At 46.0% G+C, this 56907-nt stretch carries 60 protein-coding genes (1 of these 60 only partly in view); 12 read left to right on the forward strand and 48 right to left on the reverse strand.

Going from position 1 to position 56907, the window contains the following annotated elements; genetic code table 11:
- The 23 genes from N6H06_RS15570 to N6H06_RS15680 all read right to left on the reverse strand — a co-directional run.
- Positions 1–192, reverse strand: the start of a protein-coding gene (locus tag N6H06_RS15570) for a cell division protein SepF (protein WP_212953874.1). Its footprint begins 276 nt before the window's first position; only the first 192 of its 468 coding nucleotides appear in the window; the start codon lies at positions 190–192; its stop codon lies beyond the left edge, outside the window.
- Between the two features lie 17 nt (positions 193–209).
- Positions 210–899: a YggS family pyridoxal phosphate-dependent enzyme gene (locus N6H06_RS15575; RefSeq protein ID WP_263707486.1), complete on the reverse strand. Its 690-nt coding sequence runs from the start codon at positions 897–899 to the stop codon at positions 210–212.
- A gap of 7 nt (positions 900–906) precedes the next feature.
- Positions 907–1731, reverse strand: coding sequence for a peptidoglycan editing factor PgeF (pgeF, locus tag N6H06_RS15580; protein WP_263707487.1), 825 nt, complete (start codon positions 1729–1731; stop codon positions 907–909).
- Positions 1732–1810: 79 nt separating this feature from the next.
- Positions 1811–2107: a YlmC/YmxH family sporulation protein gene (locus N6H06_RS15585; RefSeq protein WP_062750771.1), complete on the reverse strand. Its 297-nt coding sequence runs from the start codon at positions 2105–2107 to the stop codon at positions 1811–1813.
- Positions 2108–2230: 123 nt separating this feature from the next.
- Positions 2231–3016, reverse strand: coding sequence for an RNA polymerase sporulation sigma factor SigG (gene sigG, locus N6H06_RS15590; RefSeq protein ID WP_062750772.1), 786 nt, complete (start codon positions 3014–3016; stop codon positions 2231–2233).
- Between the two features lie 184 nt (positions 3017–3200).
- The gene (sigE, locus tag N6H06_RS15595; protein WP_062750773.1) at positions 3201–3914 is read right to left on the reverse strand and encodes an RNA polymerase sporulation sigma factor SigE; all 714 of its coding nucleotides are present in this window, start codon (positions 3912–3914) and stop codon (positions 3201–3203) included.
- A gap of 22 nt (positions 3915–3936) precedes the next feature.
- On the reverse strand, positions 3937–4830 hold the full coding sequence (gene spoIIGA, locus N6H06_RS15600; RefSeq protein ID WP_062750774.1) for a sigma-E processing peptidase SpoIIGA: 894 nt from the start codon (positions 4828–4830) through the stop codon (positions 3937–3939).
- A gap of 314 nt (positions 4831–5144) precedes the next feature.
- Positions 5145–6266 carry a cell division protein FtsZ gene (gene ftsZ / locus N6H06_RS15605; protein WP_263707488.1) on the reverse strand — a complete coding sequence of 374 codons (1122 nt, stop codon included), beginning with the start codon at positions 6264–6266 and terminating at the stop codon, positions 5145–5147.
- A 38-nt stretch (positions 6267–6304) separates the two neighbouring features.
- A complete protein-coding gene (ftsA, locus tag N6H06_RS15610; protein ID WP_062750776.1) occupies positions 6305–7600 on the reverse strand; it encodes a cell division protein FtsA in 1296 nt (431 codons plus the stop codon).
- Between the two features lie 320 nt (positions 7601–7920).
- The gene (locus N6H06_RS15615; RefSeq protein WP_062750777.1) at positions 7921–8682 is read right to left on the reverse strand and encodes a cell division protein FtsQ/DivIB; all 762 of its coding nucleotides are present in this window, start codon (positions 8680–8682) and stop codon (positions 7921–7923) included.
- Between the two features lie 193 nt (positions 8683–8875).
- Positions 8876–9973, reverse strand: a complete 1098-nt coding sequence (spoVE, locus tag N6H06_RS15620; RefSeq protein ID WP_062750778.1) for a stage V sporulation protein E — start codon at positions 9971–9973, stop codon at positions 8876–8878.
- A gap of 175 nt (positions 9974–10148) precedes the next feature.
- A complete protein-coding gene (gene murD, locus N6H06_RS15625) occupies positions 10149–11504 on the reverse strand; it encodes a UDP-N-acetylmuramoyl-L-alanine--D-glutamate ligase (RefSeq protein WP_062750779.1) in 1356 nt (451 codons plus the stop codon).
- Positions 11501–12478: a phospho-N-acetylmuramoyl-pentapeptide-transferase gene (gene mraY, locus N6H06_RS15630; RefSeq protein WP_062750780.1), complete on the reverse strand. Its 978-nt coding sequence runs from the start codon at positions 12476–12478 to the stop codon at positions 11501–11503. The genes murD and mraY overlap by 4 nt, the downstream gene beginning before the upstream one ends.
- Position 12479: 1 nt before the next feature.
- A complete protein-coding gene (locus N6H06_RS15635) occupies positions 12480–13841 on the reverse strand; it encodes a UDP-N-acetylmuramoyl-tripeptide--D-alanyl-D-alanine ligase (RefSeq protein WP_263707489.1) in 1362 nt (453 codons plus the stop codon).
- Positions 13838–15301 carry a UDP-N-acetylmuramoyl-L-alanyl-D-glutamate--2,6-diaminopimelate ligase gene (locus N6H06_RS15640; protein WP_062750782.1) on the reverse strand — a complete coding sequence of 488 codons (1464 nt, stop codon included), beginning with the start codon at positions 15299–15301 and terminating at the stop codon, positions 13838–13840. The genes N6H06_RS15635 and N6H06_RS15640 overlap by 4 nt, the downstream gene beginning before the upstream one ends.
- A 78-nt stretch (positions 15302–15379) precedes the next feature.
- The gene (locus N6H06_RS15645) at positions 15380–17314 is read right to left on the reverse strand and encodes a stage V sporulation protein D (RefSeq protein ID WP_062750783.1); all 1935 of its coding nucleotides are present in this window, start codon (positions 17312–17314) and stop codon (positions 15380–15382) included.
- A 232-nt stretch (positions 17315–17546) separates the two neighbouring features.
- On the reverse strand, positions 17547–19835 hold the full coding sequence (locus tag N6H06_RS15650) for a penicillin-binding protein (protein ID WP_212953891.1): 2289 nt from the start codon (positions 19833–19835) through the stop codon (positions 17547–17549).
- A 59-nt stretch (positions 19836–19894) separates the two neighbouring features.
- Complete coding sequence (locus N6H06_RS15655; protein WP_212953893.1) at positions 19895–20236, reverse strand: cell division protein FtsL; 342 nt, start codon at positions 20234–20236, stop codon at positions 19895–19897.
- Between the two features lie 12 nt (positions 20237–20248).
- Entirely contained in the window at positions 20249–21193 is a 945-nt protein-coding gene (rsmH, locus tag N6H06_RS15660) for a 16S rRNA (cytosine(1402)-N(4))-methyltransferase RsmH (RefSeq protein WP_263707491.1), read from the reverse strand.
- Positions 21194–21208: 15 nt separating this feature from the next.
- Positions 21209–21640: a division/cell wall cluster transcriptional repressor MraZ gene (gene mraZ, locus N6H06_RS15665; protein WP_011247208.1), complete on the reverse strand. Its 432-nt coding sequence runs from the start codon at positions 21638–21640 to the stop codon at positions 21209–21211.
- Between the two features lie 153 nt (positions 21641–21793).
- Complete coding sequence (bshC, locus tag N6H06_RS15670) at positions 21794–23416, reverse strand: bacillithiol biosynthesis cysteine-adding enzyme BshC (RefSeq protein ID WP_263707492.1); 1623 nt, start codon at positions 23414–23416, stop codon at positions 21794–21796.
- 86 nt (positions 23417–23502) lie between these two features.
- The gene (locus N6H06_RS15675; protein ID WP_062750788.1) at positions 23503–23883 is read right to left on the reverse strand and encodes a DUF3397 domain-containing protein; all 381 of its coding nucleotides are present in this window, start codon (positions 23881–23883) and stop codon (positions 23503–23505) included.
- A complete protein-coding gene (locus N6H06_RS15680) occupies positions 23880–24767 on the reverse strand; it encodes a 2-dehydropantoate 2-reductase (protein ID WP_263707493.1) in 888 nt (295 codons plus the stop codon). Before N6H06_RS15680 ends, N6H06_RS15675 begins: the two co-directional genes overlap by 4 nt.
- A 152-nt stretch (positions 24768–24919) precedes the next feature.
- On the opposite strand from N6H06_RS15680, the gene N6H06_RS15685 reads away from it, so the two are divergent.
- A complete protein-coding gene (locus N6H06_RS15685; protein ID WP_062750790.1) occupies positions 24920–25417 on the forward strand; it encodes an N-acetyltransferase in 498 nt (165 codons plus the stop codon).
- A 64-nt stretch (positions 25418–25481) separates the two neighbouring features.
- Here the strand turns inward: N6H06_RS15685 and N6H06_RS15690 are convergent, their stop codons facing one another.
- The 3 genes from N6H06_RS15690 to N6H06_RS15700 form a co-directional block, all read right to left on the reverse strand.
- Complete coding sequence (locus N6H06_RS15690; RefSeq protein WP_062750791.1) at positions 25482–26030, reverse strand: RsfA family transcriptional regulator; 549 nt, start codon at positions 26028–26030, stop codon at positions 25482–25484.
- 331 nt (positions 26031–26361) lie between these two features.
- Positions 26362–26535, reverse strand: a complete 174-nt coding sequence (gene rpmF, locus N6H06_RS15695) for a 50S ribosomal protein L32 (protein ID WP_011247214.1) — start codon at positions 26533–26535, stop codon at positions 26362–26364.
- Between the two features lie 37 nt (positions 26536–26572).
- The gene (locus N6H06_RS15700; protein ID WP_062750792.1) at positions 26573–27088 is read right to left on the reverse strand and encodes a YceD family protein; all 516 of its coding nucleotides are present in this window, start codon (positions 27086–27088) and stop codon (positions 26573–26575) included.
- A gap of 183 nt (positions 27089–27271) precedes the next feature.
- Between N6H06_RS15700 and N6H06_RS15705 the strand changes: the two genes are divergently transcribed.
- Positions 27272–28489, forward strand: a complete 1218-nt coding sequence (locus N6H06_RS15705; protein ID WP_263707495.1) for a nucleotidyltransferase — start codon at positions 27272–27274, stop codon at positions 28487–28489.
- Between the two features lie 5 nt (positions 28490–28494).
- Here N6H06_RS15705 and N6H06_RS15710 read toward each other — a convergent pair whose 3' ends face one another.
- Both N6H06_RS15710 and N6H06_RS15715 read right to left on the reverse strand, forming a co-directional pair.
- Positions 28495–29547 carry a SepM family pheromone-processing serine protease gene (locus tag N6H06_RS15710; protein ID WP_062750794.1) on the reverse strand — a complete coding sequence of 351 codons (1053 nt, stop codon included), beginning with the start codon at positions 29545–29547 and terminating at the stop codon, positions 28495–28497.
- 3 nt (positions 29548–29550) lie between these two features.
- Entirely contained in the window at positions 29551–30339 is a 789-nt protein-coding gene (locus N6H06_RS15715) for a patatin-like phospholipase family protein (RefSeq protein WP_082808471.1), read from the reverse strand.
- Positions 30340–30455: 116 nt separating this feature from the next.
- Here N6H06_RS15715 and ylbJ point away from each other — a divergent pair, with 116 nt between their 5' ends.
- On the forward strand, positions 30456–31673 hold the full coding sequence (ylbJ, locus tag N6H06_RS15720) for a sporulation integral membrane protein YlbJ (protein ID WP_212953904.1): 1218 nt from the start codon (positions 30456–30458) through the stop codon (positions 31671–31673).
- Here ylbJ and coaD read toward each other — a convergent pair.
- Positions 31670–32149 (reverse strand): pantetheine-phosphate adenylyltransferase, encoded by a 480-nt coding sequence (coaD, locus tag N6H06_RS15725; protein WP_062750797.1) that lies wholly within the window; start codon positions 32147–32149, stop codon positions 31670–31672. The two genes, ylbJ and coaD, sit on opposite strands and share 4 nt — an antisense overlap.
- A 4-nt stretch (positions 32150–32153) precedes the next feature.
- Positions 32154–32705, reverse strand: a complete 552-nt coding sequence (gene rsmD, locus N6H06_RS15730) for a 16S rRNA (guanine(966)-N(2))-methyltransferase RsmD (protein ID WP_263707496.1) — start codon at positions 32703–32705, stop codon at positions 32154–32156.
- Between the two features lie 588 nt (positions 32706–33293).
- Between rsmD and N6H06_RS15735 the strand changes: the two genes are divergently transcribed.
- The gene (locus N6H06_RS15735) at positions 33294–33671 is read left to right on the forward strand and encodes a DUF7147 family protein (RefSeq protein WP_062750799.1); all 378 of its coding nucleotides are present in this window, start codon (positions 33294–33296) and stop codon (positions 33669–33671) included.
- 45 nt (positions 33672–33716) lie between these two features.
- Here N6H06_RS15735 and N6H06_RS15740 read toward each other — a convergent pair whose 3' ends face one another.
- Both N6H06_RS15740 and N6H06_RS15745 read right to left on the reverse strand, forming a co-directional pair.
- Positions 33717–33995: a YlbG family protein gene (locus N6H06_RS15740; protein ID WP_011247223.1), complete on the reverse strand. Its 279-nt coding sequence runs from the start codon at positions 33993–33995 to the stop codon at positions 33717–33719.
- A gap of 92 nt (positions 33996–34087) precedes the next feature.
- Positions 34088–34528, reverse strand: a complete 441-nt coding sequence (locus N6H06_RS15745; RefSeq protein WP_263707497.1) for a YlbF family regulator — start codon at positions 34526–34528, stop codon at positions 34088–34090.
- A 153-nt stretch (positions 34529–34681) separates the two neighbouring features.
- On the opposite strand from N6H06_RS15745, the gene N6H06_RS15750 reads away from it, so the two are divergent.
- On the forward strand, positions 34682–35452 hold the full coding sequence (locus tag N6H06_RS15750; protein ID WP_062750801.1) for an ATP-grasp domain-containing protein: 771 nt from the start codon (positions 34682–34684) through the stop codon (positions 35450–35452).
- Here N6H06_RS15750 and N6H06_RS15755 read toward each other — a convergent pair.
- Positions 35449–35718 (reverse strand): YlbE-like family protein, encoded by a 270-nt coding sequence (locus tag N6H06_RS15755; RefSeq protein ID WP_011247226.1) that lies wholly within the window; start codon positions 35716–35718, stop codon positions 35449–35451. The genes N6H06_RS15750 and N6H06_RS15755 overlap by 4 nt on opposite strands.
- A gap of 12 nt (positions 35719–35730) precedes the next feature.
- On the reverse strand, positions 35731–36153 hold the full coding sequence (locus N6H06_RS15760; RefSeq protein WP_263707498.1) for a YlbD family protein: 423 nt from the start codon (positions 36151–36153) through the stop codon (positions 35731–35733).
- A 148-nt stretch (positions 36154–36301) separates the two neighbouring features.
- Between N6H06_RS15760 and N6H06_RS15765 the strand changes: the two genes are divergently transcribed.
- Positions 36302–36784, forward strand: coding sequence for a PaaI family thioesterase (locus N6H06_RS15765; protein ID WP_062750803.1), 483 nt, complete (start codon positions 36302–36304; stop codon positions 36782–36784).
- A gap of 57 nt (positions 36785–36841) precedes the next feature.
- Here N6H06_RS15765 and N6H06_RS15770 read toward each other — a convergent pair whose 3' ends face one another.
- Positions 36842–37984 (reverse strand): CAP domain-containing protein, encoded by a 1143-nt coding sequence (locus tag N6H06_RS15770; protein WP_062750804.1) that lies wholly within the window; start codon positions 37982–37984, stop codon positions 36842–36844.
- A 195-nt stretch (positions 37985–38179) separates the two neighbouring features.
- On the opposite strand from N6H06_RS15770, the gene N6H06_RS15775 reads away from it, so the two are divergent.
- Positions 38180–38533, forward strand: a complete 354-nt coding sequence (locus tag N6H06_RS15775; RefSeq protein WP_062750805.1) for a YugN family protein — start codon at positions 38180–38182, stop codon at positions 38531–38533.
- A gap of 97 nt (positions 38534–38630) precedes the next feature.
- On the opposite strand, the gene N6H06_RS15780 is transcribed toward N6H06_RS15775, so the two are convergent.
- From N6H06_RS15780 to coxB, 6 genes are all read right to left on the reverse strand, one after another.
- Positions 38631–39119: a TcaA NTF2-like domain-containing protein gene (locus N6H06_RS15780; protein ID WP_062750806.1), complete on the reverse strand. Its 489-nt coding sequence runs from the start codon at positions 39117–39119 to the stop codon at positions 38631–38633.
- A gap of 71 nt (positions 39120–39190) precedes the next feature.
- Positions 39191–39742, reverse strand: a complete 552-nt coding sequence (locus N6H06_RS15785; protein WP_062750807.1) for a DUF420 domain-containing protein — start codon at positions 39740–39742, stop codon at positions 39191–39193.
- 122 nt (positions 39743–39864) lie between these two features.
- Positions 39865–40212 carry a cytochrome C oxidase subunit IV family protein gene (locus tag N6H06_RS15790; protein ID WP_062749139.1) on the reverse strand — a complete coding sequence of 116 codons (348 nt, stop codon included), beginning with the start codon at positions 40210–40212 and terminating at the stop codon, positions 39865–39867.
- A 1-nt stretch (position 40213) separates the two neighbouring features.
- Positions 40214–40837: a cytochrome (ubi)quinol oxidase subunit III gene (locus tag N6H06_RS15795; protein ID WP_062749141.1), complete on the reverse strand. Its 624-nt coding sequence runs from the start codon at positions 40835–40837 to the stop codon at positions 40214–40216.
- A gap of 1 nt (position 40838) precedes the next feature.
- Positions 40839–42713, reverse strand: coding sequence for a cytochrome c oxidase subunit I (gene ctaD, locus N6H06_RS15800; RefSeq protein WP_212953908.1), 1875 nt, complete (start codon positions 42711–42713; stop codon positions 40839–40841).
- Between the two features lie 32 nt (positions 42714–42745).
- Positions 42746–43780 carry a cytochrome c oxidase subunit II gene (gene coxB / locus N6H06_RS15805; protein WP_263707499.1) on the reverse strand — a complete coding sequence of 345 codons (1035 nt, stop codon included), beginning with the start codon at positions 43778–43780 and terminating at the stop codon, positions 42746–42748.
- A 397-nt stretch (positions 43781–44177) separates the two neighbouring features.
- Here coxB and N6H06_RS15810 point away from each other — a divergent pair, with 397 nt between their 5' ends.
- On the forward strand, positions 44178–45083 hold the full coding sequence (locus N6H06_RS15810; RefSeq protein WP_062749911.1) for a COX15/CtaA family protein: 906 nt from the start codon (positions 44178–44180) through the stop codon (positions 45081–45083).
- A 194-nt stretch (positions 45084–45277) separates the two neighbouring features.
- Here N6H06_RS15810 and pyc read toward each other — a convergent pair whose 3' ends face one another.
- Together pyc and N6H06_RS15820 are read right to left on the reverse strand one after the other, a co-directional pair.
- Positions 45278–48727, reverse strand: a complete 3450-nt coding sequence (gene pyc / locus N6H06_RS15815) for a pyruvate carboxylase (protein WP_212953910.1) — start codon at positions 48725–48727, stop codon at positions 45278–45280.
- A gap of 234 nt (positions 48728–48961) precedes the next feature.
- Complete coding sequence (locus N6H06_RS15820) at positions 48962–49243, reverse strand: YlaN family protein (protein ID WP_062749149.1); 282 nt, start codon at positions 49241–49243, stop codon at positions 48962–48964.
- Positions 49244–49402: 159 nt separating this feature from the next.
- Between N6H06_RS15820 and N6H06_RS15825 the strand changes: the two genes are divergently transcribed.
- Positions 49403–49915 (forward strand): peptidyl-prolyl cis-trans isomerase, encoded by a 513-nt coding sequence (locus N6H06_RS15825; protein WP_263707500.1) that lies wholly within the window; start codon positions 49403–49405, stop codon positions 49913–49915.
- Here N6H06_RS15825 and N6H06_RS15830 read toward each other — a convergent pair.
- Entirely contained in the window at positions 49912–51249 is a 1338-nt protein-coding gene (locus N6H06_RS15830) for a PhoH family protein (RefSeq protein ID WP_062749153.1), read from the reverse strand. The genes N6H06_RS15825 and N6H06_RS15830 overlap by 4 nt on opposite strands.
- Before the next feature lie 244 nt (positions 51250–51493).
- Between N6H06_RS15830 and N6H06_RS15835 the strand changes: the two genes are divergently transcribed.
- Positions 51494–51694 carry a YlaI family protein gene (locus tag N6H06_RS15835; RefSeq protein ID WP_062749155.1) on the forward strand — a complete coding sequence of 67 codons (201 nt, stop codon included), beginning with the start codon at positions 51494–51496 and terminating at the stop codon, positions 51692–51694.
- 40 nt (positions 51695–51734) lie between these two features.
- Here N6H06_RS15835 and N6H06_RS15840 read toward each other — a convergent pair whose 3' ends face one another.
- Positions 51735–52067: a YlaH-like family protein gene (locus N6H06_RS15840; RefSeq protein WP_263707501.1), complete on the reverse strand. Its 333-nt coding sequence runs from the start codon at positions 52065–52067 to the stop codon at positions 51735–51737.
- Positions 52068–52104: 37 nt separating this feature from the next.
- A complete protein-coding gene (typA, locus tag N6H06_RS15845; RefSeq protein ID WP_263707502.1) occupies positions 52105–53943 on the reverse strand; it encodes a translational GTPase TypA in 1839 nt (612 codons plus the stop codon).
- Between the two features lie 262 nt (positions 53944–54205).
- On the opposite strand from typA, the gene N6H06_RS15850 reads away from it, so the two are divergent.
- On the forward strand, positions 54206–54394 hold the full coding sequence (locus tag N6H06_RS15850) for a DUF5325 family protein (protein ID WP_011247245.1): 189 nt from the start codon (positions 54206–54208) through the stop codon (positions 54392–54394).
- 24 nt (positions 54395–54418) lie between these two features.
- Here N6H06_RS15850 and N6H06_RS15855 read toward each other — a convergent pair whose 3' ends face one another.
- Positions 54419–55318 carry an NAD(P)-dependent oxidoreductase gene (locus N6H06_RS15855; RefSeq protein WP_212953914.1) on the reverse strand — a complete coding sequence of 300 codons (900 nt, stop codon included), beginning with the start codon at positions 55316–55318 and terminating at the stop codon, positions 54419–54421.
- Entirely contained in the window at positions 55315–56121 is an 807-nt protein-coding gene (locus N6H06_RS15860; protein ID WP_062749161.1) for an inositol monophosphatase family protein, read from the reverse strand. The genes N6H06_RS15855 and N6H06_RS15860 overlap by 4 nt, the downstream gene beginning before the upstream one ends.
- A 137-nt stretch (positions 56122–56258) precedes the next feature.
- Between N6H06_RS15860 and N6H06_RS15865 the strand changes: the two genes are divergently transcribed.
- A complete protein-coding gene (locus N6H06_RS15865; protein WP_212953917.1) occupies positions 56259–56894 on the forward strand; it encodes a DUF1054 domain-containing protein in 636 nt (211 codons plus the stop codon).
- Positions 56895–56907 lie beyond the last annotated feature (13 nt).

Consider the following 56907-nt stretch of genomic DNA (forward strand, 5'->3'; position numbering starts at 1 on the left):
TTTTTGCACACTTTGCAAGCTTACAACGTTCTGGTTTTGTTCCAGCCCTGCCGCCTGCTTCGCCTTTGGTGCCATCCCCTTCTCAAGCGCAGGGCGTTCATCACGCTGTTCAGGTTCTTCTACATAACGCTCGACTTCTTCAACGTGGTCATCTAGGTTAAAGTAACGCTTGAACTTTGTTTTAAAGCCCATGGCCTTCCTCTCCTTTTTTACGACTGCTCTTTGTCAACAAGAGACGTTCCAAGACGAATAAATGTTGCGCCTTCCTCAATCGCAACTTCAAAATCGTTAGACATTCCCATTGACAACTCCGTGCAAGGGGCGTATGAGAGCTTGTCCGCCTGTATTTGGTCGCGAAGCTCTCTGAGCCCTGAAAAAATCGGCCTCGTTTGTTCAGCATCTTGTTCAAAAGGGGCCATTGTCATCAAACCGATGACCCGAACCGCTGGATAAGCGGCCAGTTCATTGATAAATGGCCTCACTTCCTCTGGTGCTAGTCCATTTTTCGATTGTTCCCCGCTAATATTGACTTGTACAAAACAATCGATTGTCTTTCCTGGTTCGAGGCGTTTGTCAATTTCTTTGGCCAAGCTCAACCTATCCAAAGAATGGATGCATGAAACAGCGTTGACAATGTTCTTAACCTTTCTCGATTGAAGCGAACCGACAAAATGGAGGCGTGCATTGCCAATGGCAGCAGCTTTTTCGAGTGCGCCTTCAATCCGGTTTTCACCTATATCAACAATCCCAGCTTCCACCGCTTGTTTTGCTGTAGCGACAGAAACATATTTTGTGACGGCGATAATGCGCACATCATCAAAAGCGCGCCCGCTCCGCTCGCATGCTTGCCTGACTCGCATTTTTATGTTTGCTACGTTTTCTGCAACATTTACACTCACTGATTTTTCACCCTTTTTGTAACCCGATTGCGCTCATCATTCTGCCCGTTCGCCCCTTTTCTTTGCGGTGGGAGAAAAAGGCATCGCTTTCGTATGTGCATACAGTTGATGTATGTATATGAGAAGGATTAACGCCTGAAGCGATTAGCAGCTGCTTGTTCAACATTGGCAAATCCAGCAGGCTATGCCCAGGCTTTGTTGGCGTCAGCACACTAGCAACTTCGCCGCCGAGGGCATCCTTTACTTTGGAAGCAACCACTTCATCGACCTCGTAATGAGGTGCACGGATGCTTGGCCCAATTAACACATAAACATCGCTTGCAGACACACGATGCTTTTCTTTCCAAATACCTACCAGTTTCGGGCCAATTTTGGCAACGCTCCCTTTCCAGCCAGCATGGCAAAGACCGATGAGGCCAGCCGACTTCGCCGCAAAGTAAAGGGGGACACAGTCCGCATACAGGCTTGTCAACAACAACCCCTGTTCTTGCGTGTAAATACCATCTAAACCAGGAAGCGCTGTTTCTAGGCAATCAGCGCCCCTGCCAGCATCTGCCGCCGTCACTTCCGCTATCTCTGCTTGGTGGACTTGCTCTGAACCAATCCATTTCGTTAGGGGAAACCCTATATCCGCTGCCACAAGACTGCGGTTTCTTTGTACATCGTTTTGGTCGTCGCCAACATGAAAGCCCATATTCAACGTGGCATAAGGGCTTTTGCTGACGCCTCCATGCCTTGTTGTAAATCCGGCAAACATGCCTGGCATAACGTTTGAAAAAACGGTTGCCGCCAGCACGCGTTCACTCCGCTTTTCCCATTTTTCTTCAACCATTAAGTGGAAGCCCCCCGACTAGTTGCAATTCCTTTATGGTCTTAGTTTATCACAAGGCATGCCATACAAGAAACAAAACTTATCCTTTCTTCCTTGCCTCCTCCATCGGGCTCGCGCCGCTTTTTGGCTGATAACGTTCCGGCACTTCAACTAAAATCACGTCAGAACCAATTTTAACAATGTTTTTCCATGGGATCACCAATTCTGCCGCATCCCGTTGCCCTAGTAGCTGCATGACTTTTCCTGTGCCAGCAATGACAATTGCCTCAATTTTTCCTGATTCCAAGTTGATGTCCAAATCATTTAAATGGCCTAGGCGTTTGCCATTTTCCATATTGACAATATCTTTTTGCGATAGCTCCGAAATTTTTTGCATGCTCCTTTTCCCTCCTGTTATCCATTTATAAAACGTATGCGCGCTTACAGCCTGGCATGAAAAAAAGTAGAGCCTAGCAGCAACTGAAACACAAAAGGCTAAAATCGAAATCGATTTTAGCCTTCATGATTCTATATGTTTATTCATTTGTTGGATCGCGCCTTTTTCTAGCCTAGACACTTGCGCTTGTGAGATGCCGATCTCCTCGGCTACTTCCATTTGCGTTTTCCCTTGAAAGAAACGCATGTTTAAAATCGTTTTCTCTCGATCATTTAAGCGGACCATCGCCTCTTTTAAAGCAATTTCTTCTACCCAGTTTATATCTTTATTTCGTTCATCACTAATTTGGTCCATGACAAAGATTGGATCGCCGCCGTCATTATAAATCGGTTCGAACAAGGAGACAGGATCTTGAATCGCGTCTAGAGCAAAGACAACATCTTCTTTTGGCACCTCAAGTACTGCAGCAATCTCTTGCACTGTCGGTTCTTTCTCCCGTTTTTTTTCTGCCATGATTTGGTCGCGCACTTGCAGTGCTTTATAGGCAATATCCCGAAGAGAGCGTGAAACCCGAATTGGATTATTGTCCCGTAAATACCGTCTAATCTCCCCAATAATCATCGGGACCGCATACGTTGAAAATTTTACGTTTTGGCTTAAATCAAAGTTGTCGATTGATTTCATTAATCCAATGCAGCCGACTTGAAACAAATCATCTACGTTCTCGCCGCGGTTATTAAATCGCTGAATGACACTTAACACTAAGCGCAAATTCCCATTTACGAGCGTTTCTCTCGCTGGCTCATAGCCGGCTTGCAACTTCGTAAACAACTCCCGCATTTCAGCGTTCTTTAAAACTGGCAACGTCGATGTGTCAACGCCGCAGATTTCCACTTTATTTCGAGTCACATTCCTTACCCCCTAAACGGAAGATGATGTCAAAAAAAGTATCTCCCTGGGCAAAAAAAATATGCACGGCAAAAACACGCTCACATGACTTAGAAAGATTTGGCCTTTGACACGACGCTGTTGAAGCTTGGAAAAAATTTTTTATGGAAAAAAAAGGAGGAATCCCATTTGGGAGCCCTCCTTCTTATACCATTTTGCTAAATTCTTTTTGCAGCCGTTTAATGATGCGCTTTTCTAAACGGGAAATGTACGATTGGGAGATCCCTAGCATATCGGCGACATCTTTTTGGGTTTTTTCTTCTTCTCCAGCTAAGCCAAAACGCAGTTCCATAATTTGTTTCTCCCGCTCTGATAACGTGTGGAGCGCCTTGACAAGCAAACGGCGGTCGACGCGTTCTTCAATCCCTCTCGTGATAATGTCTTCTTCTGTACCAAGCACATCGGATAATAACAGCTCATTGCCATCCCAATCAATGTTTAATGGTTCATCAAACGATACTTCAGAGCGTGTTTTGTTGTTTCGCCGCAAGTACATTAAAATTTCATTCTCAATGCAGCGGGAGGCATACGTAGCAAGCTTAATTTTCTTTTCAGGATTAAAAGTGTTGACCGCTTTAATTAAGCCAATCGTGCCAATGCTAATCAAATCCTCAATATTGATGCCTGTGTTCTCAAACTTGCGGGCAATGTAGACAACTAAGCGCAAGTTCCGTTCAATGAGCACAGAACGTACCGCTTTGTCTCCACTTGGCAGCTTGCCCAATAGGTCAGCCTCTTCTTCTTTCGACAACGGCGGCGGCAATGCTTCGCTCCCGCCTATGTAATAAATCTCATCCGCTTTTAACCCCAATTTGTTTAGAAGCCGGTACCAAAACAACTGCAATTTTAATTTAATCATTAAACGTTCCTCCTTTTGCTGTTTAGCTTGCATATTCGTGCATGATTTGGGGGTGGACAATACAGCGATAATGTTGTTCTGGAGATAGCGTCTCACGCGATAATCCAATCAAGACATGATTCGTTTCATACGCCTCATTTTGGTAACGGATTTTCACACGATCAGGTTTTAAAGCGGCCATATAGGAACTTCCTTGCCCAACGGCACGGTAAGGAATCAGCCGCATCCGTTTCATAAGCGGTGACGGTTCATTTTCAGCTTCCAACTCGAGAAGTGCGTCGACTTGCTGTTTGCCAAAAGCACTGTAAAGCAGTGCCGCCTCAGCAACCATGACAGGCATTTTCGTTAGTGGATCCCTTAAACGGTTGCCCGTATCAATTAACCCTTGGGCGAAAAAGGGCATTCCTTCAATCCAAAACTCAACTTCTGCCAGCTGGCTCGCATGAAATTGTTTGGTTTTCACTGCACCAAATTGCTGCTTGCAAAAATAAAGTGCAAGTGGAAAACCAATAAGCACGAATGCCCAACTGACCATGCTCCCACCCACTCCATGACCTGGCAAAAACGCCAGCACGTCGGTATCGGTTTCGAAGAAATAATGCATAGCAAACAAGCCGCCTCCGGTCACAAAGGTGACAAAATAAAAACTTGCCAGATTTTGCAGAAAGAAAGAAAAGCGTTTGTAGCCAAATGCAATGAATACGATTAGCCCCGAATAAATAAGTTTAATAACAGGATTCAAAAACAACGGCGCAGCAGGGGTGAACATCAAAAAGACAATCAACGATGCAAATAACGCCGCCAAGGCAAGGCGCCATTGGCGAAAACGTCTTTTTAACAAAAGCGCAGTAGCCGCAAGCAGCAAGTAGTCAATCCCTGCATTTAACAACCAAATCAAATCGAGGTAAACGGTCATTGGCTTGCTCCCTCACAGTGATAGAATTTAGTATAGTAGATCTTCATAAGAAAGTCTGTCACTTTATGGCGCAAGCAAGGATGTTATTTTGATAAGTTTTGGCAAACGCTGTCCCATTCTCGGCCGCTCGGAAATAACCGCAAAAAAACCGCTGCTCGAAAGCAGCGGTTTCAGACTGTAGAACAAACGCTCGTATACGTCGTCGTTTGACAAGCGTTTTCTATCAGCTTGAGTTCAGTTGTTTAACAGTCTAAGTGTCAGATACACTAGGACCAAATAGACGATTCGGTTTTACAAACAACCGCTCTTCACCATTAGCGGTTGCGGCGATTGCGCAAAAACGTGGGAATGTCGAGTGTATCTGGCTGTTCTTCTTTTTGCCTCGCCTGTTGGCGGCCTTCCGTACGTTTTGGCTCTTCTTTCGGTTGCGGCCGCGCACTTTGTTGTGGCATGGTACGGCTTTGTGGTTGTTTTGCTTCTGCCGTATCTTCAAACCCTGTTGCAATCACTGTAACGACAATTTCATCTTTCAAATTTTCATTGATGATCGAACCAAATATCATATTCACTTCTGCGTCACAAGCTTCAGAAACGATTTCTGCCGCTTCATGGACTTCATATAAACTTAAGTTCGTGCCGCCTGTAATATTCATGAGCACTCCTTGTGCCCCATCGACAGACGTTTCCAACAGCGGGCTGGAAATCGCTTTTTTGGCAGCCTCCGCCGCCCGGTTTTCTCCTGTGGCAACGCCAATGCCCATTAAAGCGGAACCTTTTTCACTCATGACCGTTTTGACGTCTGCGAAGTCTAGGTTGATCAAACCAGGCGTTGCAATTAAATCAGAAATGCCTTGAACTCCTTGGCGCAACACGTTGTCCGCCTCACGGAACGCTTCAAGCATCGGCGTATTTTTATCGACCATTTCCAATAAGCGGTCATTTGGGATCACGATCAATGTGTCCACTTTTTCTTTTAATGCTGCAATACCAGAAATCGCTTGGTTTTGCCGCTTACGGCCTTCAAAAGAGAATGGACGTGTCACAACACCGACCGTCAATGCGCCAAGCTCTTTTGCCACTTCAGCAATAACAGGAGCTGCTCCGGTGCCTGTTCCTCCTCCCATTCCAGCAGTAATAAAGACCATATCAGAACCTGTAAGCACTTCTTCCAGCTGTTCTCTGCTTTCTTCTGCCGCTTTCTTGCCTATTTCTGGGTTGGCGCCAGCGCCAAGCCCGCGAGTAAGTTTGCCGCCAAGTTGCAACTTCTTTTCCGCTTTTGATAAATGGAGTGCTTGTGCATCAGTATTGACTGCAATAAAATCGACGCCTTGCAGACCATTTTCAATCATGCGATTGACTGCGTTTGAACCGCCGCCACCAACGCCAATCACTTTTATTTGCGCTAATTGTTCCATATCCATTTCAAAATCAAACATGTTATTTCCCCCTAACCAGACTGGCTGACAGCTTTTTCTTATTCAAAGAATGTTTTAAACCAACTTTTCATTTTTGATTCTTTTTTTGCTTCCTGGCGTTTCGGTTCATGCCCAGTAGTCCGAAGTGGTTGGTTGTTTTCACTAGAGTCTGCTGTTTCAGCCTCTGATAATTGCGAGAATGCCGCAGCAACTTCCTTCCCTTGAACACGTCCATTTTTATGGGCAAACTGAATTAAACCGATGCTGACGGTATATTTCGGTTCCCGGACGCCAATGTAGTTCGGGATGGCCACACGGACATTGCCTTGGAGCATGTCCTTTGTCAGCTCAAGCACGCCAGGGAGCATCACTGTCCCGCCAGTCAGTACGAAACCGCTCGGAAAATGCCTAAACCCTAAGCGGACGAGCTCTTTTGCCGACAGTTCTAAAATTTCCTCGACCCGTGGCTCGATAATATGAGCAAGATCAAGCTGTGTAAGCATTTCTTTTTCATTAGAACCTACCGTTTGGATCGCAAATTGCTCATCGGAGGATGCTTCCTCGATAAACGCGTGGCCGTATTTGCATTTAATGCGCTCTGCTTCCTCTGTTGTCAAGCGCAAGCCGACAGCCAAATCGTTCGTAATATGATCACCGCCTATAGGCAATACAGAAGTAGCCACCAGCGTGCCTTGCTCAAAAACAGAAATCGTTGTTGAGCCACCGCCAATGTCGATGACACAGACGCCGAGGCTTTTTTCATCTTTTGAAACCGCAACAGCACCTGTCGCCAGCCCATTCAAGCAAATTTCTGCCACTTCCAAGCCTGCCCGTTCTACGCAGCGTAACAAATTATGAAGAACGGTTTTGGCACCTGTAATCATTGTACCTTCCATTTCCAAACGGACGCCAATCATTCCTTTTGGATCTGTAATTTCATCAAGGCCATCAACAATAAATTGTTTTGGGATCACATCGATGATTTCCCGCTCTGGCGGGATGGATACCACTTGTGCAGCATCCATGACTCGGCGGACATCCTCCACGCCGATTTCCCGATCGCTTGAAGAAACGGCAACAACCCCGTGGCACGGCAACAGCTCTACATGGCTGCCGTTCACACCGACGACAACGTGCTTAATCGTAATACCAACCATGCGTTCAGCTTGGTCAACAGCACGTTCAATTGATTTCACCGTTTCATCTATATCAACAATCGTGCCTTTCTTAATTCCTTCGGATGGAACATTGCCAACCCCTAATATATTGATTGAGCCATTGGCAACTTCGGCTACAATGACCCGTACAGAGGATGTTCCAATATCTAAACTAACATAAGTGTCACTGCTCACCACGGCACCTCCCCATCTGCAAAGTCATGGTGTCTCCTCTTTAAAATCGGTTCTTTTTTCCAGTACGTAAAGTATTCAACATGCATTTATGGAATCCTTTAAATCTCGCAGTTTCTTATGTATAAAAGTAAGCCTGGCAAGACTCTTTCTATTTAGTCTACACCAAGATGGAGAAGGTGAAAAGCCAAAACCTTCCCCCGCTTGGCTCCTAGGTCCTACTTTTTATCCAAACCATCCCTTTGCAAACCAGTTCATAGCGGCTTTGAACAAGCATCGTATTGCGCTTGCGTTACATGTTGATGTCAAAAATTGAATCAAAATGCCTATTGGCTGTCATGTTCTGTTTCTTTGAAATACGGGCTCATTTTCATATAAAGAACGCCTTGTTTTTCAGGGTCAAGTTGGGCGGCTACTTGCGGGTAAGGCTGCATCGATTGAGCAAAGGACTCGACATTTGTTTTGACTTCATTGCCGTCTGTCATATACAGCGTTAATTCCGAAGGCTGCGTGCTTGTTGGCGTAAACAAAATCTCAGAAATCCGTCCGACAATTTCAGGGGCTGTTTGAACAAGCTCCTCTCCAAGCTGTGCAAGAACTTCATCATCGTTGAAGCCGACTAAAACTGGCGCATCCCCGACAAGCTGTCCGTTCGGTACAGGGTCAAGCGTTTCTCCGTTTTGCAATAGCGGCAAATACGTGTCCCCTTCAGCGACATAACCAACGCGTGGGTACTCGCTTACAGTAATTCGCACGGACACAGGAAGCTCACGTTCAATTTTGGCACTCTCGATTTCTTTCAATGATGTTATTGCCTCTTCCCGTTCCCCTTCTGACAAATGCCAAATATTCATGCCCTCTTCTAGGCCGCTTGCTTCTAAGATCGTCTCATCAGCAACGAGTTGGTTGCCGTTTATATGTATGGTTTTCACACCGCTAAGGGGGCTTTGGAAATAAACCAAAACGACAATCAATAAAAAGAACAACAAAATAAATGCGAGGATCCGCCGATTTGCTTTTTGCTTCCGCTTTTCCTGCAACGTTGGAATCCGCTCATTCACCGATACCACTTTTTTATCTTGACTCACTTGTGCTCCTCCAAACTGCTCGAAATGCGAACAAGTCACAGGCATCATTTTTCACGGCTTGTTTCCATATTCTGGTTGAACTTAGCACGAAACGATGTTTTCGTTGCTTATTTCTCCATTTTAGCATGTTTTCCTGTTTGCCACTACAATACAACAAACAGAGAGCGATCATTTTTCGCTCTCTGTCCGATCATTATCTTGCATGCCGGCTAATATTTAACAACACACCGATGGAGACAAGCATAAGCGTTAACGACGACCCTCCATAGCTTAATAGCGGAAGGGTAATGCCAGTGACTGGCATTAGCCCTGTCACGACGCCAATATTAATCATTACTTGAATGGCAATCATGGTAATAATGCCGATGGCCAAAAAGCTTCCGAACAAGTCTGGAGCCCCTAGTGCAATACGGATGCCGCGCCAATAAAGGATCGCAAATAACAACAGTACGGTCACTCCACCTAAAAACCCCATTTCTTCGGCCAGGATCGCAAAGATAAAGTCTGTTTGTGGCTCAGGCAAATAAAAATATTTTTGCCTGCTTTCGCCAAGGCCCATGCCGAGCAAGCCCCCAGGACCGATGGCCAGCAACGATTGGATAATTTGAAAACCGCTGCCGAGTGGGTCACTCCACGGATCCATAAAAGAGGTGATTCGCTGGATTCGGTAAGGGGCGCTGGCAATAAGCGCCACAAATCCGAACACACCGATTAAGCCAAGTGCGACAAAATGCTTGATCCGCGCGCCTGCAGTGAAAATCATTACTGTACAAGTTCCAACCATGACGGCACCTGTACCAAGGTCAGGTTGCATCATAATAAGAGCAAAAGCCAACAGAACAAGGCCTAGAGAAGGGACTAACCCTTTTTTTATCGTAACAATCCATTTTTGGTGATCGGCTAGAAACTTTGCAAGGAAAATAATCATTGCCATTTTCATAAACTCAGATGGCTGGATTGAAAAGGCACCAACGCCAAGCCAGCTTTGAGCCCCGCCGCGGACAAGGCCGACCCCAGGGATAAGCACAATAACGAGCAAAGCAAAACAGACAATTAAAATGCTCTTGCTGTATGTGCGCCATACCCAATAGTCTAATCGCATCATCACAAACATCAGTAAAACGCCTGTTCCGCCAAAAAACAATTGTCGTTTTGCAAAGAAAAACGAATCGCTGAAACGGTAAGAGGCCCAAGCCGCACTGGCACTATAAACCATGATTAAGCCAATGACTAAAAGCGCAATCGTTACAGCAAGTAGAGTTAAATCGGGGGCAGATTTCTGTTTTCCCATCACACACCTCGGCTTCATGCGACTTCTAACACTACTATATGAAGCCGAAGCGGCAAACATGTCCATTAGCACTGTAAAAGAAAAGCCTGCTGTTTCCAGCAGACTTCAGACAGAGTGATTCATGCAGATGCGCGTACATTTGCGTTTGCTGCTTTTTACAGGCTATTCACCGCCTTTACGATGGTTTGATTATCGTGTTTACATAATCAAGAAATTCATCGCCTCGCTCCTCAAAAGAGCGGTATTGGTCCCAGCTGGCGCAAGCTGGAGACAGAAGGATAACGTCACCAGGTTTTGATAGTGACACCGCTTTTTCCGCGGCGTCTTTGACCCGTTCAGCCGCAATCCCTTGGACATTTGCTTTAGCTGCCAATGCCAACAGTTTGCTTTTTGTTTCACCGTATGCAACGACGGCCTTAACATGTTTTAGACTCACCAACAGCTCGTCAAAATCGTTGCCGCGGTCAAGCCCGCCGGCAATTAAAACAACTGGTTTTGCAAACCCCGATAGCGCTGCTTTTGTTGCTAGTATATTCGTTGCCTTTGAATCATTGTAAAACTGCCGCTCTTCCCAACTCCCCACATATTGAAGCCGGTGTTTCACTCCAGGGAAATGACAGAGCACATGCCTAATTTGTTCTACTGTCGCCCCTGCCAAGCGAGCCGCCGCAGTAGCGGCTAACATATTTTCGACGTTATGTGCCCCTGGTAATACGGCATCAGCCAATGCAAGGATCGGTTCTTCTTTAAAAAAGATCGTACCGTCTCTCACATAAGCGCCGTCTTCGACGACATTGATGCGCGAAAACGGAACAAGCGTAGCGCCTGTACCTGCAATGGCCTGAACGACTGCAGGATCATCCGCATTGTACACAAGACAGTCAGTAGGGCCCATATTGGCAGCAATCCGCGCCTTTGCCGCTATGTAGTCTTCACGAGTGCCATGGTAGTCCAAATGGGCGTCAAATACATTCAGCCAAACAGCTACCTTTGGCTGAAACGCATTAGTGCCCATTAATTGAAAACTAGAAACTTCCAGCACGATCACATGTTCAGCCTTTGCCTTTTGAGCTACTTCTGAGGCTACCGTGCCAATATTTCCGGCAATTAGCGGCTTACGCCCACTATGCTCAAGCATTTCTTTCACCAATGTCGTCGTCGTTGTTTTGCCATTTGAGCCCGTAATGGCGACAATTTCGGCTTCCGAAATCAAATAGGCGAGCTCGATTTCGGTCCAAATGGGAATGCCACGCGCTTCCGCTTCTTTTACCAGTACATTTGTGTAAGGAATACCGGGATTTTTCACAAGCAAGCTACAGCCATCAAGAACGGTAAGCGGGTGTCCGCCGCACACCACTTGAATGCCGGCAGCCTCTAGTTCGCTTGCCTGTGGTTGTTCAGCACGGCTTTTACTGTCGTTAATGACGACCTCTGCTCCTAAACGGGCAAGCAGCAACGCCGAAGCTGCTCCGCTTTTCGCCATGCCTAGAACGAGGACGCGCTTTCCGCTCAATTCCTTTACTTGCTTCATGTCAGCCACACTCCAATGTAAATGCCCATAACGGCAAAGATCATCCCGACAAGCCAAAATGTCACGACTACTCGCCATTCGGACCAACCAACAAGCTCATAATGGTGATGCAATGGGCTCATTCGAAACACACGCTTCCCTGTCAATTTAAACGATGCTACTTGAATGATGACCGAGAGCGTTTCAATGACGAACACGCCCCCAACAATAATGAGCATCAACTCCATTTTTGTCAGGATGGCGATCGCAGCAATTGCCCCGCCAAGAGCAAGGGAGCCTGTATCTCCCATAAATACTTTTGCTGGATGGGCATTAAAGACGAGAAACCCTAAAAGCGCTCCAGTAATGGCTGTCGAAAATAAAGCCGTGTCAATGAATCCTCCGCTCCAAGCAAGGATGGCAAAGGCGCCAAAAGCGATTGAACCGGTGCCAGCCAAGAGCCCGTCAAGGCCATCAGTCAAATTGACGGCATTGCTCGCCCCGAGCAGCATCAAGACAATCAAAATGAGGTAGAACCAGCCTAAATCAAAGCCAAACGTTGTGCCTGGAATGGCGATAAATGTATCAAAGCCAATCGCAAGCAATCCGATATAGAAAATAGCAGCAATGACTAGCTGACCTGCTAGCTTTTGCTTGGATGTCAAGCCGAGATTGTGCTTGCGCACCACTTTTAAATAGTCGTCAACAAAACCGACGATCCCATAACCAAGCGTAACAACCATTAACAACAACAATTCTGGAGTGAATCCTGTGATGGCGATCCCAATCGCGAGGGCACTGATGAAAATCGATAAGACAATAACAATACCGCCCATTGTTGGCGTACCGCTTTTTTTCTGATGGGATTTCGGTCCTTCTTCACGGATGCTCTGCCCAAACTTCAATTTCCGCAAAAAGGGAATAAACAGCGGTGACATAATAACGGCAGCCGCAAATGAGAGAATGAGAACGAACAACAGCGTCCATTCTTCCATATTAATTGCCTCCTTTGACAGCCGGTAAAACTTCCTCAAGCGCCAATCCGCGTGAAGCTTTTATTAATACAACGGTGTCTTTCGTATAGTAAGGTTTCAAAAGTTCGGCTGCTTCCGCAACCGTATCAGCATGGACAAGCGAAATGTGGCTGTCCTTTTTATCAAGTTGGGCCTCGTAAATCCATCGGCCTTTTTTGCCGACTGTCACAACGTCTGTGATTGGCGGCTCAATGGCAGCAGCAACGCTTTTGTGAAGAGCTTTTTCATCTTGGCCTAGCTCATAAATATCTCCTAGGACAAGAACGCGTCTTTTATAATGGGGCAGCTCTTTCACAGTCTCAATTGCCGCTTTCATCGATGTTGGATTGGCGTTGTAAGCGTCATTAATGATCGTCGAGCCGTTTGGCCCTTTAAGCTTCTCTAGCCGCATACCCGTTATCGCCAAGGAAGAAAGTTGTTTTTGGATCACAGCATTGCTAAAACCTAGCTTTTGCGCAAGCAAAATCGCGTAAGCAGCATTTTTGACATTATGCTTGCCTAACATTGTAAGTTGCCAGCGTGCGCCGTTCAAATAAAAGACATAGCCATTTTCTAGCGTTTCGACGTCACTTATTTTGGTTGCCGCCTGATCAGAAAAACCAACTGTCGTTTCCGCTTGTTCGTTATACGGACTTAGCAATGGTTCGTCTCCGTCGAATAACAACCAGTTTTCCTTTATGAGCCCATCAGCAATTTCCATTTTTGCAGCCGCAATCCCTTCACGAGAACCTAAATGCTCGATATGGGCATCGCCAATGCTAGTAATAATGGCTGCATTTGGCTTCGCTATTTGCGTAAGCGTCGAAATTTCCCCCGCATGGTTCATCCCCATCTCAACGACCGCATAACTGCAGTCTTCTGGCATGGACAGCAATGTGAGGGGGACGCCAATATGGTTATTCAAATTCCCTTTCGTTTTATGGACAGTAGCCGTTCCAGCTAACACACTAGCAACTATATCCTTTGTCGTTGTTTTTCCGTTTGAGCCGGTAATGCCAATAACAAACGGATTCACTTTTTCACGGTACGCTTGCGCCAAAGCCTGCAGTGCTAACAACGTGTCTTCCACATAGTAGAGCTGGAACGTCTTTGGCAACTGCTCAGGCACAGGCTCCTGTTCATGCCAAAGAGCACCTGTTGCCCCTGCTTCAATCGCTTGTTCAATAAAGCGATGGCCATCAAACCGTTCTCCCTTTAAAGGCACAAACAGCCCATTTTCCATGCGCTGCCGCGTGTCCGTCGAAACGCCTGAAAAGCCGCGCCCGTCTTCTTCCAAACGGCTTCCTTTCGCAATGGATTTCAGCAAACTTGCATCGATCTTCATTGTATCCGCTCCTTCAGCGCATCGCGGGCCACTTCTCGGTCATCAAAATGAATCCGTTGACGGCCAATTTCCTGATACGTTTCATGCCCTTTGCCAGCAATCACGACAATGTCTCCTGTATGTGCCGCAGCAATCGCTTGCTCGATTGCCGTTTTCCGGTCGACAATGACGGTGTATTGGTCTGGGTCAAGCCCCTCCGTAATATCGGCAAGAATCGCATTAGGGTCTTCGGTGCGAGGATTATCTGACGTAAATATTGTTCGATCTGCATATTGCACGGCAATCCGCCCCATAACAGGGCGCTTTGTCGCATCGCGATCTCCTCCGCAGCCTACGACTACATGAATGTCATTATCTGCAAAGTCTTGGACGGTTTGCAACACATTTTCGAGGCTGTCAGGCGTGTGTGCATAGTCAACAATCACGGTAAAGTCTTGCCCTTCATCGACAGGTTCAAAACGCCCCGCTACACCTGTGACTTTTTCTAGACTAGCCTTAATCGTGGAGAGAGACAAACCTGAGACATAAGCGCTGGCAGCAGCAGCAAGGGCGTTGTAGACATTAAACAAGCCAATCAGTTTGAGCTGGACATCGGTTTTTTCACCAAAAACATGTAATGTGAACCGCGTGCCCGCAGCGCTTACTTTAATGTTTTCCCCGTAAACGTCCGCTTGTTTTTTGATGCCGTATGTGACGACGTCTGCCGTTGTCATCTGAATGAGCCGGTCGCTGGCAGGGTCATCGCTGTTTATGACAGCGGTTTTGCCGTCATATGTATTTCCTAGTTGTGAAAATAATAAGCTTTTTGCATAAAGGTAACGCTCCATCGTCTCATGGTAATCAATATGGTCGGGGGTTAAATTTGTAAACACGGCAATATCATAATCACAGCCGCGCACACGACCTAAATGCAACGCATGGGAAGATACTTCCATTACCGCTGTCTCGACTTGCTTGTTTACCATTGAGGCAAACCGCTGTTGCAACACAAGTGATTCAGGCGTCGTATTCCGTGTTTCAATCGTCTCATCGCCAATCTTTGTATAAAGCGTGCCGATGAGGCCGGTTTTCTGACCTGCCTCACGAAACATCGTATCTAGAATGTGCGTGACAGATGTTTTCCCATTCGTGCCTGTCACACCGATCAGCTGCAATCGTTTCGTCGGCTCTCCGTAAAAATGACTCGCCAACCGCGCCATTGCTCGTTTTGTATCACGGACTACTACGACAGGCACATCAAGGGCAAGAGGGCGCTCAGCAACAACGGCGACCGCCCCTTTTTCTACAGCCTGATTTGCAAAGTCATGCCCATCAACGGTATAGCCATTAATGCAAAAAAACAATGTCCCTTGTTTCACTAAACGCGAATCCATTTCTAAATGCGCAATCTCTATTGATTGGTGTTCTTTTTTTAAAGGTGTAATGCCCCGAAGCACACGAAGCAATTCTTTCAATTCCATGTTAATGCCTCCAAAGTTTTGACAGTCCACCGTATTGGAAAACGATGAATGAGCAGAATAAAAACATACGTATCCATTTTAGTCGTTCCCGCTCATTTTGTCACCCATATACACACGGATTGTTGAATCTTTTGCAACACGTGTCCCAGGTTGGGGAGACTGACGCAACACGGTGTTGCCTTCACCAGAGGCATCAAGACGAAGATCGTAGTGGGACTCATAAATGTCCCGTTTTGACAGGCCAATCAAATCTGGGACTTCCACCAATGGTTCATCCGCCCATGTCAATTCTTTTTCAATCTGGTTATCCCTCTTTTCGACTCCCATCGCTTCAAGGCTGTCACCGATGATCGCACCTGCAATCGGTGCCGCCACTACCCCACCATATTGGATCGTATTTTTCGGGTTGTCAATTGCGACATAGACGACAATTTGCGGATCATCCATTGGCGCGACGCCAACAAACGATAAAATGTAGTTATTTTCCAAGTACTTTCCATTTTTTGCTTTTTGCGCTGTTCCTGTTTTGCCGCCAACACGATAGCCATCAACAAACGCATTTTTACCAGATCCTTTGGCCACAACATTTTCCATCGCATAGCGGACTTGCTCTGATGTTTCTTCAGAAATCACTTGCCGTTTCATCACAGGCGAAATGGACTCAACGACCTCCCCTGTTTCTCCATCCGTCCACTCTTTCGCTAAATAAGGCTCGTATAAATACCCACCATTTACAGCTGCCGAAACGGCTACTACTTGTTGGAGCGGCGTTACGGCCACACCTTGACCAAAAGCGGTTGTCGCCTGCTCAAGAGGACCGACACGCTCGCGGTCAAACAAAATCCCTGTTCCTTCTCCTTGTAAATCAATGCCTGTTTTTTGGCCAAACCCAAATTTCTCAATGTAATCAAACAGGCGATCCTTTCCAAGGCGCTGGCCAAGTTCGACAAACCCAGGGTTGCAAGAGTTCTGCACGACTTCTAAAAATGTTTGGTGCCCATGCCCGCCTTTTTTCCAGCAATGAAGCTTTGTCCCCGCTACATTGATGTAACCAGGGTCGTTAAATGTATCGTTTTCTAGATCGACGACGCCTTCTTCCAACGCAGCAGCAAGTGTAATAAGTTTAAAAGTGGAGCCTGGTTCATACTGCATCCAAACTGGTTTATTTTGGTTATACACTTCAGCCGGCACTTCCCGATAATGTTCCGGGTTAAAGTCAGGGCGGCTGCTCATCGCCAACACTTCTCCTGTATTGGGATCCATAGCGATTGCCATCGCTCCATCAGGCTCATACATTGCTTCTGCCTGATCCAACTCTCGTTCCATAATCGTTTGTATGCGGCTGTCAATCGTTAACGTCAAATCAAGCCCGTTAATGGGAGGCTCATATTCGTCAGCCAAGTTGGGCATTTTCGTTCCTTTAGCAGTCGAAAAAAAGGAGACATAGCCTTTTTCGCCTTTGAGCTTCTCGTCATAATAATGCTCTAGCCCTGTTAAACCTTGGTTGTCAATGCCGGCAAATCCAAGGACATGAGAGAGGTAGCTGCCAAATGGGTAATGGCGTTTAGAGTCTTCAGCAATGTAAACGCCAGGCAGATTGAGGCTCCGCACTTCTTGCGCTTTTTCCTGGGATAATTTCTGCCCCTCTGGACGCAGCCAAACGCTCGAAGCAGACTTCGTCAACGATTCATATGCTTTTTGTTGGTCCATTTCCAAAACAGCAGCCAATTTTTCAGCTGCGTCTACCGGGTCTGTCACTTGCCGTGGAAAAACAATGACAGACGGGGCGCTAATATTGGTGGCTAACTCTACGCCGTTTCGATCGGTAATATCGCCTCGTTTTGGTTCAAACGGAATGTTTCTTCCCCACGAATCTTCTGCCTGTTCAGTCAGCCAGACGCCTTGTCCGAACTGGACATAGCCTAAGCGGACAGCAATGATCGCAAACACGGCTAAGCCGATGAAAAAGGCGAGTAGCAGCCGCTTTCTGACAGTTACATTTGATACGCGCACGGCTATCCCTCACTTTCTGCACTGGACGGGTTTATGGTCTAGCCTATGCTTGTTTACCACGTGATAGAACAAAGAGGAGCTTGCCAAACGGCAAGCTCCTCAAGACTGTAGACAAACGCTCGCATACGGCGTCGTTTGCCTCATTCATATGCCCATAAACGCATGTTCCATTGGCATCTTCATCAGGTTCCCTCTATCAGTATCGGGGATAGGGGAGACAACGTTGAGAACGTTACTCGGTCTGATCGCCATCGCTCTCTTCCGTCTCTGTTGTTGCCTCCTCCTCTCCTTCAGACACTGGTTCCTCTACATCCTCGAAAGCTTGTTCGAGTTCTTCGTCTGTTCGCTCCGCATTTGCGCCGGCTCCCCCTTGATCATGGTCCTCTTGCTCATCTCGTTTGTTGTTCGAGGCAAACTCAGCATCGAGAAGGTTTTGTTCCTCTACAGGCTCACCAGGGGCTATGCTCTGGGACTGTAGATAGCCATTGCCGCTAAATTCTGGCGTTAAGTCAAGCAAAGCTGCCACTTTCATGGCGTCACGCGATGACCAGCCTGCCATGTCTGGCATCATGACCTCGCCATCTGTTAGCAAGACGATCCGATCGCCTGGAAGAACCTTCGTTCCTGGCGCTGGCTGTTGGTCCGTAATATGTTCTCCTTCTCCAAGGACAACCACTTCACCAGGAATGGTTTCGGCTGCTTTGTCTACCCGTTCACCGGTCAGTTGAGGCATTTCAAAACCTTGCTCCTCTGCTTCTTGCAGCAATTCCGCTTCATTTGGCTCCAAGTCCATATACGTCATGCTGCTCTGCATAACAGCGTTAAATATCATCGAGACAGGGGCATTGCCCGACTCACTATCATCTAACTTCGGCTTTGTAACAGAGACATAAAGGACCACTTTCGGATTGTCGGCAGGGGCCATGCCGAGAAAAGAGTAAAGGTATTGGCCATGGCCTGATAAATATTTTCCGTCTTCAGCAATTTGTGCAGTCCCTGTTTTGCCTGCGACCTCAAGTCCTTGAATGTTGTAGGCTTTGCCTGTGCCGTGATCCTCGGCTACCGCTCCACGCAACAGCTCTCTCACATGTTTGGCTGTCTCCTCGGAGATCGGCTCGCCAGCCACTTCTGGTTCTGTTTCCCGGATCTTATCGCCGTTTTCATCAACTACTTCTTTAATGATGTAAGGCTTTTTCATTTTGCCGTCGCCTGCGATGGCTGTTGCCGCCTGGATCATTTGGATCGCAGTCACCGTTGAGTTTTGTCCAAAAGCGGTACGGGCAGCATCGGCGCGCCTTCCTTCAACGACATTGCTTGATGCTTCATTCGCTAAGTCAATGCCTGTTTGTTCAGTAAAGCCAAACTGCTTCAAATACGAGTAAAACCGTTCCATCCCTAGCCGTTCGAGGACAAGCTTCGCCATTAACACATTGGAAGAACGCTGGAACCCTTCAGCATAGGAGATTTTTCCCCAACCAGAACGGTTTACGTCATTAATAGGGGGAGAATTGGCGTCAACTTCGTACCGCCCTGATTGGTATTCACTGTCGTCCTCAAACTCCCCTTCCTCTATCGCTGCGGCGATCGTAAACATTTTCATCGTTGATCCTGGTTCCACCACGTCCTGAACAGCCAAGTTTAAGTAATTTTCAATATTACGGTAATCATTCGGATTAAAGCTCGGCCGATTTGACATCGCCAAAATTTCCCCTGTCCGGGGATCAGCAGCAATCGCGGTCATTTTTTCTGGTTCATATTCTGCCTCTACTTGCGCCATTGCCTGCTCCATTGCAGCCTGAATCGACGTGTCTAACGTTGTATAAATATCTGCTCCATTTTTAGGCAACGTTACCCGGTCTGACCCCGCCCCTAGCGAGAGCCCTTTGCCAAGACTTGCATATTCGATATGGCCATCCTCTGCATGTAAGTAGTCATTCATGCTCGCTTCCAAGCCCATATTGTAGGCGCTGTCTTCGCTATTATGGTGACCGATCACATGAGAAGCAAACGTTTGTTTCGGGTAATAGCGCCTCTTTGTTTCTTGGATCAGGATACCAGGCAAATTCAGCTCTTCAATTTCATTTTTCTGCTCATATGTAAGATTCCTAGATCCTGCTCCTAATTCAATTTGGAAACGACCGTTTTCTTTTGCATCCGTCAAACGCGCTTCCAATTCGCCTTCTTCCATTCCGATCAGAGGCGCTAGTTTTTGTGCTGTCTCCTGTGGATCTTTCACATATTGGGTTGGGCCTTGGGAATCGGATAAAACAGCGATGACATTATAAGCTGGCACATCTTCGGCTAGTACGCTGCCGTGGCGGTCTAAAATGGCCCCTCGTTCGCTTTCAAGCACTTGCGAGCGGTTATACTTCGCCTCTGCCATAGCGACCAAATCATGGCCTTTCACTTCTTTGGTTATTTGAATGTACGCCATGCGGCCAAGCAAAATAGTGAACAAACCAAGAAACACAAACAAAAGGGTGACGGCACGTTTATTTGTCACCGCCCGTTTTATTTCCACTTTCCACCACACCTTTCCTAAGTAAGAAAAACGAGCTCGCTTGAACTCGTCTTGAACCGTTACTCTTTTTCTCCAGTCGGTTTCATTCCAAGGCTTTCTGCATGGCGAAGCACATTTTCAGGAGAGCTTAGTTCATCAAGCTGCATTTGGTAGCCTGCATTGGTTAATTCTTGCTCGCTAATGACAGATTTCTCCTGTTGGATCGATACATTCAAACCATAGAGTGTCGCATAATTATGTACAATGAAAGCGAGCATGAGAAAAAGTACCATTGCCAAAAAGCTCGCTATGATTTTTTCGCCAAAGGTAATGCGTGCCCGGTAGCGGACAATTTGCTTTTCTTTTCGCAATCCTTCTTTTTGCCGCTGAGGATGTGGTTGATAGTGTCGTTGTGCTCCCATGTAAACGCCTCCTTAATCTCTCTGTTTTTCTTTTTCAATAATGCGCAGTTTTGCAGAGCGCGCGCGGTTATTCGCTTTTACTTCTTCGTCACTGGCTACAATCGGCTTTTTGGTTATGAGGGCAAATGGCGCCTTTTGATCGGCAGGAATAACAGGCAGCCCTTTAGGCAAATCTGGCAGCTTCGTTTTCTCTTTAAACATTTGCTTGCATAAACGGTCCTCAAGGGAATGAAAGGTAATGACAGCCATGCGCCCGCCTTCGTTCAATAGTTCAAATCCATCCGTTAACGCATCCTCAAAAGCGCCTAGTTCATCGTTGACGGCTATCCGAATGGCTTGAAATGTCCGTTTTGCTGGGTGTCCTCCTGCACGCCGAGCAGGCGCAGGAATCGCTTCTTTAATGATGTCCACCAATTCACCAGTCGTTTCAATTGGTTGCTTCATCCTGTACGCTTCAATTTTGCGGGCAATTTGTTTAGAAAACTTTTCTTCGCCGTATCTTGAGATAATCGAATGGAGCTTGGAAAACGGCCATGTATTGACCACTTCTCTAGCTGTGAGCGTCGCGCTCTGATCCATCCGCATATCAAGTGGGGCGTCTTGATGATAACTAAAGCCTCGGCTTGCTTCATCAAGTTGTGGAGATGAAACACCTAAGTCAAAAAGAATTCCATCTACTTTGTCAACGCCTCTCATTCGCAGCTCTTCCTTTATGTACCGGAAATTGCTGCGTATGAATGTAATGTTCTCCTTAAAACGAGAGAGCTTCTCTGCTGCGAACGAAAGGGCGGCTTCATCTTGGTCAAAGGCATAGAGATGACCTTCGCCTGCTAGTGCTGTTAAAATCCGCTCTGAATGGCCGCCGCCTCCTAACGTGCAATCTACATACACGCCTCCTGGTTTCACCGCGAGGCCATGTACAGATTCTTCTTTTAGTACCGTTATATGTGAAAACATATGTCCCATCCTATCTTATAAATCAAAATCAATTAAGTTCTCGGCAATGTCAGCAAAGGAATCTTCAGACTGGGATACATAGTCTTCCCAAAGCGTCTTGCTCCATACTTCCATTCGATTAGAGACGCCGATCACAACACATTCTTTTTCTAGCTTTGCGTATTCTCTAAGGGGTTGGGGTACATTCATTCGCCCTTGTTTATCAAGCTCGCATTCGCTTGCGCCTGAAAAGAAAAAGCGCGTAAAAGCACGGGCGTCCTTTTTTGTGAAAGGGAGTTCTTTTAATTGGCTTTCCAACTTGTCCCATTCGCTTTGGGGATAAACAAACAAGCAGTTGTCTAGGCCACGGGTAATGACAAAAGGAGTGCCGAGGTGTTCCCTAAATTTAGCAGGCACAATCATCCGGCCTTTCTCATCAATTGTATGCCGGTATTCCCCTAAAAACATTGTTGCCTGCCTCCTCCCCCACTTTCTACCCTTAACTTACCACAACCCTCCACTTTTCACCACCTTATCGTGTAATTTTCCACAGAATTAAAAAAAATCCTGCTCACAGAGCAGGATTTCACATACATTTTCGGTTGACACAAGCTGACAAGATTACACGTAAAAAACAAGATGGGCGCCCGTATGGGGCGGGTTTTTCTCAAGCAAACGGGAAAAGATGTCTATCCCTGCTGTATTTAACAGAATGAACGAATGTAAGATTCGCTCTTGCGGTGCATCTTTCGGACATAGCCACGTAATCGCTTCATCGTATTTGCTCAGTCCTACTTGATGCTGTTCCCGTATTTCCCGTTCCATTCGTTCTTTCAAAAAGGCAAGTTGCCCTTGAATAAATGCGCGGTTTTTCTCGCCCATTTTTTGCAATGTCGGGCTAATCTCGCCGGCCAGTTCCCTAAAAGGCAGATGGGCTGCTTCAATTGCTTCAGCGGCCGCTTGTGCCCTTTGCGCGACTGGATAAGAATGTTGGCTCGCAAGCCACGCTTCTTTGAGCTTTTCTCCATCGCCATAAATGTAGGTTTCTGCCGCTTCTTTGCTTTCGCGCAAATGCTTTTCGACCCGGGAAGGGACGAACGTGGCCGATAATCTCGGAATAATAGGCGTCAGTTTATAATCAAACAGGGCAAACACGTCTTTCAATGTCGCCCAATAGGCAAGTTCGCCAGGTCCAGCCACAAAAGCAAGCGTAGGCAGCAGCCATTCTTGCATAAGCGGGCGTGTGACGACATTATTGCTAAAGCGTTGTGGATGGCTGTCCACTTCCGCAAGCAACTCGTCTTTTGTAAATTGCCGGCCAGCTTCCCTGACATAAAAACGGCCAGCTTCGTAATCAAGACGGCGCCGTTTGCCATCGAGCATATAAAACAGATGGGCGTTTTGCTTTTCTGTCGCGATCGGAGCTGGATAGCCCTTTTCTACGAAGCGCGCTTCCCCGGCGACTTGGCATTCTTGCAAAGCGTCGACTTTACGTATCAACTCCTTGAAAAAAGGACGTTCAATGGCCCGTAATTTTGGATCATTGCTATCTAGAAAAAGCAAGCCTTCACGGTAAAAAAGCTCATGCATCAGCAATTTGAAGAATTCTGTATAGGTACTGGCTGTAGCTGCTGCCTGTGTGGCAATTGCTTTCAGCGTGTTTGTGTAGCTCGTTTCAGGCAAAGAGGAAAACAGCTTTGCCAAAAATGCGTCTAACTCCTTTTTGGGAAGAACTTTTGTGCTGGCAGCTTCTCCGTTCGGTTCGTCCCCTAACATCAGCTTTTTCCACATGCCGCCTTTTAAATAATGGACATATCGAACTTCGTCTAAGTCATGATCTTCTCCGGCAATCCAAAAAAGTGGTACAACAGGTTGGTTTAACGTTTCCTCATACTGTTTCGCCTGTAAAATGACGCTCATCGCTTTATAAGCTGTATACAGGGGGCCAGTCATGAGCCCAGCTTGTTGCCCCGCCACAACGACTAATGCATTTTCCTGCTTGAGTTTATGTATGTTGTCCATACAAGCCTCTCGCTTCCTTAATGGCGCATGGCGGGCTTCAAGCAAGCGACAAAGCGCCTGACGATGGGAAAAAGAGCGCTTTGCCAAATCTTCACTCCGCTCTCGCTCCCAGCCATTCGTTTTCCATCTATACGAGAACAGATCGCTGCATTGATCTGGTTGGTTGACATATTCAGCTAAGAACCCCGTTAAACGCCGTGTGTCCAACGCCTCAATTCTCATTTTCAATTCCCCTCAATTCCTGTGACCTTATCGTGTTCCATCATAGCAAAAACAGCAAGCGCAACCAAATAAGTTGCTTTACCACTTTAAGCGAACACGACACGGTCAAAAAATGCTGCCCCTAGCAGAAAAAGGTACAATAGGCTAGAAAGGAGAAATAAACTGCGCCAAGCTGCAGTCGTTTTCTTTTTCGGCGTTCCAGTCGGGTGGACCCAATGCATAAACAGAAACAGCGCCACTGTTAAAACGGCAATAAAAACGATCGCGAGCCAAGCTCCATGCTCTGGCCATAGCTCATGGCATATAAAAACAACAGCCAGCAAGAAAAACGGCAGTGTCCAATCGCTCGCATTGCGGATTGCTTTTCGCTTTGGTTGCCAACGGAGCAAAACGAAGCAGACAAGTAGCCAAGGCAAGAGCGGGAATGTTACAAATGTCGCGATAATAGCTGACACAGCTGTCGTCATCTCGTCTCACCTCTACTCAGAAGTTGATACAAAAATAATAAGCGTGGCGTATGAATTTGTTTCTTTTCGCCAAGGCGGATAAGATAACCTAAAATGGCATCAAGCTCTAGCTTCCGCCCCTGCTGATAGTCGACAAGCATCGAAGACTGGTTATTAGCGGTCTTCTTACATACCGCTACTACATAATGCCATAGGGCTTCGTCATCATCGCGTTCAAGTACAGCTACCGCTTCATGGAATACGCTTTTCATGGCTGCCATATAGCCCTGTTGTTCAATTAAAGCGCCGTTTCTTTCACCAGTAATGGCTGTTAATGGATTAATGCACGCATTAGCAATCAGTTTTTTTTCGAGAATCGGTTTGTAGGCGGGGAATGTATGTATGTGCAAAATCTGCCCATCGGCGGCATTGCCAATAACAGCAATGTCTTGTTCCGTCATTCTTTTAAAAGGGGCGATCTTCAGGCTGCCAAGCCCTCTTACTTCAACTACAGCGTCGCCTTCTTTGAACAGCCCGTATTCCAATACACCGACTGCCACCCTTCCCGTTAGATGGGCAATCTCCTCTAAATGGCCCATGCCATTTTGTACAAACAACCATCTTGTTTGATTGTACGCCAATGACTCGCCCATCGCTACTGCACTTGGTACATCATAAGATTTGACAGCGCACACAATCAGGTCAAACGGTTTCGTGCCCATGCCTACTTGTGTGCTCACTTTTTTTTCAGCTTCTGTTTTCCCTTTTAATGAAATACCGCGGTCTTCTAATAGAGCGGCTTGTTCTGCCCGTTTTGTTACTAAAACAACATCTTGTCCTGGGCGCTTAAAACTAGCTGCTAAAAATAAGCCTACAGCCCCAGCTCCGATTACTGCAATTTTCACAAAATGACCCCTCTTTTTTTAGTTGGTCCTATTGTATCACAGCCAAGTTCATAGATTACCATCATTGGCGAACTTTTTCGTTTCTAATGCGTTTTCATTTGTTTTCTAGTAAAATAGAAGAGGAAGAGTAAAGGTACTGAAGGAGGATGACTATGACCATTAAAGTGGAGCGCTTGCTCGTCAACTACAAGACATTAGAAGAGTTTCGCCATTTCAGAGACTATGGGGCTGCCGAGCTTTCCATGAAAGACGATTTAAACGACAGCATTATTGAAAACGACAGCGAATCTCCTTTTTATGGCATTTATTACGGAAAAAAACTAGTTGCGCGAATGAGTTTATACAAAATTGACGGCAACTTTGACCGCTATTTTGACCCTCCGCAAGACTACTTGGAATTGTGGAAACTTGAAGTACTTGAGCCTTACCGTGGTCGAGGTTACGGGCGGGCACTCGTTGACTTTGCCAAAAGCTTCGGCCTGCCAGTTAAAACGAATGCGCGCCAAAGCACAGGCGAATTCTGGAGCAAACTTGGGTTCGAGCCCATTACTTACAATGAAGCACGAGATCGGGGCGAGAGCCCGTATGTATGGTTTCCTCAAGGCGTGCAAGAACAAACAACAAAGCCTGAGCAAGCAAGGGCAGAATAATCAAAAAACAAGCCGCTATTTATGTTAGCGGCTTGTTTTTTGATTGATAAGTTGACATCGTCCATTAGACTGTGCCTTCTCCATCTGTGTTCGTCCATTTTCGAGCACGCTCCATAATTTCCAACAGTGCACGGTAATCGTCTGCAATCACTTGTTTTTCTTTTTTTATTTTTTCTAACTCTTGTTTCAAACGCTCGTTTTCTTCTCGTAACCGTGTCGCTTCTGCTTGGCTATGTTGTTGTTCTTTAAGCACCTGCAAAAACGCAATGACTTCGTCTAAATCTATGTTGTTGGCTGTAGGCACTGCTTTTTCCTCAGCTGCTCTTTGCATAACGGCCTTGTCGCTAGTCGTTCCAGCCTTTGCCCTTGTTTTTGCTTGCTCTCTTTTCTTAGCAGCCCTTTGTTTCTTGGCAAGTGCCACCTCAGCTTCATACTTTTTGCGAATGGTTGAATTCCAACGAAACCCGCAAGCCGCACTAGTCCGCGATAATTTTTCTGCAGTTTCTTCAAATGCAGCAAGCTGAGTACTGCCTTCCCGAATATGGCGAAGCACCGTTTCGGCAAGGAGCAAATCATCTTCCTGCGCCCACGCATCTTGGCGGTTAGCTGTCATTGTTTGTCCTCCTCTTTTTTTCCTATACTAATGGGCTTAAATACCCCAGTGAAAGCCGATGGACGCTCGCCACGCATTTTCCTCTATTTGGGATGGATCAGTACGGTTTTTTAGCAAAGCTGCTTGTCTCCGACTCTAGGCAATCGAATCAAAACGGCAACGGCCTAGCTAAACGGCTTGTTGTATAGCATGGCGATAGACGAAAAAATCGGTTCTTTTACTAAAATCTATGCTTTCCTCTGGTAAAATAGACGTTTTCTATTAAACCAGATTACCCTATTTTGCTGAATATTATTCAAAAAAAAAGCAGAAAGCCTGGAGGCTCTCTGCTTTACTTAGATGCTACTTTTTCACCCTTGTATGTTCCACACGCTTTGCAGACGCGGTGAGAAAGTTTGTACTCTCCGCACTCTGGGCATTCCACCATACCTGGCACTTCTAATTTAAAGTGCGTACGGCGTTTATTTTTCCTTGTTTTAGAAGTTCTTCTAAACGGTACTGCCATTGTTAACACCTCCTTCAAGCATTCGGACGATACAGTATTACTCTTTATCAAAAAATTTTGCTAGATCAGCGAGCCGCGGGTCAATCCGCTCTTTTTTCTCCTTGTCTGTCACAAGCTCCCAACCATTTCCTGATGGGGGCGCCTGCACGTCTGAAGGATTGTCCGCAAAGACTTGAATCGGTATGTTCACAAAGATCCGCTCTTTCATAACTGGCAGCAAATCAATCTTTTCACCTGTATACGTGTACGTATCCTCTACTTCAAGCTCCGGCGGAGGCAATTCTCCTTCGGGCACAAAATGCGCTTCTTCCTTTAGCTCATATGGCCAAACAACGTCGGCTAATGTCCGTGAGCAAGGAAGCGTCAGCTCTCCTTTTAAAGTAAACGAAAACGAGTATACATTTCGCTTTGCTGACACTGTCCCATTTATTTGAATGGGGCTCGCCGCTCGTACATCTTGATGTTCAGTAAGATCGTCTTCCACTTCGATCGTTTGCTCGAAATGAATGGGCTCATAGCGAGCCTGTTGCAACTGCTGAACATTCCATTCCATACTTAATTCACCTCATAAGGCAACAAAAATCATTATAAAACCAAGGCTTCATAATGTCAATCTTTTTTCTTTACAGTTACTGCCGTTTCCCTTAACGCTGCCATAGGTTATAATTTACCCAAGTACGTCCCATTTTAGCATGCGGGACGACTATGCGCAAAATCAAGAGGAGGGCTTATAGGCGTGAGAGCACTTGGTTTAGTTGTAGAATACAATCCATTCCATAATGGCCATCTGCACCACTTGACACAAGCAAAGCAGCAAACAGGCGCAGACGTGGTCGTGGCTGTCATGAGTGGCACTTTTTTGCAACGGGGCGAACCAGCGCTTTTATCACGCTGGTATCGGGCAGAAATGGCATTGGCTGCTGGAGCCGACCTCGTTGTTGAACTCCCTTATGCTTATTCCGTACAGACGGCAGAGCGCTTCGCTGAAGGCGCAGTTACGATCTTAGCTGCACTCCGTTGTTCTGTGCTAAATTTTGGCAGTGAGAAAGGAGAAATGGCTCCTTTTTATGCACTTACCGAGTTTATGAACGACCACCAAGCAGCATACGATCACCATGTGAAACAGTTTTTAAAAAATGGGGTTTCGTACCCAAAAGCAAGCGCACAAGCCTTTTCCATGCTGTCTGGACACGAAAAAGTGCTGGGATTAGATAAGCCGAACAATATTCTTGGTTACCATTACGTGAAAGCGATCCAACGCCTTGGAATCAGCATGGAAGCAACGACAACGTTGCGTATTCAAGCCGGCTACCATGACGAGCAGCTTGCTGGACCAATAGCGAGCGCAACGGCAATCCGCAAAGCGCTATTGTCTGGCGAAAACATTGAGACAGCCGTGCCTGCGCACACAGCACGCCTGATTCAAACGTATAGGCGCCGTTACCGGATGTTGCATACATGGGAGCATTATTTCCCCTTTCTCCAGTACAAAGTACTGACAACGCCACTTGCTGAATTGGCCAAAACGGCTGAATGCAGTGAAGGGCTTGAACACCGCTTAAGAGATTCACTATTTAGCGCCTCTTCCTTCCAAGACTGGCTATCAGCCGCGAAAACGAAACGCTATACACAAACGAGGCTCCAACGTTTGTTTGCCCATTTGTTAACGGGCACAACTGCAGAAGAGAATACGGCTATCCAACAAAACGGTCCCGCTTACATTCGCCTTCTCGGTATGAGCGAAACAGGCAAAACATACATAAGGGAACACAAAAAAACCTTTTCCTTGCCCCTCGTTACAAGACAAGCAGAACTGCGCCGCTACGGGCAAGCAGGGGAACAAGAACTTCGCATTAGCCAGTGTTACTGGCTGCCATTGCCACCACAGGCGCTAAAACAGGAAATCACTCGAGAATTCCAGCAAAAGCCCATTAATTGGGAAAAGCGCAGCTAAGATGCTTATGATGCTGCGCTTTCCTTTGGAGGAAGCCCTTTAAGGAAGCTAAGCGCTTCTTCCAATGTATCAACTGGAATGATTTCCATATTGCTGCCTATCGCTTCGGCGGCTGCTTTTGCCTCTTTATAATTGGAATGGTGCGCGCCATTTTCATTTGGGGCAAGAAAATAATCGGCGCCTTCCCGGTCAGCGGCAACCACCTTTTGCTTGGCTCCGCCAATTGGCCCAACATTTCCATCATCGTCAATCGTTCCTGTTCCTGCTATTTGGTATCCTTTTGTTAAGTCAATCTCAAGAAGCTGGCTATAAATTTCAAGGGCAAACATCAATCCCGCTGATGGGCCGCCAATGGAGCCTGCTGAAATCTCGACAGCCGGATCAAACCTTGCTGACCGTTTTGTTACTGGTCCAACTATGCCGATGCCGACTTGTCCGTCTTCGACACTTTGGTCTACAGGAAAAGTCGAAAAGGTAAACGTATCTGTGCGGATAGCCGTTCCCCGTTCATATGTTAGTTCTACCGTTTCGCCTTCCTTGTAATCGGAAATGTGGTCAAATAGCTCTTCCACTGTTTCGATCGTTTCGCCGTTCACTGCAGTAATCAAATCACCCGCTTCCAGCACACCGTCCGCCGACATACCAGGGACTACTCCTGTTACGAAAACGCCACTGTAATCAATTTCCACTTCGCCTTTGCCAGCAGCCCGATATGCCGCTATTTTTGCGCTCTCTTGCGAATTGTTCATCAGCATAATTTGCCGCTCATCATATTCTTCATCGGAAATGTTCTTAGGAGCCGGAGAAAGTGAGCGAAATTGGCTAAACAGCGACCAAACAGCTAGCAACGGTGTCGCTCTTGCACTTCTGATAGTCGTCAACATGAAGGCACCAGTATCGTCTTTATAGCCTTCCTCTACCTCGATCATCCCCTCCAACGTTTGGGCAATCCCAGGTTGACTGTAATAATAAGGAAGCTCCAGCCGTCCAAGAACAACGATAATAATAAATAATAGCACCCAACGCTTCCAAGTAAACGTACGTCGCGTCCCTTCCATCTCCTACCTCCATTGGTCAATCAACTTCAAAATCCCCGGGAGTTGTTCTCTGCATGCATCTGCCCCTTGCTTAATGAGCTGGTCTGTCTCTGAAAAGTCTAGCGGAGACGAGTGTTTAAGAATCGGCCGCAGCAGAATGTCACCGGCATGTTCCTGTTTCCGCGCTAACTCCCTTCCCATTACATCCATCGTTTGCATGAGAATTTCATAGATTGAGGGCGATGTAAGTGTTGTTCGAAAATAGGAAACGTCAACAGCAATGACAATATCCGCCCCCATTTGGCGGACAACAGATACTGGCACCCGTTCTACAACCCCGCCATCTACTAAAAGCTGCCCGTCCTGTTGGACAGGAACAAAAATGCCTGGAATCGACAGGCTTGCTCGAACCGCCTTAGCGACGTCTCCCTTTGACATCACCACTTTTTGGCCGCTTAAGAGATCGGTTGCTACCACTTGTACTGGCGGAAAAAGCGACTCCAGCTTTTTTCTTTTAGCCAGTAGACGAATAAGGCTTTCAATCTTTTGTCCAGCAATAAGCCCTTGTTTTGAGACCGTAAAATCCAAGTAATATTTTCGTTTGAAACGTTTTGCAAAAATTTCCATCGTTTCAACCGAATGGCCTACACCATACATAGTCGCGACCAGTGCCCCCATGCTGCTACCAGCTAGATAATCAATTCGAACGCCCGCTTCTGTAAGCGTCTTTAACACACCAATGTGGGCAAAGCCTCTAGCCCCGCCAGAACCAAGGGCCAGTCCAATCGTTGGCTTTTTGGCGCCCATAGGCATTTCCTCCTTATTGTACTCGTTCGCTTAACGTGTTTCAATCTTATGGTCTAAACCAAACCGTTATGCGTATATTTAAGAGGACAGGCATCAGCTATGAAAAAGGAGGACGCCCATTCATGAAAGAAGCCCACTTGGCATCGCTCGTTAAAACTGGTTTCCTTGCGGGCGCCGCACTTGTGCTTGCATTTGCGCTCATGCTGTTTCCTAAAGAGGCACTGGACGCGTCAACACGCGGCCTTGAGATGTGGTGGCACGTCGTCTTTCCGTCGCTTTTGCCTTTCTTTATCGTTTCCGAATTACTGATCGGCTTTGGAGTAGTTTCGTTTATAGGCGTACTATTGGAACCGCTCATGCGCCCGCTCTTCTCTGTACCTGGCATTGGCGGCTTTGTTTGGGCAATGGGGCTAGCCAGCGGCAATCCTGCAGGGGCTAAGCTAGCTGTCCGCATGCGCCAACAAAAAAAAGTCACGCGAATAGAAGGTGAACGCCTTGCCGCTTTTACGAATTCGTCTAATCCCTTGTTTATCTTTGGGGCAATTGCAGTCGGTTTTTTCCACGACGCTGCACTAGGAATCGTTTTGGCAATCGCCCACTATGGTGGCAACGTGTTAGTCGGGCTTTCCATGCGTTTTTATGGGCTTACTGAAACGGACGAGAAAAGCCGCAGCAAAAAGGGGCTACACCTAAAAGACGCTTTCTTGCTCTTGCATGAAGAACGCTTGAAAGATGGGCGCACGCTCGGAAAGTTGCTCGGCGATGCCGTTCGCTCATCTATCCAAACGCTGCTGTTGATTGGCGGTTTTATTATCTTGTTTTCCGTGTTAAACCAGATGCTGTCACTACTGGGCGTTCTTAGCCTTGTAGCACTAGCAGTCCAACAGCTCTTTTCGCTTGTTGCGCTTCCGCCTGATCTAGCTAAGCCTTTTTTAGCTGGTCTGTTTGAAATCACAATTGGCGCCGAACAAATAAGCAGCACAGACAGCGTTTCTATGTTGTTTCAGCTCATTGTTGTTTCCTTCATCCTTGGGTTCGGAGGCTTTTCGGTGCAAGCCCAAGTGGCCAGCATCTTGACTGAATCAGACCTGCGTTTCCGCCCATTTTTTTTCGCCCGTTTTCTGCACGGCTTGTTTGCCGCTTTGCTAGCCGCACTCCTATTTAAACCGCTCTATAAGCCGAATGCCCACGAAACAGGAAGCTTTGGCGCCAACGCTCCTGCTTTGTTTGGCGAACGTATTTGGGAATGGCTCACCGCCTACGGTGGCGTGATCACCCTATGTGCGCTGTTGTTTTTTATTTTCGCCAACGTCCGCGTTTGGTTACGCGAAGTCGGCTAGCGACGGTATACTTCCTTAAGAGCATAAGCAACAGGCTGTGGCACAAGCTTTGACACATCTTGGGAGTAGCTCGCCACCTCTTTAACAATGCTGGAACTGACATAAGAATAATTCGGATCTGTCATCAAAAACAGGGTGTCCAACTGTGGCGCAAGTTCTTTGTTCATTGCGGCAATATTTTTTTCATATTCAAAATCAGCATTTGAGCGGAGGCCTCGCACAATGGCCGTCGCCTCCTTTTCTCTCGCATAATCGACAAGCAAGCCATCAAACGAATCAATGGTCGCGTTTTTTATATGGGCAATGGATTCCCGTAACAGCCGCTCCCGTTCTGCCAATGGAAAGAGCGGCTTTTTTTTGTTGTTGATTAAAATGGCGATAATGATCTCGTCAAACAGTGCGCCAGCCCGTTCAAATAAGTCAATATGGCCATTCGTGACAGGGTCAAAGCTCCCTGAACAAATTGCTCTTTTCATCTAATCAACCCTTCTTGTAAACCGTTAGTTTCGTATCGCCATAGCATTCTTCCCGTCCTTTTACTAAAGGCCCTGCTGTATCTGGCAACTGTATATGTAGTGCTGTTTCACAAACCGTTACGCCTGCTGGCACAAGCAAATTGTAGTCGTCAATCAAACCAAAAAGCGTCTCCATTTGTTGCTTGGCATAAGGGGGGTCTAACAAAATAAGGTCAAATGAGACGTCTCGCTTTCCTACTGCTTTTAAAGCGCGCAAGCTATCATTCCGGTATACTTCTGCTTTATCTGTATAGCCAGCATGGCTTAAATTGGCGTGAATCGTTGCAATTGCTTGCTTGTTCTGGTCAACAAAAATGCATGACTCCATTCCCCTGCTTAGCGCCTCAATCCCTAAAGCACCGCTACCTGCATAAAGGTCTAACGCCTTCCCTCCATCAAAATAAGGGCCAATGATATTGAACATCGCTTCTTTTACTTTATCTGTCGTCGGCCGTGTTGTTTTTCCAGGAACGGCTTTTAACTGTAAGCCCCGTGCTTCACCAGCAATAACCCTCATTTCCATCACCTAATCATCTGTTTTTCTTCTATCGTACCATATATGAACCTCTCCTACTTGCAACACGCTTACAGTCTGTCCAAGTTTTGACGGATCGGATTACGGCGCCTTCTTCTCCTACAGTAAGCAGACAATCGCTAGGCCCAGAAATATCCTACAGACAAAGAGCTAGCCCAGTACTAAATGATTCGCATCTCCTTTCATTCATACTGCAACGTTATATCTAGTTAACATTGATGATATCAAATTGCCACAAACAAGAGCAATAAGACTTCCAGGCTTCGTCTAGCCGGATCATTCATCCCCTTCCCATTAGAGAAAAGGAACTTCTTTCAAAAAGCTGTTAAAAGACGTGTATAAAGCGACGATTCCCTGACCATACTGGATGTTAGCAGCACAGTACGTGTTGCGACAACCGCGGAGAAGGCTTACGTTTCCCCATAAGCTCTTCCTCCGGTTTCTCCTCTCCCATAGCCATGTGAAAATCATGGCAAGGCGCTCTTCTTCATGAAGGGCGCCTATTTTTTGCTCGACAAAGGCTTGCTCCCATGCTATTCTGCACTCAAACGTAGTTGGAGGAAATGCACGATGATTCAACGATTTATCGAACTAGGAAATGGCTACACTGATTTCTTTGAACTGCTAGAACTGGCGAAAAGCAATGCCAAGCGCGCTCATGCTTTTTTGGAGTTGCAAACAGAAGAGGGACGTTCTTCCTTGGCCGTATGCTTTAAGCCAGCCGGAGACAGCCAATTTATGCCGATTTACATATGCAGGGAAGGATTTCAGGCAAACAACCGCCAAAACAAGCGACTAGCTGCATTCTATGCACTCGCTTCCGAACTTGGCTTTACCGTTTTCAAGCTGGAAGTGAAGCCAAAAAGCGCATTTTACGATATACAATTATACGACCAATACCTTGTTGGCGTACTCCGCTTCCAGCGAATTTTGCCGCCATTAAGCTAAGCATTCGACATGAAAAAAACCTGGAAGGATCAACCACCTTCCAGGCTATATGCCTAATTTGTAATCGTATTCTTTTGCTTTATCTGGTTTCGCCCCTTCATACTCCGTATTAATAAACGGGCGCATGGATGGTTTAACGTCCGTAACAAAATGAAAGCTGGAGAGCTTGTCAACCAACTCAGGCACTTTTGACTGGTCGCAATAAAAAACGACGTATTTCATTTTCTTTGAGACGTACTGGACATGTCCAAACCGTCTTAGCTGGCGGGCATATTTAAGCGACGTAAGCCAGACAACAATCCCTTGCCGATTTGGGCTAATCATCTTCCATTCCCCTTTTGATCAAATCAATTTGCGTTGCTATCATTTTTCTCATCCTACATTCATTTTATCCACGTTTCAAGGCCTAAATCTGCCTAGCCGCAGCTGCAGCTCCCTCCTGCGCCACAGCCGCCGCTGCAAGGCATCGAGTCAAAAAACGGGTTACCTGTAGGTACTTTTATAGAAGAAGAAACGCTATGGGCGATAATGGCGCTTAGTTCGTTTAAAAGTGACTCAAGTTCTGTTTCTGCTTGCTTAAAAGCGGAAATGACCTCATCTTTATCCAGCTCGCGCTTTGCGATACGAATTTCCGCGGATACCGACTTATAATCGGGATGATATTTGCCAAAACGCTGCACTTCCTCATGGGCTTGCTTCACTTTTTTAAAGCGTTCTACCTTTGCTTGTGCAGCACGGTTTTCTTCAAAACGGGCACGGGATAAGCGATAATTAGCAAACACGCTTGACTGCAGCACCATTGCTGCCAGCTCATCTGACGCTTGAAGCATGTCCATCACATCAATTGTAGCAATCATGGCGCACACCTCCTCTTCCATTGTAGCACGATTATTTCTTTTTAGGGTAATCATTTATACGTTGACAAGCCACCTAAAACCTCTCTATAATTCATTCGACTATGGCTTCTCCCCGTTTGTTGCCAACCTATCTTTCCTTGAGGAGGAAACATCGTGAATCTTGTTACATTTAATCCATTCCGGACAATTGGCATACCAGGCATCGATTACATAAAGCCTGAAGCCATGTTTCAGGAACGTCAAAAAATTGCCCACGCAGATATATGCCTTTTCCCTGAAAATTGGCAAGTGACGAGCCTCGTCTACGGCTTTAAAAAAACGATTTTCCCAAGCATTGAAAGCATTCAGCTTGGTTACAGCAAAATTGAAATGACACGTGCATTATGGGCTGTTTGTCCAGACAATGTACCAAACACGATGATCGTTGGTTCAAGTAACGCTATGGTTCAAAAAATCATTGCCTCTTTTTCTTTTCCTTTCATTGCCAAAACAGTGCGTTCATCGATGGGACAAGGCGTGTTTTTTATTGAAAATGAACAACAACTCCGCTCCTATGCTGACAACCACGAAGTCCTTTACGTCCAAGAATACATTGAAAGCGACCGTGATTTGCGTTTATGTGTGATTGGAGATCGTGTCATCAGCAGCTATTGGCGTATGAATGAGTCAGGGTTTCGCAACAATATCGCCCAAGGAGGCACGATTTCCTTTGAAGCAATCCCCCCAGAAGCGGTCGCCCTTGTTGAACAAGTGGCAACTGCATTAAACATCAACCACGCTGGCTTTGATGTCCTAGTTGCCAAAAATCGCTTCTATATCCTTGAATTCAATGTGCTCTTCGGCAACCAAGGCTTCCACGAGCAAGGTTTGCGCCCGGAATCATTCATTTATGAGGCCATCAAAAAATCCGCAACGGACATTTAATTGTTCGTTACGGATTGGACTGTTTCAGCTACTGTGTTTTGCCCCATTTTCAACATTTCCATCAACATCATTACCATGCTGACGTTGTTTTGCATTTTTTCAACCCGTTGCGGCCATGTTTTTCCATAAAAATAATTTGCTTCTCTTTCCATTGCCGCAAGCTGGTCAGGCTGTCGCCCAAGCCGCCGGTACCATTCAGGATGATAGCGGATAAATGCCTTCAACTCTGGCTGTTCAAAAATTTTACGTTGTACTTCTTCTCTCATTTGCCGGCCCCCTTAATCTCTCCTAAAAGAAAAAGGCGATTCACTTTCCCTTTGCCGCACTGGTTCTGACGGCTTTTGAAACGTTTGGATCAAACCTTGGACGTTGCTAAGCATCGTACTAAAATGGTTTAGGTGTGATTGCAAATCTTGGATATTCATTTTCTTTACCATGCCCATCAATTGATTGATGAATTCTGTACCAGTGTTAGCAGACTCGTCGGCTGTTTCTTTTTCATTAGCAGCGGACGAAGTAGTGGCATCTTTATTTTTATAAGGAGTCCAGTGTTCATGTGAACTGCCAAGGACCGTCCATTCTTCATAGGTATGCTGAAGCGTTTTGTTCCCTTCGTTTATTTCTTTTATGAGCTTAGGATGTTCCCGTATAAAAGCTTTAAATTCCTCGACTGAAGGATGCAGATTCGCCTTGCCTTCCATCTGTACCATCCTTTCTTAAATGGATTATGTATAGTAGTATATCCGCCCATCGAGTCCAATGTTCATCTTTTTTTGCGCAAGCGCTTTAATGTTTGGTACACTACTAGAGTATGTAGACCAACTAGATATGTGAAAAAAGGTGAATGACATGGATGTTAAAAAAAAATTAAACCACTATATGGAACATGCAACAGAAGAAGAGCTGGCTGTGCTTGAGCAAATCGTAGACGGGCTGCTCGCCAAACAACAAAATGAACAACTTACCTATTTGGCCGGGATCACGAAAGCAGAAATAAGCCAACACGACAATGAGACATTTGAAATGCGGATGCCGCTAGGCCCCCTTGTACATAATCCCCTGCAAATCGTTCACGGCGGCATGACTGCTACCCTTCTTGATTCAACTCTAGGCGGCGCCGCTATGAACAGCCTCCCGCCCCATTTAACGGCTGTTACTTCCCAGCTCAATATCCATTACCTTCGCCCTGGAAAAGGCTCATTGATGCGATGCATTGCCAAAATCGTCCATAAAGGCAAACAGCTCATCGTTTTAGAAGGGGAAGCGTTTGATGACCAAGAACGTTTGCTTGCCAAAGCGACAGCTACGTTTTTTGTGATTCCTCGTAGCTAGTCGGCAATGTAAAAAAGCCAGTAGGCGTATTTGTGCGCTTACTGGCTTTTTGAATCTCTATGATTGGGGCTTTAAAAAATTTTGCGTATAATAATCTTCATACACGCCAACGCCTAAGAACGTAAACTCCTCATGAAGCAAATTGACCCGGTGCCCTTCACTGTTTAACCAACCTTCTGTTGCTGCAATGCCATCCACATATTTCAAGGCAATGTTTTCTCCTGCCATGGCAAATGGCACATCGCCCGCATTAAATCGGTCGGCTAAGTTTCCTTTAACTGGCGAAACATGGTCAAAATATTGTTCATCGTGCATGTCTTTGCTGTGCAAATAAGCGACATCTGCTACCTCTTGGGACCACTCAAATGGATGCAAGCCATGATAAGCGCGTATGTGGTTTGTCCGCTCAAAGATCTGCTGTTCATTCGCAGCTTCCACTTGCTTCACTTGTTCTTCCGACAGTTCTGGCCTCTCTGGAAGCGTACCTGTATAGCTTAATGAGTACGGTTTTTGTTTGAGCAGCACCTCATCCGTCATTAAACGGATGCTTGACACTTCGTCGGTATGGATATCCATATAAACTTGCAGCCAGTAATCGTCAACTGGCGCAAGTGGCCGCATCTTGTAGTCTTCCTCTGTTAAACGGAACGTGAACTGGCCGTCATCTGTTTCGACAGGTACATTTTCTTCAAAAGAGTGGTTTTTCTCTAATTCAGAAAAACTGGCGCGTTCATTTCCTAAGAACCCTGCCGCAGCCGAGCCGCTAGCCACTATAGAAACCACTTCACCACGTTCAACGCAGACGACTAAATAACCATTATCGACATTCGTATAGATCCATGACACATAACCAAAGGCAGAAGGGTCTTTCCGCACTGGGTCACCGAATGTGGCGATCACATCTTCCTCCTGCTTTCCCATTAAAGCAGAGACATTAACGAGCGAAGCTGACGCTTGCTCCGTTTTTGCGTCTGATTCGCCTGCATCCTCATCCGTTTCCTCAACGTCATCTAACTTTTCTTCAGTGGCAAAGCGGCTTGTTTGGTCAATGTCTTTGCCGCCATTGCTAGATTCTCTTTTTTCAGCAGCCATTTGACCGATTGAAGCATCCGGCGCAGGCGCCATCTGGTTTTGTTGTTCATAAACGAGCACTGCCAATATGGCGAGTAGAACCATTAGGAGTGCTGAGCGTTTAAGCATCTTCTCACATCCCTTCCGTGCCTTTAGCTATAAAATTGGCAACTACTGCCGATTTTCCTTTCTCTAGTCTTGAGGAATGGTGTCTTTTTCTGTCTTGCATCCCGTCTAGGAAAATTGCGTTTCCCGTTGCATAAGAAAGCGTTTCATACTATCATTAGGAATGAGAAACAGCTGTCGAATGAAGGGGGAAAACCTGTGAAATTTCCGGATACAGGACTTGAAGAAAAAGAAGTAGCATTTTCAATTGTGCATCACGCAGCCAAATCGCTCGGCTTTATCCATGTCGACCAGTGGGATTATGAACGGGTCATGTTCGACTACAAGATCGTTCACCACGAAGGCACGTTTTATTTGCGTGTCCCTGCCTATGCCGTGAAAGGGGAAATTCCACGCCCCTCCACGATTGTGCAAATCATGACGCCGATTCTTGGTAAGTATTACTACCCTCACGGCGTAGAATACGAAGGCGAGACTTTCCCGCAAGCAGTCATTGACAAATGCAATAACAAGTTGGCTCTTCTCGCAAAAACGATTAAGGCTGAGTGGTAAGGAACTAGCCACTTCATCTTTACAAAAAAGGACGAGATGCTACAGGAGTAGGATCTCGCCTTATTTTTTTGCCAAAATAACATTAGAGACCAAGGAGTCAATCGCTTTCATTCGTCCTGTCGATAATCGTATACAGCCGCAATGACTGGTCAGCTCCCTCCACCACCCAATAACGGACGTTTCTGGTAATGTCATCGACTTGATCGTCTGTAACAATGTGGACTTGCTCAATGACATCTGCGAAATAGTCGCCTTCCTTATCATCTTCGTACACGTTTTCTACTTCAAATGAAACAAGCTCTTTCATTGAGCCATTTTTTTGGAGCTCTTCTCCGTAGCGTTGTAACGCATGGAAAAAAGACGTATTAGGAAGCAAATAGTCCGCTTCCAATTGAGCCAATTCGTGATCATTTACCGCTGCCACCATATCTTGTTTGTAGCTTGTCACAAACGCTGAAACACGCTCAGCAGTCTCGTCTGGAACGGCATGGAGCGCTCCCGGCTTCGGATCACTGCATCCGCCGAGTAAAGCCGCTGCCACTAGCGCGACGGCAACTTGCCTTTTCCACATAGATGTCACTGCCATTCCTTCTCGTCCCTTCTGTTCGCTGATGCCGCACCTCTAGTATACCTGAAAGGGAGCCCTTAAGGAAACCATTAATAATAAGGTGAAATCAAGATGTAAACGAGCACACCAGTAAAACTGACATACAACCATAGCGGCATCGTCCAGCGGGCAATCCGCTTATGGCGCTCATTTTCCATGTTCCAAGCTCTCGCCACACTTGTCAGTGCCAACGGGACAATTGCTGCTGCAAGCACAATATGTGTAATCAAAATGAAATAATAAAACACGGCCATAAACCCGCTGCCGCCATACGATGTTGACTCTGCTAACACGTGATGGGCCACATACGTAACCAAGAATAGCGTTGTCGTCAAAAAGGCAGCATAAATAAAACGTTTGTGTACGTTTACCTTCCGCTTAAGAATGGCAACCAATGCACAAAGCAAAAACAGAAAGGTAAAAGAATTAAAAATCGCATTCAACATCGGCAAAATGGTGACGTCAAACAAATCAAAGTCTTCTACCCCTGGCATTCCCGATAGAATCATGATTGCGCCAATCAAGATGACCGAGATGGTAATAATTGCCGGTCGATAATTCCGTTTTTGTTTGTATTCATTTGAGCCATTTTCCATGTCCATCACTCCTCCAATTACTGCCTACTAAGTATACTACAATACATACGGGCATTTCAGCGCTTGTCGATGTTGCAATTTGATGAAATATAGAAAAAGCCTTGACCAAGGAGCCAAGGCTTTTTCCACTAGTATTTCACAATACCGATTAGCAACATAAGCGAAACAATCGTTGGTACTGTGACAAAGATTCCCGTAATGATAAACACCGTTGCCCAAGTATGGTCTTTATCCTTCATATGCATAAAGAACAACAGCTGGAGCAGTAGCTGAACGACAGCAAGAATAAGGATAAACGGTACAGCGAAATTATTTGGAATAATATCGGCACCAACCGCCGCGAATGCCAGCACAGTTAAAAACAACATGAGGACAAACACGACGATTTGATTGCGGATTTCCGTTTTCATTTCCCGTTTTTCTGCTTCCGTCATTGCGCTCTTATCAAACGGCTTACTCAAATGGTCATCCGCCATCTTAATACCCTCCTACTCCCATTAAATAAACAACCGTAAAAATAAATACCCAGACGACGTCAATGAAGTGCCAGTACAAGCTGGCCACGTAAAACTTCGGTGCATTCGTCAATGTAATGCCGGCACGGAAGTTGCGGATAATCAAAAGCGTGATCCATCCGAGTCCGAACAACACGTGGGCGCCGTGTAGACCAACTAGCGTATAGAATGCCGATGAAAACGCGCTAGTCGTAAAGCCGAATTCATAGTCATGGACATAGTGTTGGAACTCATAAATTTCCAACCCTAAAAATGTCAATCCTAATACAACTGTAATGATCATCCACGTCATCATTTGCTTGAATTTGTTTTTCTTCATCGCAAACATGGCAAACACACTTGTCATTGAACTTGTCAATAACAGCATTGTCATGAGGAACACAAGCGGCAGTGTGAACAAATCGGTTGAAGAGGGGCCGCTGCCGACACCATTGCGAAGCCCTAAATAGGTGCCGAAAAAGGTTGCAAACATGATTGTCTCTCCGCCTAGGAAAAACCAGAAGCCCAAAAACTTGTTTTTGCCTTCCAGTGTTGCCCGCTCCGGATGGGAGGGCAGTCCTTTTGTAGCATCTACAGATCCAGCCATATTATTTGCCACCTCCCCATTTTTTCAAATCTGCCTGAACAACGCTTTTTGGAATATGGTAGCCATGGTCATCCTTGATCGAGCGGAGCGCCATCGCGCCAAACGTGAGGACCGCACCTATGGCAACAACGATCCATGGACTGATAATTGGGTTATCCATTTCCAACATAATCAGGCCAAAACCACCAAAGAAAAGACCAATCGAAATAATGAGCGGCAAAATCGAACCGTTCGGCATGTGAATGTCGCCAACAGGTTCTGCCGGTTTCATTGTTCCGTCGCCATGCACTTTTTCGTAGAAAAGCGGATCGAGGGAACGAACTTGCGGCGTTTGCGCAAAGTTGTATTCAGGCACAGGCGTTGGCGTCGACCATTCAAGCGTCCGTGCATCCCACGGGTCGTTCACGCCAATGACACGCTCCCCTTTAAACGCTGAATAAATAATATTAATGACAAGCAAAATGACAGCAGCCGACATAAAGAACGTGCCCACTGTACTGATTAAGTTGAAATCATCCAGGCCTTGGCCGCCAAGGTATGTATAAACGCGGCGCGGCATTCCCATCAATCCAAGGAAATGCTGGATAAAGAATGTCAAATGGAAACCGATTGTAAACAAAACAAAAAACCATTTTCCCATCTTCTCATTCAGCTTATGGTTAAACATTTTCGGATACCAATAAAACAATCCGGCAAATAGGGCAAACACAATCCCACCGACAATGATGTAATGAAAGTGTGCAACGACAAAGTACGTATCATGGTACAAATAGTCTACTGGCGCCATCGCGAGCATGACCCCTGTAACCCCGCCAAGCACAAACGTCGGCACGAATGAAGAAGCAAACAACATCGACGTATTGAATGTAATTTTGCCGCCCCACATTGTAAAGAGCCAGTTAAAGATTTTAATACCAGTCGGAACAGCAATGGTCATCGTAGCGATCGCAAAGATGGAGTTAGCTACCGGTCCGATGCCGACTGTAAACATATGGTGGGCCCACACCATGAAACCGAGGAAGGCAATAATCATCGTCGCGAACACCATTGCCGTGTAACCGAAAAGCCTTTTGCGTGAAAAGGCCGGAATAACTTCAGAAATAATTCCGAACGCTGGCAAAACGAGAATGTACACTTCTGGGTGCCCAAAGATCCAGAAAATATGCTGCCAAATGACGACATTTCCTCCTGCTGTCGGGTTGAAAAACTGGGCGTCGAATATGCGTTCAAGCATTAGTAAAGCAAGCCCAGCTGCTAGAGGCGTAAAGGCAAACAAAATTAACGTGGACGTGACAAATGATGTCCACACGAACAATGGCAAGCGCATCATCGTCATACCTGGTGCACGCATGTTAATGATCGTCACGAGGAAGTTGATCGCAGATATCAATGTCCCAATCCCCGAGACTTGTAAACCAAGCACGTAAAAATCGAGGCCAAGCTGGTTTTCATTTAGTGACAACGGGACGTAAGCCGTCCAGCCTGCATCAGGGCCGCCGCCAAAGAACCAGCTAAGTGATAAGAGCAACCCGCCCGACATAAAAATCCAAAATCCGAGTGCGTTTACAAACGGAAACGCGACGTCGCGGGCGCCAATTTGCAATGGAATGAAGTAGTTCATAAAACCAAACAGCAAAGGCGTCGCTGCCAAAAACAGCATGATGGTGCCATGCATCGTAATAAATTCATTAAACGTCTGGCCGCTTAGAAACGTATTTTCAGGAAACATGAGCTGTATCCGCATAAACACAGCCATCAATCCTGCTTTAACAAAGAAAAGCGTTCCCGCAATTAAATACATAATGCCGAGCTTCTTATGGTCGACTGTCGTCAGCCAATCCCAAATAACGCTTTTTTCTTTTTTATAACTAGCCAATCTAAGACCCTCCTTTACCCGTTCTTTCTATATTAGTACTCTTGATCGGCTCCCCGCACTTGTAGCGAGCGCAAGTATTCGACGATCGCATCGAGATCTTCGTCGCTAATGTCGGGATGAGCTGGCATGTTGTTGCCTTGCTTCAAAGATTGCGGGTCTCGAATCCATTCTTTCAACAGCTCATCATCGTCGATGTCATAGACGCCAGCAAGCGTTTGGCGATCGCCAAAGTTGGTCAGCGCTGGTCCTGTCGCCATGCCTTGTCCGCCAATTGCATGACAAGAAATGCAGGCATTCTCTTGAAAAGCTTCATAGCCCGCTTCTGCATTGGCCGCAGTAGCTTCTTGTTCAACGGCAAGCATGTCTTCCACCCAAGCGTCATACTCATCGCGTTCCAAAGCAATCACTTTAAAATCCATGAGCGCATGGGACGGTCCGCAAAGTTCAGCACATTTGCCTTTATAGACTCCTGGTTCATCGGCATTGAGCGTCAACGCATTGGTTACCCCAGGAATATTGTCGATTTTCCCGCCAAGAGCCGGAACCCAGAAAGAGTGGATTACATCTTCGGCATTCAGCTCAAATACGACATCTTCGCCTACCGGGATATACACCTCTTGTCCGGCTGTAAAGCCTTCTTCATAATCAAATTGCCACCAGTATTGATGACCAGTTACTTTTATGTACACTGTGTCCTCATGTTCGCTTGGATCCGCGTTTACATGGAAATCAAACGTTCCTGTAACAGTAGGAATGAATAAAATGATCAGCAAAATGATCGGAATGACGGTCCATGTAATTTCCATCGCCGTATTCCCGTGCACTTGCTTCGGCAGTACTTCATCGCCCTCTTTGCGACGAAATTTAAAAATGACGAGGAAAAAAATCACAAATACAACAATGGAGACGAACGTCATAACCGCTATCGACAACAGCATGTTGTCATAAAGCCATTGTGCTGCAGGCCCTTTAGGGTCAAGCGCAGTCAGGTTTTCTTCCCCTAGACAGCCTGAAAGCAAAAACAGCATTAGTGCTACCGGTACAAGCCGCCATATCTGTTTTCTCATCAAAGCCCCTCACTTTCTTTTTCACATTGTCTCGATCTCTTTTTTTGCCAACAGCGAACGAAAACTCGTTTTTACAAGCACTTTACGCAACCGTATTCATTTTTTAGCACTCCGATTAAACTGAAAACACTTAGGATTGCAAACTGTGCTAACGATCGGTACCTTGGTATCATGCAGTCTTGTAAAAACTGTCTTTTTGATTATAACGCAAAATGGGGACGGTTTCATCATATTCCTTTTGTTCACGTAAATGTCACATTTGAAACCGTCAAAGAATGTTCGCAGCTGAAAAATTGACTTTACCTAGTACCTTTTTTAAGATGGAAGAAGCATTTTCAAGACCCACTCTAACTTTACCATATTTTTCGATAAGATTATAGAAGGAAAGGTGAAACGATTGCATAAAGGATTAAAAAGATTAGGCGTTATCACCTCGCTCGGCGTGCTGTTGGTGCTCATCCAAGGAGCCCTCGTCACGAATACAGGTTCTGGTGAAGGTTGTGGGCAAACATGGCCCTTATGTTTTGGCCAAGTCATTCCTCTCGACCCGCCTCCTGAGACGGTCATTGAGTTCTCACACCGCCTTGTTGCCGGCATCGTCGGCATGCTTGTGATCTTAATGGCCATTTGGTCATGGCGTCGCCTAAAGCATATGCCCGAAACTCGCTTTCTCGCGATTATTTCCGTCTTTATGATCATTTTTCAAGGTTTGCTAGGGGCAGGGGCGGTTGTGTTTGGCCAGTCTGATTTAATCATGGCGCTTCACTTCGGCTTTTCTGCTTTGTCATTTGCATCGGTTGTGCTGCTAACGAGGCTCGCTTTTGAAGATAGCAATCCCCAAAAGCAGTATGCACCAATTGTCTCAAAGGCATACAAAGGCTATGTTATTTTTGTAGCGATTTATTCCTATGTAGCCATCTATACAGGCGCTTACGTCAAACATACGAACGCAACGCTTGCTTGTTCAGGCTTCCCCCTTTGCAATGGGCAGTGGATTCCAAATGTGTTTACTGAAGCGATCGGCGTCCAGCTCTTGCACCGTAGCGCTGCGATCTTGCTGTCATTGCTCTTGGTTGTTTTATTTATCTGGACATTAAAAACATTTCGCGCTTCCCGCGTGCTCGTCGTTTGCGCAAGCCTAGCGATGCTGCTCGTTATTGGCCAAGCTGCTTCAGGGGCTGCTGTTGTCCTCACACATAACGAGACGCTAACACTCGGGATCTTCCACGCGTTGCTCATTTCGCTCCTATTTACACTGCTCTGTTATATGGTCATGCTTGTCACACGGAACAAAGCTAAATAAAAAACGCGAAAACAGGCTGGGCTAGTGCCCAGCCTGTTTTCAAACTATAGACAAACGCTCGCATCCTTCGTTGCTCCCTCGTTCATATGCTCATTCGCATCTTCACTCGGTTTCGCGCCTCGGCTGACAAGCGTTTTTTATCAGCCTGTTTAGACTGCGTCGTTGCTTTGACAAGCGTCTACGTTTAATTAACGTTACTCGGAAAGTTCAATGAGCAAGTCGCCTGTTGAAATCGACTCTCCATCTCGTGCATACACTTTTTTAACCGTACCGCTAATTGCTGCTTGGACAGTTGTCTCCATTTTCATCGCTTCTGTAATCATCAAATGGTCGCCTTTTTGGACTTTGTCGCCTTCAGCTACAAGTGCCTTAATGACGGTTCCTGGCATTGAAGCGCCAATGTGGCTCGGGTTATTTTTCTCCGCTTTCGGACGTGTCACTGTTGTTGTTTTCACGTCCAAATCTTGAATATGAACTTCCCGCGGTTGCCCATTCAGTTCAAAATAGACGATTCGTGTCCCGTCTGGTTGTGGGTCCGACACAGATACAAGCTTAACAATTAACGTTTTTCCACGTTCAATTTCGACTTCAATTTCCTCGCCTAAATGGAGGCCATAAAAGAATGTCGGCGTATCCAGGACAGACACATCGCCAAACCGCTGGCAAAACTGCTCGTATTCCATAAATACTTTTGGATACAAGGCATAAGAAAGCACGTCGTGGCTCGTTACTTGACGGCCAAGCTCTTCAAATAAGCTTTTGCCGACTGCTTTGAAATCCACTGGCTTCATATGTTCGCCAGGGCGCCCCTCTATAGGCTGTTTGCCTTTTAAAATAATGCGCTGCAGCTTTTCAGGGAAGCCTTTGTACGGCTGGCCTAATTGCCCTTGGAAAAATTCCACAACAGAGTCAGGAAAGTCAAGGCTTTCGCCCCGCTCAAAAATCGCTTCTTCAGTCAGATCATTTTGCACCATGTAAAGGGCCATATCGCCAACTACTTTGGAAGATGGCGTTACTTTCACAATATCGCCAAACAAGTCGTTAACGCGACGGTACATTTGTTTCACTTCATTCCAGCGATTATACAGCCCAACTGCTTTCGCTTGCTGCTGAAGGTTACTATATTGCCCCCCTGGCATTTCATGCTCATACACTTCTGTATGAGGAGCGTTCATACCGCTTTCAAACCCACGGTAAAATTTGCGCGTATCATGCCAAAATTGATCGAGCTTTTCATAGTTGCCAACATCCATTTTTGGTTGGCGGCTTTTTTCCGCTAATGCATAATACAAACTGTTTGCGCTTGGTTGTGAAGTCAGGCCGGCCATTGAGCTAACGGCGACATCGACAATATCCACACCTGCATCTACGGCACGGGCATAGGTGAAAATACCGTTGCCGCTTGTATCGTGCATATGCAAATGAATCGGAATGTCGACTGCTTCTTTTAACTCAGAGACAAGTTGGTAGGCCGCTTCCGGTTTTAACAATCCAGCCATATCTTTAATGGCAAGAATATGGGCGCCTGACGCTTCTAATTCTTTTGCCATCTTTTTGTAATAATTTAAATCATATTTATCCCTATTTTTGTCCAAAATATCGCCCGTGTAGCATACGGCAGCTTCTGCCACTTTTCCGCTCGCACGCACAGCTTCGATGGCTGGCTTCATTGCTTCAACCCAGTTTAAGCTGTCAAAGATCCGGAAAACGTCGATGCCTGCTTCAGCCGACTTCTGAACAAAATCAGCAATGACGTTGTCAGGATAGCTTGTATAACCGACGCCATTAGAGGCGCGTAAAAGCATTTGGAACAGCACATTAGGCACTTTTTCACGCAACGTAAGAAGCCGTTCCCACGGATTTTCATGCAGAAAACGCATGGCGACATCAAAAGTCGCTCCGCCCCACATCTCAAGAGAAAACAAATCAGGAAGCAAGCGCGCTGTAGGTTCAGCAATTTTCTTTAAATCATACGTGCGAACACGCGTCGCAAGCAGCGACTGGTGGGCATCGCGGAACGTCGTATCGGTTAACAGCACTTTTTGTTCCTGCTTCACCCATTTCGCTAAGCCTTCTGGCCCTCGCTCATCTAAAATTTGCTTTGTGCCCGCTGGTATCGGCTCGTTTTTATTAAAAGCAGGGACAATCGGCTTGTCAAACAGCGGCTTTTCCCCTTTTTCCAAGCCTGGATAACCATTAACGACCGTCTCCCCAATAAAGGACAACATTTTTGTCCCCCGGTCTTTCCGTTTAGGAAAGACAAACAGCTCAGGTGTTTCGTCTATAAAATGAGTATTGTATTCGCCGTTTAAAAATTGTGGGTGTGTGACGACGTTTTCCAAAAATGCAATATTTGTTTTAATGCCGCGAATCCGAAATTCTCGCAGATTACGAACCATCTTCAAGGCAGCAGCCTCAAATGTTAACGCCCATGTTGACACTTTTACGAGCAATGAGTCATAGTGAGGGCTAATGACAGCGCCTTGAAACCCGTTTCCAGCATCCAGGCGAACACCAAAGCCGCCACTTGAGCGATAGGCATTGATTCTTCCCGTATCCGGCATAAATCCATTCGCAGGGTCTTCTGTCGTTACCCGTGATTGAATCGCGTAGCCAAAACAAGCGATGTCTTCTTGTTTAGGAATGTCGATTTCTTTTTCATGGAGTTTGTAACCGTCGGCAATTTTCAACTGTGACTGGACAATGTCAATGCCAGTAATCATTTCCGTAATCGTGTGTTCAACTTGGACACGAGGATTCACTTCAATAAAATAGAATGTTCCGTCATCGGTGACGAGAAACTCAACCGTACCGGCGTTTATGTAGCCGACATTTTTCATCAAGTTGACGGCTGCTTCGCAAATATTGTTTCGTACTTCCTCGGACAGGGATACGCTTGGCGCAATTTCGACTACTTTCTGATGGCGCCGTTGCACTGAACAGTCCCGTTCATACAGGTGGACAATATTTCCGTGCTTATCGGCTAAAATTTGCACTTCGATATGTTTAGGGCGTTCGACAAATTTTTCTACGTACACTTCATCATTGCCAAACGCTGATTTCGCTTCAGACTTCGCCCGTTCATACGATTCTTTTACATCCTTTTTTTCACGGACAATACGCATGCCGCGACCGCCTCCACCTAGGGAAGCTTTGATAATAAACGGATAGCCGTGCTGGTCAGCAAACGCTTGGACTTCCTCTAAGCTAGCAACTGGGCCATCGCTCCCTGGAATGACAGGCAACCCTGCTTTTAATGCTTGTTCCCGTGCCTGTATTTTGTCACCAAACATATGAAGATGCTCAAGCTCAGGTCCGACAAAAATCAGCCCTTCTTCCTGACAACGTCTGGCGAATTCGATATTCTCTGACAAAAACCCATAGCCTGGGTGAATCGCATCGACATCATGTGCTTTTGCTGTCGCAATGATGTCTTCTATGTCAAGATAAGCATCAATCGGCTTTTTCCCTTCGCCAACAAGATACGCTTCGTCCGCTTTATAACGGTGAAAAGCACCTGTATCCTCTTTCGAATAGATAGCGACAGTACGGATGTTCAACTCTGAACATGCCCGAAAAATCCGAATAGCAATTTCCCCGCGATTTGCAACGAGCACTTTTTTAATCGATTTTAATGCATTCATAACGACTACCTCCCCAACTCGTTTCAAACAAGCTTTTTTCTTTTTTTATACTTTGAACGATTTTTGTCGTTTTGGCAACTATAAAGTTAAAAATTTTTTCGTTTTAGGCTAAAAAAAAAAGCTAGGTCCGCTAGATTACTTGCCTTTCTGTTAATCGAAATATTTTTATCTAGCGCTCAACTTACCCCGTCGTGGGTGCGTTATTGCAGAAAAACCGGGCAAGTTGCCCGGTTTTTATTTTCTCATAGAAGCTTCATGCAGCAGTGCAAGTTTGCGTTCCAATTCGTTCAAAATCATTTTCCCTTTTTCTTCCTCTACTAATTCAAGACGTATGGCAAAGTCAATTTCCCTTGACAGGCCAAACATCCGCGTATCTAAAACCTCTTCGTAGAGGGGGCATTGCGGCATCGTCAAATTTTCCAGCTGCACTTCAATGAGTTTCTGAATTTTTTCAGCATCTGCCTGCAAGAGCGCGTACGCTTTCTCGCTCTGGCTAGTCACAGCATTCGTCGTCAAGGTGTCCCCTCCTTGGCTAAATGTTCGTTCTACTTACATAGTATCTTTGTTTCCCCGAAATTGCAATCTTTTTCCCTAGTTTCGAACAGGCAGAAGCCGTGACAATTGCGCTATTCCCCGCTATACTTTTGGTACGGTGTAAAAATGGAGGGTGCTTGAATGGAAGAGTTTGTGTTTTTTATTTCAGGAAAAGTCGCTAGACCACTAACGATTGACCCGACTGTATGGATATTCGATGAACGAAAAATCGATTTGGAAGCGTTTTTTGAAAGTGAAGAAGGCTTGCCTGATGACAATGATTTAGTAAGCTACACAAAAGCAGTAGCAAAAAAGTGGGATAAGGAAATGCTAGAAGGCTCTGAGCCACCGAACCCCAACCGTGATTCAAATCAGATTGCTTTCGAACGGCAAAAATGGACAAACGGTTCTTTTGGCATGCCACTAAAGCCCTTTATCCGCAACGCCGCTCCGAATAAAAGGGCAAAAGCAATCGAAATACGCACGACTGACGGCGAAACATTTCCTTTCAGCATTGAGCAAGGCGATTCGTTTATTGCTGCTTTTTCCGAAAAAGGCCAGCCTTTAAAAGAGGATGGCCCTGTCCATGTCTATCTTGCCGATGGCAGCAGCAAAGAACCCGTTCGCCGCGTCCGCGAAATCGTGTTCGTCTAAAGCAAGTCTGCGGCAAGCTGCGCCAGCGCTGAGCGTTCTCCTTTGATCAAGCGAACATGTCCGCTCAGCGCTTCCTTTTTAAACGTTTCAACCGCATATGTTAGCCCATTTGTATATTCATCCAAATAGGGGTGATCGATTTGTTCAGGGTCCCCCATCAACACAATTTTGCTGCGTTCCCCAACTCTCGTTAATATTGTCTTCACTTCGTGTTTCGTTAAGTTTTGCGCTTCATCAATAATGATGAACTGGTCGGGAATGCTCCTGCCACGAATGTAAGTAAGCGCCTCTACTTGAATCGAACTCATCCCCGCGAGAATCCGATCCAGCTCGCCTGGCTTCTTTGTGTCAAATAAAAATTCAAGATTATCGTAAATAGGTTGCATCCAAGGTTTTAGTTTTTCCTCTTTCTCGCCTGGCAAATAGCCGATGTCTTTGCCGAGTGGGACGACAGGGCGGGCGACAACAAGCTTTTTATAAAGGTGGAGGTCTTCCGTCTGCAAAAGCCCAGCAGCAAGCGCCAATAACGTCTTGCCTGTCCCGGCTTTTCCAATCATGGTCACAAGCGGCAAGTCTGTCCGCAACAGAAGCTCCAATGCCATCTTTTGCTGGGCATTACGTGGACGAATTCCCCATACATGCTCATGCTCGCCTACAAGCGGTTTAATCGAATGGCCAAGCAAATCGACTTTTCCAAGCGCTGAACTAGAAGGTTGGACGTGGTCTTTTAAAACGACAAATTGGTTTGGGAAAAAGGAGCGGTCAGGCAACATTGTCACAGACACTTGGCCACTTTTGTAAAATTGGTCGATGACTTCCTGGTCGACATAGCAAGTTTCAAACCCATCATAGCTTTTATCTGTTTCAATGACGCGGTCATTTAGGAAATCTTCTGTTCTTAAATCAAACGCATCTGCCTTAACGCGAACTAGCGCGTCTTTGCTGACAAGCACGACTTCACATCCATTTGCTTTTTCATTCTCTTCCTTCTGCAAATTTAAGGCAACCGCAATGATGCGATTGTCATTTGTCATTTCAGCAAAGCTATCTCTTAAATGCTTGAAAGAGCGATGATTTAGCTCAACGCGGAATACCCCGCCCCGATCAAGGACGACGCCTTGATGGAGTTTCCCGCCATCACGCAATTGGTCGACCATTTTTGCGATCAAACGCGCATTGCGCCCGATTTCATCCATATTACGTTTTTTAGAATCTACTTCTTCCAATACGACAGCGGGAATGACCACTTCATGCGGCTGAAATTGGTAGATCGCATATGGATCTTGAAGCAGGACATTTGTGTCTAATACATAAATTTGATTAGCTTTCCCCAAATCATACGCCTCCCGACATGTGCAGCTCAATTTCCTTTTTAAGGCAAGCCTCCTTTTCATTATCGTATGTAGGAGCAAAACAACTTAGACGAAAGTTTAGAAAGAAATGCAGGCGTTTCTTTTTTTTCGTAAATTGTTTACAATAACAATAACGGTTCAAGTTCCTCCATCCGTGTGTGCCTGTTTTTCCAACAAGAAATTGGATAAATCATCCATTTAAAACTCGAGGGAGGTACAGCCAAAAATGAAAGTAAAATGCGTTATGTGCGACACAATTAATGATATTGAAGATTTTAGCACCCTTGCCAAGCGGCTGCGCAACCGTCCTATCCATACCTATATGTGCGACTCTTGTAAAGCAAGGATTGAAAAACGGACGATCGAGCGCAAAGCGACTGGCTTATTTTATACCCCCCATCAAAAAGAAAAGAGTGACTGGCCGTAAAAGCCAGTCACTCTTTTCGATTGGTATTGTCACCTTTCGTTTATACATTTTGCGATTTTTCTTTGCGGTGGAGATGCAGCCGAAAACGATAAATGCCTAGCACGACAGCGGAAATGGCTAATACAGCTAAAATCGGCGCGCCAAAAATGAATTCCAAAAACCAGAGCCCGAAACTGCCAATGACTAACAAAACGTAAATAACGACCATTTTCAACAATGGCAGTTTCCTCGCAAAACCGAGATTGAAAACAATCACACAAAGGACGATTGTCGCTACAAAAGCAATAAAACCAATCCATGGGTTCTCGTACGTCGCTTGCATAAGCCACGGCATGCTTTCAAGCGGAACCGTTTGCTCAGCTAGAAATTCCATGTTCTTTTCAGCCCTTCCTCACCAATAATGATAATGATCACTTACTTGAAGCGATTTTTCTCCGTTTTTCTTCCCGTTCCCGTTCTGACTTGTTCAAGATTTTTTTGCGCAAGCGAATCGATTGTGGCGTCATTTCGCAGTATTCATCATCATTCAAGTACTCAAGCGCTTCTTCTAGCGTCAAAATGCGTGGCCGTTTCATCGTGACCGTATGGTCTTTGGTGGCAGAACGGACATTTGTCTGCTGCTTCGTTTTCGTAATGTTGACAGTCAAGTCATTTTCCCGTGTATGCTCGCCAACAATCATACCTTCGTAGATTTCTGTGCCTGGTTCTACAAAGATGGTGCCTCGGTCTTCTACATTGATAATCCCATATTGGGTCGCTTTTCCTGTTTCAATGGATACAAGCACTCCTTGGCGTCGACCGCCAACTTGGCCAGCAGTAACCGGCTGATAGGAATCAAATGAATGGTTTAAAATCCCGTACCCTCGTGTTTGCGTTAAAAACTCAGTTGTATAACCGATCAACCCACGAGCAGGTACGAGAAATTCAAGCCGAACTTGTCCACTTCCTGTGTTGGCCATGTTCACCATTTCGCCTTTGCGCTCCCCAAGAGATTGCATAACGGCGCCTTGGTATTCATCTGGCACATCAATTTGCACACGTTCCACTGGTTCGCAACGGACGCCATCGACTTCGCGGATGATGACTTCTGGTTTGGATACTTGTAGTTCGTACCCTTCACGGCGCATGTTTTCAATTAAAATGGACAAGTGCAGCTCGCCACGCCCTGAGACAACCCACATATCAGGGGAGTCTGTGTTTTCCACGCGCAAGCTAACATCGGTTTCTAATTCGGCTTTGAGGCGCTCTTCTAGTTTGCGGCTTGTCACAAATTTTCCTTCGCGACCAGCAAAAGGCGAATTATTCACTAGGAATGTCATTTTAAGCGTCGGTTCATCGATCCGTAATGGTGGCAACGCATCTTGATGCTCCACTGGACAAACCGTTTCGCCAACATTGATTTCTTCCATTCCCGAAACAGCCACCAAATCGCCAGCTCGCGCTTCACTAATTTCAGTGCGCTTTAAGCCAAGAAAGCCGAACAGCTTGGTTACACGAAATTGTTTGACTGTGCCGTCAAGCTTCATGAGAGCCACTTGCTGGCCCACTTTAATCGTGCCTCTAAATACTCGACCAATCCCAATACGGCCCACATAATCGTTGTAATCAAGCAACGTAATTTGCAGTTGCAATGGCTCATCGCTATTGTCAACTGGGGCAGGAATACGCTCAACAACCGTTTGGAAAAGAGCATCCATGTTTTCGTCTTGCTTTTCTGGCGATAAGGACGCCGTTCCATTAATGGCAGAAGTATAGACAACCGGAAAATCAAGCTGGTCTTCATCTGCGCCTAAATCGATAAACAAATCAATGACTTCATCCACGACTTCATTCGGCCGGGCTGCAGGACGGTCAATTTTATTAACGACTACAATCGGCGCCAGCTTTTGCTCAAGTGCTTTTTTCAAAACAAAACGCGTTTGCGGCATGCAGCCTTCGTAAGCATCGACGACAAGAAGAACACCGTCAACCATTTTCATAATCCGCTCAACTTCGCCTCCAAAGTCGGCGTGTCCTGGCGTATCCATAATGTTGATACGTGTTCCTTTATAATTGATTGCTGTATTTTTTGCTAAAATGGTAATGCCCCGTTCTTTTTCAATCGCATTCGAATCCATTGCCCTTTCTTGCACAGTTTCATGTTGTAAAAATGTGCCAGATTGTTTTAAGAGTTCATCCACTAGTGTCGTTTTTCCGTGGTCAACGTGGGCAATGATCGCAATATTACGCAACTCTTCGCGTACAGTCATGTTTTTTTCTCTCCTTCTATGTTAAGCCCATTTTATCCATCCGTACTGGAAGGCTATGGGCGATCATGGATGAAAGGTTCTCTCTCATTCAGGCTTTTAACTGTACAAGTATACCACAAATTAAGCCCCGTTCCTACTTCAATTGCTGAAGAATGTTCGTAAAGATCGTGCGTCGAAATGTTTTCCGTTTTGTCACAGTCTTTGCTTTCCCTTTTTCGCGGATCACGGTACACTAATCAATAGCGAGGGAAGGAGGCCCGTTTTGAAAAAAGAAAATCTATTGTTTTTAACGCTTTCAATTATAACGGTATTGTGCATTATGGCAATTGGCGTTGCAGTGGCAGAGCGGAGTCTCGTTATAGCCATTGTTGCGATTTTAGGTATTTTCCTTTCAATGGGACTCGGCTTTAGCCGCAGGAAAAAAAATGAATCGAACCATAACTCTTTTTAAAACGAAAAGAGAGCCATTGACCGATCAATGGCTCTCTTTTTTATGGCGTTTCACAATCGTTCCTGTTGCTTCTTCTAGTGGGCGGATAATGGCGCTAACATCTTGTTCTCCGTACTTTTCTTTTGCCTTTGCGACTTTCTCAGCCCCTAATTTAACGACGTCGAGTGGCATGCCAATGTCATCCGCCAACTTTAAGGCCAAGCCGATATCTTTATGAAGCAAGTTAATGGAAAAACGGGCTTCAAACTGCCTGTCCAAAATCGCATTTACAGCCCAGTCCATGCTTTTGGAAAAGCCAGCGCTACGCTTAATGACTTCGTAGGCGACCGCCGGATCAACACCTGCTTTTTCAGCCATGACATAACATTCTGCCAGCGCCGATTGGTGGACGCCAATAAGCATGTTGTTGAGCAACTTTACCGTCGTGCCGCTCCCTGTCTCGCCAACGCGGACAATGTAGTCGCCAAACGCCTTTAACACAGGCAGAGCCCTTTCGTATGCCTCTTCCTTGCCTCCGCACATGATCGTTAAATTGCCGGCTTCTGCTCCCATTGGCCCACCGCTAATTGGCGCGTCTAGAAACGAGGCTCCTTTTTCTTTTAAGCGGCTGCTCGCCCATTCGTTGGTTGCACGGTCAACCGTGGAATGGTCAATGACGATTTTGCCTGCTGAGGCGCCAGCAATTAGTCCGTTCGCACCGTCATAAACTTCATGAATGGTTGACGGTAGCGGCAAGCATGTCATCACAATATCAACGGTTTCCATTAACGCTTTTGGCGAGCTCGCTTCTACCGCGCCAAAGGCTAACGCTTTTTCGATCGGTCCACGGCTGCGGCTGACCACATATGTCTCATAACCTGCCTCCACTAAATGGCGCGTCATCGGCAATCCCATTGTTCCAAGGCCAATAAATCCTACTTTCATACGCTCTCCCCCTTATGCAAGTATGCGGTTACTAATGTTTCATGCAAAGCCGGTTTTGCAGCGACTATCGACCCTCTTTCCAGCAGCGACAATGCCTCTCCATTAAAACGGGTTGTCTTGCATCCTGCTTCTTGCAACAAAACAGCGCCGCCAGCATAATCCCATGGGGACAATTTTGGACTTATGTATGCATCCAGTAAACCGCTCGCTACATAAGCCATTTCAAGGGCAGCGGATCCATAACTGCGTGTTCCCCGGCATGCTTTAGCGATATCTACCAAGTCAGGCTGGATCGGCAAGTTGTCCTTCACAAGCCAATTGCCATTGATGCCGATAATGGACTGAGCTAACTCATTTCCTTTTGCAGGCGTTTGTTTTCTATCATTGATGAAAAAGCCAACGCCTTCAATTGCATGAAACAGCTCGCCAGACATCACATCATAAACAAGTCCGACTTTCCCCTTTCCGTTTTCGTAAATGCCTACAGAGATTGCAAAATTTCGCTTTTGGTGGACAAAGTTCATTGTGCCGTCAATTGGGTCGACAATCCATACAATGCCATCTAGCGTGTCAAGCCGATCAGCAATTCCTTCTTCGCCAAGGAAATGATGGTTTGGATACATGGCAACAATATTGTCATAAAAAAACGATTCCGTGCTTTTATCCACATCGGTTACCAAATCATTAGGGCCCGATTTGGCATCAATGTGAAACGGCTGGTGAAGCGCTCGCTTAATCGCATCTCCCGCCTCAACGATCCACGCACGTGCTTGCCTTTCTAGTTCTACCCATGTCGTCTCCATACAAGCCTCCTATAGTTAATCTACTATTGCTTCTATTATGGCATAAATTGAAAACAAAACAAATGGAAAGGCAAAACAAGCGATTTGATCTTTTGTGTTCATCAAGCTATCCTATAAGACGAAAGGAGTGTATATGTATGCCGCTACCTAGGTTTACAAAATCAGACTTTGAGACATTTTTAATCGATGGTCTAGAAGAAAGAATGGACGCAATCCGTTCAAATATACAGCCAAAATTCCAAGTGATTGGCGCAGAACTTAGAGACGAGCTCTCGACGCTATTAGGGAATGAAATGTTTTTGCACATTGCCCAACATGCAAGGAGAACGACGAATCCACCGAATGATACGTGGCTTGCTGTTGCAGGCAATAAACGGGGCTACAAAAAACACCCCCATTTTCAAGTCGGGTTGTTTGATGATCATCTCTTTATTTGGCTAGCGTTTATTTATGAGCTACCGGAAAAAGCCAACATCGCCAAAACCTTTTTGGAAAACAAACAGCTTATAAAGGATGTCGTCCCTTCCGATTATGTCGTTTCCGTTGACCACACAAAAAAAGAAGCAAACCCGTTGACTGAGCTTGATTTAACACAATCTCTTGAACGCTTCCGCGACGTCAAAAAAGCAGAATGGCTCGTTGGACGCCATTTTGCAAAAGGGAGCGAAACAGTCGAGAATGGCGAGCAGCTAATGGCCGCTATTCGCCAAACAGTCAAAACGCTATTGCCTCTTTACCAGCTTTCGCTAACAGCTGTCGCCCCTGCACGTTGACGAAAAGCCAGTC

The organism is Shouchella tritolerans (genome assembly GCF_025770735.1).
GTDB classification, from domain to species: domain Bacteria; phylum Bacillota; class Bacilli; order Bacillales; family Bacillaceae_D; genus Shouchella; species Shouchella tritolerans.

Excerpts from the sequence above, each read along its gene's own strand:
- typA (WP_263707502.1), bottom strand. The coding sequence starts at position 53,943 with ATGACTGTACGCGAAGAGTTGCGTAATATTGCGATCATTGCCCACGTT.
- N6H06_RS15860 (WP_062749161.1), bottom strand. The coding sequence starts at position 56,121 with ATGGAGACGACATGGGTAGAACTAGAAAGGCAAGCACGTGCGTGGATC.
- N6H06_RS15710 (WP_062750794.1), bottom strand. The coding sequence starts at position 29,547 with ATGGAAGGGACGCGACGTACGTTTACTTGGAAGCGTTGGGTGCTATTA.
- rsmH (WP_263707491.1), bottom strand. The coding sequence starts at position 21,193 with ATGTTTTCACATATAACGGTACTAAAAGAAGAATCTGTACATGGCCTC.
- N6H06_RS15765 (WP_062750803.1), top strand. The coding sequence starts at position 36,302 with ATGGATGTTAAAAAAAAATTAAACCACTATATGGAACATGCAACAGAA.
- N6H06_RS15795 (WP_062749141.1), bottom strand. The coding sequence starts at position 40,837 with ATGGCTGGATCTGTAGATGCTACAAAAGGACTGCCCTCCCATCCGGAG.
- N6H06_RS15655 (WP_212953893.1), bottom strand. The coding sequence starts at position 20,236 with ATGGGAGCACAACGACACTATCAACCACATCCTCAGCGGCAAAAAGAA.
- mraZ (WP_011247208.1), bottom strand. The coding sequence starts at position 21,640 with ATGTTTTTAGGGGAATACCGGCATACAATTGATGAGAAAGGCCGGATG.
- coaD (WP_062750797.1), bottom strand. The coding sequence starts at position 32,149 with ATGAAAAGAGCAATTTGTTCAGGGAGCTTTGACCCTGTCACGAATGGC.
- N6H06_RS15825 (WP_263707500.1), top strand. The coding sequence starts at position 49,403 with ATGGAAGAGTTTGTGTTTTTTATTTCAGGAAAAGTCGCTAGACCACTA.
- pgeF (WP_263707487.1), bottom strand. The coding sequence starts at position 1,731 with ATGGTTGAAGAAAAATGGGAAAAGCGGAGTGAACGCGTGCTGGCGGCA.
- rsmD (WP_263707496.1), bottom strand. The coding sequence starts at position 32,705 with ATGAGGGTTATTGCTGGTGAAGCACGGGGCTTACAGTTAAAAGCCGTT.
- N6H06_RS15760 (WP_263707498.1), bottom strand. The coding sequence starts at position 36,153 with ATGGAAGGCAAGGCGAATCTGCATCCTTCAGTCGAGGAATTTAAAGCT.
- N6H06_RS15835 (WP_062749155.1), top strand. The coding sequence starts at position 51,494 with ATGAAAGTAAAATGCGTTATGTGCGACACAATTAATGATATTGAAGAT.
- N6H06_RS15755 (WP_011247226.1), bottom strand. The coding sequence starts at position 35,718 with ATGAGAGAAGAAGTACAACGTAAAATTTTTGAACAGCCAGAGTTGAAG.
- N6H06_RS15840 (WP_263707501.1), bottom strand. The coding sequence starts at position 52,067 with ATGGAATTTCTAGCTGAGCAAACGGTTCCGCTTGAAAGCATGCCGTGG.
- N6H06_RS15585 (WP_062750771.1), bottom strand. The coding sequence starts at position 2,107 with ATGCAAAAAATTTCGGAGCTATCGCAAAAAGATATTGTCAATATGGAA.
- N6H06_RS15640 (WP_062750782.1), bottom strand. The coding sequence starts at position 15,301 with ATGGAATTGAAAGAATTGCTTCGTGTGCTTCGGGGCATTACACCTTTA.
- N6H06_RS15690 (WP_062750791.1), bottom strand. The coding sequence starts at position 26,030 with ATGACAGCTAACCGCCAAGATGCGTGGGCGCAGGAAGATGATTTGCTC.
- N6H06_RS15675 (WP_062750788.1), bottom strand. The coding sequence starts at position 23,883 with ATGACGACAGCTGTGTCAGCTATTATCGCGACATTTGTAACATTCCCG.
- ftsZ (WP_263707488.1), bottom strand. The coding sequence starts at position 6,266 with ATGTTTGATTTTGAAATGGATATGGAACAATTAGCGCAAATAAAAGTG.
- spoVE (WP_062750778.1), bottom strand. The coding sequence starts at position 9,973 with ATGGGAAAACAGAAATCTGCCCCCGATTTAACTCTACTTGCTGTAACG.
- N6H06_RS15635 (WP_263707489.1), bottom strand. The coding sequence starts at position 13,841 with ATGAAGATCGATGCAAGTTTGCTGAAATCCATTGCGAAAGGAAGCCGT.
- N6H06_RS15685 (WP_062750790.1), top strand. The coding sequence starts at position 24,920 with ATGACCATTAAAGTGGAGCGCTTGCTCGTCAACTACAAGACATTAGAA.
- spoIIGA (WP_062750774.1), bottom strand. The coding sequence starts at position 4,830 with ATGACCGTTTACCTCGATTTGATTTGGTTGTTAAATGCAGGGATTGAC.
- sigE (WP_062750773.1), bottom strand. The coding sequence starts at position 3,914 with ATGATTAAATTAAAATTGCAGTTGTTTTGGTACCGGCTTCTAAACAAA.
- coxB (WP_263707499.1), bottom strand. The coding sequence starts at position 43,780 with ATGAGAAAACAGATATGGCGGCTTGTACCGGTAGCACTAATGCTGTTT.
- N6H06_RS15785 (WP_062750807.1), bottom strand. The coding sequence starts at position 39,742 with ATGGACATGGAAAATGGCTCAAATGAATACAAACAAAAACGGAATTAT.
- ylbJ (WP_212953904.1), top strand. The coding sequence starts at position 30,456 with ATGAAAGAAGCCCACTTGGCATCGCTCGTTAAAACTGGTTTCCTTGCG.
- N6H06_RS15865 (WP_212953917.1), top strand. The coding sequence starts at position 56,259 with ATGCCGCTACCTAGGTTTACAAAATCAGACTTTGAGACATTTTTAATC.
- rpmF (WP_011247214.1), bottom strand. The coding sequence starts at position 26,535 with ATGGCAGTACCGTTTAGAAGAACTTCTAAAACAAGGAAAAATAAACGC.
- N6H06_RS15745 (WP_263707497.1), bottom strand. The coding sequence starts at position 34,528 with ATGATTGCTACAATTGATGTGATGGACATGCTTCAAGCGTCAGATGAG.
- bshC (WP_263707492.1), bottom strand. The coding sequence starts at position 23,416 with ATGAGAATTGAGGCGTTGGACACACGGCGTTTAACGGGGTTCTTAGCT.
- N6H06_RS15770 (WP_062750804.1), bottom strand. The coding sequence starts at position 37,984 with ATGCTTAAACGCTCAGCACTCCTAATGGTTCTACTCGCCATATTGGCA.
- N6H06_RS15700 (WP_062750792.1), bottom strand. The coding sequence starts at position 27,088 with ATGGAATGGAATGTTCAGCAGTTGCAACAGGCTCGCTATGAGCCCATT.
- pyc (WP_212953910.1), bottom strand. The coding sequence starts at position 48,727 with ATGAATGCATTAAAATCGATTAAAAAAGTGCTCGTTGCAAATCGCGGG.
- N6H06_RS15715 (WP_082808471.1), bottom strand. The coding sequence starts at position 30,339 with ATGCCTATGGGCGCCAAAAAGCCAACGATTGGACTGGCCCTTGGTTCT.
- murD (WP_062750779.1), bottom strand. The coding sequence starts at position 11,504 with ATGAAGCAAGTAAAGGAATTGAGCGGAAAGCGCGTCCTCGTTCTAGGC.
- N6H06_RS15780 (WP_062750806.1), bottom strand. The coding sequence starts at position 39,119 with ATGGCAGTGACATCTATGTGGAAAAGGCAAGTTGCCGTCGCGCTAGTG.
- mraY (WP_062750780.1), bottom strand. The coding sequence starts at position 12,478 with ATGGAAGAATGGACGCTGTTGTTCGTTCTCATTCTCTCATTTGCGGCT.
- N6H06_RS15735 (WP_062750799.1), top strand. The coding sequence starts at position 33,294 with ATGATTCAACGATTTATCGAACTAGGAAATGGCTACACTGATTTCTTT.
- N6H06_RS15740 (WP_011247223.1), bottom strand. The coding sequence starts at position 33,995 with ATGATTAGCCCAAATCGGCAAGGGATTGTTGTCTGGCTTACGTCGCTT.
- N6H06_RS15855 (WP_212953914.1), bottom strand. The coding sequence starts at position 55,318 with ATGAAAGTAGGATTTATTGGCCTTGGAACAATGGGATTGCCGATGACG.
- N6H06_RS15790 (WP_062749139.1), bottom strand. The coding sequence starts at position 40,212 with ATGGCGGATGACCATTTGAGTAAGCCGTTTGATAAGAGCGCAATGACG.